At 46.3% G+C, this 57,671-nt stretch carries 52 protein-coding genes and 2 tRNA genes (1 of these 54 running past the window's edge); 26 read left to right on the top strand and 28 right to left on the bottom strand.

Annotated elements, in window-relative coordinates; all coding sequences use genetic code 11:
• Nucleotides 1-933, bottom strand: partial view of a hypothetical protein gene (locus ACY2RR_RS17075; protein WP_490109382.1) — the 5' portion only. The gene continues 696 nt to the left of window position 1, outside the view; 933 of the gene's 1,629 nt are visible here — the first part of the coding sequence; it begins with the start codon at nt 931-933; its stop codon lies beyond the left edge, outside the window.
• 244 nt (nt 934-1,177) lie between these two features.
• Here ACY2RR_RS17075 and ACY2RR_RS17070 point away from each other — a divergent pair.
• A protein-coding gene (locus ACY2RR_RS17070) for an IS5 family transposase (protein WP_490109381.1) occupies nt 1,178-1,950 on the top strand; the annotation gives its coding sequence in 2 pieces (ribosomal slippage) (nt 1,178-1,511 and nt 1,511-1,950; 774 coding nt in all).
• A 16-nt stretch (nt 1,951-1,966) separates the two neighbouring features.
• Here the strand turns inward: ACY2RR_RS17070 and ACY2RR_RS17065 are convergent.
• From ACY2RR_RS17065 to ACY2RR_RS17050, 4 genes are all read right to left on the bottom strand, one after another.
• Nucleotides 1,967-2,965: a TIGR01620 family protein gene (locus ACY2RR_RS17065; RefSeq protein WP_490109380.1), complete on the bottom strand. Its 999-nt coding sequence runs from the start codon at nt 2,963-2,965 to the stop codon at nt 1,967-1,969.
• A complete protein-coding gene (locus ACY2RR_RS17060) occupies nt 2,965-4,422 on the bottom strand; it encodes a YcjX family protein (protein WP_490109379.1) in 1,458 nt (485 codons plus the stop codon). Before ACY2RR_RS17060 ends, ACY2RR_RS17065 begins: the two co-directional genes overlap by 1 nt.
• Before the next feature lie 91 nt (nt 4,423-4,513).
• Complete coding sequence (locus ACY2RR_RS17055; protein ID WP_490109378.1) at nt 4,514-5,335, bottom strand: AraC family transcriptional regulator; 822 nt, start codon at nt 5,333-5,335, stop codon at nt 4,514-4,516.
• Nucleotides 5,336-5,356: 21 nt separating this feature from the next.
• Nucleotides 5,357-5,959, bottom strand: a complete 603-nt coding sequence (locus ACY2RR_RS17050) for a LysE family translocator (RefSeq protein ID WP_490109377.1) — start codon at nt 5,957-5,959, stop codon at nt 5,357-5,359.
• Between the two features lie 313 nt (nt 5,960-6,272).
• On the opposite strand from ACY2RR_RS17050, the gene ACY2RR_RS17045 reads away from it, so the two are divergent.
• The 3 genes from ACY2RR_RS17045 (at nt 6,273) to ACY2RR_RS17035 (ending at nt 9,364) form a co-directional block, all read left to right on the top strand.
• Nucleotides 6,273-7,085: a formate/nitrite transporter family protein gene (locus ACY2RR_RS17045; RefSeq protein WP_490109376.1), complete on the top strand. Its 813-nt coding sequence runs from the start codon at nt 6,273-6,275 to the stop codon at nt 7,083-7,085.
• 20 nt (nt 7,086-7,105) lie between these two features.
• A complete protein-coding gene (gene cynS, locus ACY2RR_RS17040) occupies nt 7,106-7,546 on the top strand; it encodes a cyanase (protein WP_490109375.1) in 441 nt (146 codons plus the stop codon).
• A 72-nt stretch (nt 7,547-7,618) separates the two neighbouring features.
• Nucleotides 7,619-9,364: a bifunctional protein-serine/threonine kinase/phosphatase gene (locus ACY2RR_RS17035; protein ID WP_490109374.1), complete on the top strand. Its 1,746-nt coding sequence runs from the start codon at nt 7,619-7,621 to the stop codon at nt 9,362-9,364.
• A 116-nt stretch (nt 9,365-9,480) separates the two neighbouring features.
• Here the strand turns inward: ACY2RR_RS17035 and ACY2RR_RS17030 are convergent, their stop codons facing one another.
• Both ACY2RR_RS17030 and ACY2RR_RS17025 read right to left on the bottom strand, forming a co-directional pair.
• Nucleotides 9,481-10,605 carry an alkene reductase gene (locus ACY2RR_RS17030; protein WP_490109373.1) on the bottom strand — a complete coding sequence of 375 codons (1,125 nt, stop codon included), beginning with the start codon at nt 10,603-10,605 and terminating at the stop codon, nt 9,481-9,483.
• 108 nt (nt 10,606-10,713) lie between these two features.
• Nucleotides 10,714-11,598: a CmcJ/NvfI family oxidoreductase gene (locus tag ACY2RR_RS17025; RefSeq protein WP_490109372.1), complete on the bottom strand. Its 885-nt coding sequence runs from the start codon at nt 11,596-11,598 to the stop codon at nt 10,714-10,716.
• Nucleotides 11,599-11,670: 72 nt separating this feature from the next.
• Between ACY2RR_RS17025 and ACY2RR_RS17020 the strand changes: the two genes are divergently transcribed.
• Complete coding sequence (locus tag ACY2RR_RS17020) at nt 11,671-12,570, top strand: LysR family transcriptional regulator (RefSeq protein WP_490109371.1); 900 nt, start codon at nt 11,671-11,673, stop codon at nt 12,568-12,570.
• A gap of 82 nt (nt 12,571-12,652) precedes the next feature.
• Here the strand turns inward: ACY2RR_RS17020 and ACY2RR_RS17015 are convergent, their stop codons facing one another.
• From ACY2RR_RS17015 to ACY2RR_RS16995, 5 genes are all read right to left on the bottom strand, one after another.
• Nucleotides 12,653-13,510 (bottom strand): PA4780 family RIO1-like protein kinase, encoded by an 858-nt coding sequence (locus tag ACY2RR_RS17015; RefSeq protein WP_490109370.1) that lies wholly within the window; start codon nt 13,508-13,510, stop codon nt 12,653-12,655.
• 74 nt (nt 13,511-13,584) lie between these two features.
• Nucleotides 13,585-14,589, bottom strand: a complete 1,005-nt coding sequence (locus ACY2RR_RS17010) for a CobW family GTP-binding protein (protein WP_490109369.1) — start codon at nt 14,587-14,589, stop codon at nt 13,585-13,587.
• A 101-nt stretch (nt 14,590-14,690) separates the two neighbouring features.
• Nucleotides 14,691-14,954, bottom strand: a complete 264-nt coding sequence (locus ACY2RR_RS17005; protein WP_490109368.1) for a hypothetical protein — start codon at nt 14,952-14,954, stop codon at nt 14,691-14,693.
• A gap of 292 nt (nt 14,955-15,246) precedes the next feature.
• Nucleotides 15,247-15,924 (bottom strand): hypothetical protein, encoded by a 678-nt coding sequence (locus tag ACY2RR_RS17000; protein ID WP_490109367.1) that lies wholly within the window; start codon nt 15,922-15,924, stop codon nt 15,247-15,249.
• A 526-nt stretch (nt 15,925-16,450) separates the two neighbouring features.
• Nucleotides 16,451-17,044 carry a DUF2780 domain-containing protein gene (locus tag ACY2RR_RS16995; protein ID WP_490109366.1) on the bottom strand — a complete coding sequence of 198 codons (594 nt, stop codon included), beginning with the start codon at nt 17,042-17,044 and terminating at the stop codon, nt 16,451-16,453.
• Nucleotides 17,045-17,179: 135 nt separating this feature from the next.
• On the opposite strand from ACY2RR_RS16995, the gene ACY2RR_RS16990 reads away from it, so the two are divergent.
• Nucleotides 17,180-17,638 (top strand): VOC family protein, encoded by a 459-nt coding sequence (locus ACY2RR_RS16990; protein ID WP_490109365.1) that lies wholly within the window; start codon nt 17,180-17,182, stop codon nt 17,636-17,638.
• A gap of 15 nt (nt 17,639-17,653) precedes the next feature.
• On the opposite strand, the gene ACY2RR_RS16985 is transcribed toward ACY2RR_RS16990, so the two are convergent.
• Nucleotides 17,654-18,574, bottom strand: coding sequence for a LysR family transcriptional regulator (locus ACY2RR_RS16985; protein ID WP_490109364.1), 921 nt, complete (start codon nt 18,572-18,574; stop codon nt 17,654-17,656).
• A 109-nt stretch (nt 18,575-18,683) separates the two neighbouring features.
• On the opposite strand from ACY2RR_RS16985, the gene ACY2RR_RS16980 reads away from it, so the two are divergent.
• The 5 genes from ACY2RR_RS16980 (at nt 18,684) to ACY2RR_RS16960 (ending at nt 22,935) form a co-directional block, all read left to right on the top strand.
• Nucleotides 18,684-19,142, top strand: coding sequence for a VOC family protein (locus ACY2RR_RS16980; RefSeq protein WP_490109363.1), 459 nt, complete (start codon nt 18,684-18,686; stop codon nt 19,140-19,142).
• Between the two features lie 43 nt (nt 19,143-19,185).
• A complete protein-coding gene (locus ACY2RR_RS16975) occupies nt 19,186-19,563 on the top strand; it encodes a nuclear transport factor 2 family protein (RefSeq protein ID WP_490109362.1) in 378 nt (125 codons plus the stop codon).
• A gap of 10 nt (nt 19,564-19,573) precedes the next feature.
• A complete protein-coding gene (locus ACY2RR_RS16970; RefSeq protein WP_490109361.1) occupies nt 19,574-20,404 on the top strand; it encodes a pirin family protein in 831 nt (276 codons plus the stop codon).
• 3 nt (nt 20,405-20,407) lie between these two features.
• Nucleotides 20,408-21,412, top strand: coding sequence for a glutathione S-transferase family protein (locus ACY2RR_RS16965; protein ID WP_490109360.1), 1,005 nt, complete (start codon nt 20,408-20,410; stop codon nt 21,410-21,412).
• A 128-nt stretch (nt 21,413-21,540) separates the two neighbouring features.
• Nucleotides 21,541-22,935 (top strand): hypothetical protein, encoded by a 1,395-nt coding sequence (locus tag ACY2RR_RS16960; RefSeq protein ID WP_490109359.1) that lies wholly within the window; start codon nt 21,541-21,543, stop codon nt 22,933-22,935.
• A 52-nt stretch (nt 22,936-22,987) separates the two neighbouring features.
• Here ACY2RR_RS16960 and ACY2RR_RS16955 read toward each other — a convergent pair whose 3' ends face one another.
• Nucleotides 22,988-23,131 carry a DUF2986 domain-containing protein gene (locus ACY2RR_RS16955; RefSeq protein WP_490109358.1) on the bottom strand — a complete coding sequence of 48 codons (144 nt, stop codon included), beginning with the start codon at nt 23,129-23,131 and terminating at the stop codon, nt 22,988-22,990.
• A gap of 466 nt (nt 23,132-23,597) precedes the next feature.
• Between ACY2RR_RS16955 and ACY2RR_RS16950 the strand changes: the two genes are divergently transcribed.
• Nucleotides 23,598-24,863 (top strand): RidA family protein, encoded by a 1,266-nt coding sequence (locus tag ACY2RR_RS16950; RefSeq protein WP_490109357.1) that lies wholly within the window; start codon nt 23,598-23,600, stop codon nt 24,861-24,863.
• 279 nt (nt 24,864-25,142) lie between these two features.
• Nucleotides 25,143-25,424: a hypothetical protein gene (locus ACY2RR_RS16945; RefSeq protein WP_490109356.1), complete on the top strand. Its 282-nt coding sequence runs from the start codon at nt 25,143-25,145 to the stop codon at nt 25,422-25,424.
• A gap of 95 nt (nt 25,425-25,519) precedes the next feature.
• On the opposite strand, the gene ACY2RR_RS16940 is transcribed toward ACY2RR_RS16945, so the two are convergent.
• The 3 genes from ACY2RR_RS16940 to ACY2RR_RS16930 form a co-directional block, all read right to left on the bottom strand.
• Nucleotides 25,520-25,595 (bottom strand) — tRNA-Phe (locus ACY2RR_RS16940).
• Nucleotides 25,596-25,631: 36 nt separating this feature from the next.
• Nucleotides 25,632-25,707: transfer RNA gene (locus tag ACY2RR_RS16935), tRNA-Phe, on the bottom strand.
• 141 nt (nt 25,708-25,848) lie between these two features.
• Nucleotides 25,849-26,121 carry an oxidative damage protection protein gene (locus tag ACY2RR_RS16930; RefSeq protein WP_490109355.1) on the bottom strand — a complete coding sequence of 91 codons (273 nt, stop codon included), beginning with the start codon at nt 26,119-26,121 and terminating at the stop codon, nt 25,849-25,851.
• Between the two features lie 163 nt (nt 26,122-26,284).
• Between ACY2RR_RS16930 and ACY2RR_RS16925 the strand changes: the two genes are divergently transcribed.
• Nucleotides 26,285-29,581: a hypothetical protein gene (locus ACY2RR_RS16925; RefSeq protein WP_490109354.1), complete on the top strand. Its 3,297-nt coding sequence runs from the start codon at nt 26,285-26,287 to the stop codon at nt 29,579-29,581.
• Here ACY2RR_RS16925 and mutY read toward each other — a convergent pair.
• Together mutY and ACY2RR_RS16915 are read right to left on the bottom strand one after the other, a co-directional pair.
• On the bottom strand, nt 29,508-30,563 hold the full coding sequence (gene mutY, locus ACY2RR_RS16920) for an A/G-specific adenine glycosylase (protein WP_490109353.1): 1,056 nt from the start codon (nt 30,561-30,563) through the stop codon (nt 29,508-29,510). The two genes, ACY2RR_RS16925 and mutY, sit on opposite strands and share 74 nt — an antisense overlap.
• A gap of 107 nt (nt 30,564-30,670) precedes the next feature.
• A complete protein-coding gene (locus ACY2RR_RS16915) occupies nt 30,671-32,743 on the bottom strand; it encodes an AsmA family protein (protein ID WP_490109352.1) in 2,073 nt (690 codons plus the stop codon).
• Nucleotides 32,744-32,954: 211 nt separating this feature from the next.
• Between ACY2RR_RS16915 and ACY2RR_RS16910 the strand changes: the two genes are divergently transcribed.
• Entirely contained in the window at nt 32,955-33,830 is an 876-nt protein-coding gene (locus ACY2RR_RS16910) for a nucleoside-specific channel-forming Tsx family protein (protein ID WP_490109351.1), read from the top strand.
• Nucleotides 33,831-33,840: 10 nt separating this feature from the next.
• Here ACY2RR_RS16910 and ACY2RR_RS16905 read toward each other — a convergent pair whose 3' ends face one another.
• Complete coding sequence (locus tag ACY2RR_RS16905) at nt 33,841-36,840, bottom strand: hypothetical protein (RefSeq protein WP_490109350.1); 3,000 nt, start codon at nt 36,838-36,840, stop codon at nt 33,841-33,843.
• A gap of 159 nt (nt 36,841-36,999) precedes the next feature.
• Between ACY2RR_RS16905 and ACY2RR_RS16900 the strand changes: the two genes are divergently transcribed.
• On the top strand, nt 37,000-37,800 hold the full coding sequence (locus ACY2RR_RS16900) for a threonine/serine exporter family protein (RefSeq protein ID WP_490109349.1): 801 nt from the start codon (nt 37,000-37,002) through the stop codon (nt 37,798-37,800).
• Nucleotides 37,797-38,288: a threonine/serine exporter family protein gene (locus tag ACY2RR_RS16895; RefSeq protein WP_490109348.1), complete on the top strand. Its 492-nt coding sequence runs from the start codon at nt 37,797-37,799 to the stop codon at nt 38,286-38,288. The genes ACY2RR_RS16900 and ACY2RR_RS16895 overlap by 4 nt, the downstream gene beginning before the upstream one ends.
• Here the strand turns inward: ACY2RR_RS16895 and ACY2RR_RS16890 are convergent.
• On the bottom strand, nt 38,278-38,673 hold the full coding sequence (locus ACY2RR_RS16890; protein ID WP_490109347.1) for an acetyl-CoA sensor PanZ family protein: 396 nt from the start codon (nt 38,671-38,673) through the stop codon (nt 38,278-38,280). The genes ACY2RR_RS16895 and ACY2RR_RS16890 overlap by 11 nt on opposite strands.
• Nucleotides 38,674-38,891: 218 nt before the next feature.
• Between ACY2RR_RS16890 and hisB the strand changes: the two genes are divergently transcribed.
• From hisB to hisF, 3 genes are read left to right on the top strand one after another with little or no spacing between them, the layout of a single operon-like run.
• The gene (gene hisB / locus ACY2RR_RS16885; RefSeq protein WP_490109346.1) at nt 38,892-39,485 is read left to right on the top strand and encodes an imidazoleglycerol-phosphate dehydratase HisB; all 594 of its coding nucleotides are present in this window, start codon (nt 38,892-38,894) and stop codon (nt 39,483-39,485) included.
• A gap of 27 nt (nt 39,486-39,512) precedes the next feature.
• A complete protein-coding gene (gene hisH / locus ACY2RR_RS16880) occupies nt 39,513-40,148 on the top strand; it encodes an imidazole glycerol phosphate synthase subunit HisH (protein WP_490109345.1) in 636 nt (211 codons plus the stop codon).
• 21 nt (nt 40,149-40,169) lie between these two features.
• Entirely contained in the window at nt 40,170-40,943 is a 774-nt protein-coding gene (gene hisF, locus ACY2RR_RS16875; RefSeq protein WP_490109344.1) for an imidazole glycerol phosphate synthase subunit HisF, read from the top strand.
• A 22-nt stretch (nt 40,944-40,965) separates the two neighbouring features.
• Here the strand turns inward: hisF and ACY2RR_RS16870 are convergent, their stop codons facing one another.
• From ACY2RR_RS16870 to ACY2RR_RS16855, 4 genes are all read right to left on the bottom strand, one after another.
• Nucleotides 40,966-42,057, bottom strand: a complete 1,092-nt coding sequence (locus ACY2RR_RS16870; RefSeq protein WP_490109343.1) for a DUF6160 family protein — start codon at nt 42,055-42,057, stop codon at nt 40,966-40,968.
• Between the two features lie 8 nt (nt 42,058-42,065).
• Nucleotides 42,066-43,199, bottom strand: coding sequence for a hypothetical protein (locus ACY2RR_RS16865; protein ID WP_490109342.1), 1,134 nt, complete (start codon nt 43,197-43,199; stop codon nt 42,066-42,068).
• 11 nt (nt 43,200-43,210) lie between these two features.
• A complete protein-coding gene (locus tag ACY2RR_RS16860) occupies nt 43,211-44,317 on the bottom strand; it encodes a hypothetical protein (RefSeq protein WP_490109341.1) in 1,107 nt (368 codons plus the stop codon).
• A gap of 130 nt (nt 44,318-44,447) precedes the next feature.
• Nucleotides 44,448-45,752, bottom strand: a complete 1,305-nt coding sequence (locus ACY2RR_RS16855) for a hypothetical protein (protein ID WP_490109340.1) — start codon at nt 45,750-45,752, stop codon at nt 44,448-44,450.
• A gap of 159 nt (nt 45,753-45,911) precedes the next feature.
• Here ACY2RR_RS16855 and serB point away from each other — a divergent pair, with 159 nt between their 5' ends.
• Nucleotides 45,912-47,138, top strand: a complete 1,227-nt coding sequence (serB, locus tag ACY2RR_RS16850; protein ID WP_490109339.1) for a phosphoserine phosphatase SerB — start codon at nt 45,912-45,914, stop codon at nt 47,136-47,138.
• Between the two features lie 65 nt (nt 47,139-47,203).
• Here the strand turns inward: serB and ACY2RR_RS16845 are convergent, their stop codons facing one another.
• From ACY2RR_RS16845 to epmB, 3 genes are all read right to left on the bottom strand, one after another.
• Nucleotides 47,204-49,297, bottom strand: a complete 2,094-nt coding sequence (locus ACY2RR_RS16845; protein ID WP_490109338.1) for an EAL domain-containing protein — start codon at nt 49,295-49,297, stop codon at nt 47,204-47,206.
• Between the two features lie 138 nt (nt 49,298-49,435).
• The gene (locus ACY2RR_RS16840; RefSeq protein WP_490109337.1) at nt 49,436-51,190 is read right to left on the bottom strand and encodes a cyclic-di-GMP receptor FimW-related protein; all 1,755 of its coding nucleotides are present in this window, start codon (nt 51,188-51,190) and stop codon (nt 49,436-49,438) included.
• Between the two features lie 114 nt (nt 51,191-51,304).
• On the bottom strand, nt 51,305-52,408 hold the full coding sequence (gene epmB / locus ACY2RR_RS16835) for an EF-P beta-lysylation protein EpmB (RefSeq protein ID WP_490109336.1): 1,104 nt from the start codon (nt 52,406-52,408) through the stop codon (nt 51,305-51,307).
• Between the two features lie 32 nt (nt 52,409-52,440).
• Between epmB and efp the strand changes: the two genes are divergently transcribed.
• The 5 genes from efp to ACY2RR_RS16810 all read left to right on the top strand — a co-directional run bounded on the left by efp (nt 52,441) and on the right by ACY2RR_RS16810 (nt 57,166).
• Nucleotides 52,441-53,010: an elongation factor P gene (gene efp, locus ACY2RR_RS16830; RefSeq protein WP_490109335.1), complete on the top strand. Its 570-nt coding sequence runs from the start codon at nt 52,441-52,443 to the stop codon at nt 53,008-53,010.
• Between the two features lie 63 nt (nt 53,011-53,073).
• Nucleotides 53,074-54,063: an EF-P lysine aminoacylase EpmA gene (gene epmA, locus ACY2RR_RS16825; RefSeq protein ID WP_490109334.1), complete on the top strand. Its 990-nt coding sequence runs from the start codon at nt 53,074-53,076 to the stop codon at nt 54,061-54,063.
• A gap of 114 nt (nt 54,064-54,177) precedes the next feature.
• Nucleotides 54,178-55,050 (top strand): putative selenate ABC transporter substrate-binding protein, encoded by an 873-nt coding sequence (locus ACY2RR_RS16820; RefSeq protein ID WP_490109333.1) that lies wholly within the window; start codon nt 54,178-54,180, stop codon nt 55,048-55,050.
• A gap of 6 nt (nt 55,051-55,056) precedes the next feature.
• Entirely contained in the window at nt 55,057-55,737 is a 681-nt protein-coding gene (locus tag ACY2RR_RS16815; RefSeq protein ID WP_490109332.1) for an ATP-binding cassette domain-containing protein, read from the top strand.
• Nucleotides 55,730-57,166, top strand: coding sequence for a PhnE/PtxC family ABC transporter permease (locus tag ACY2RR_RS16810; protein ID WP_490109331.1), 1,437 nt, complete (start codon nt 55,730-55,732; stop codon nt 57,164-57,166). The genes ACY2RR_RS16815 and ACY2RR_RS16810 overlap by 8 nt, the downstream gene beginning before the upstream one ends.
• Nucleotides 57,167-57,671 lie beyond the last annotated feature (505 nt).

The following is a 57,671-nucleotide window of genomic DNA, read 5'->3' as shown; positions in this document are numbered from 1 at the left end:
GCACTCAAGGTTCTTCAGCTCAGGCTTATGATGTAACCAAAGGCGGTTCCCATAGCGTAAATTGAATGAGCCTTCAACATGAGGTGGATCCATAACAAAACCATCAATGGCATGGGAGGGGCGTGTGTCCTTTAAAGACTTAAAGTGTTTATCAGCAAGATCTTCAAGTTGGCAGGCAAAGGTTTTCAGATCACTTTTCTCGAGCAAAGTTAACAGATCAAGCCAGTGAACCCGTTCCTGTGCGATCCACGCCAGAATTATTCGTGTACATACCTGCTCATGAGAATACTCGGGCGGGCACAGTGCCTGAGTTTCTTTCAGTTGCTCTTTGCTTAAACCAACAACACTGGCCAGTTGTTCAACTGTCATTTTCTCAGCAAGTCTGGCAACAATGCTTATACCCTGGGTTTTTGCGATAAGATCTCTTGGGGAAGGACAGCTTTTTAGCCAATCGGCCAGAGAGTCGGGGTAGTGGACAGTACTCCGTCTTTTCGCTTCAGAAGGAGATAACTCTTCAGGGTCTTCCTGGCGTTTTCTTTTTCGAGACCCGGCTACCGCAGATTCACGTTCCTGCTCAAGACCATCCAGATATTTTGCGATAAAAGAAGCTTGTGTTTTATGTTCCGCATAATGGTTCAGTAGACCACCCCTCTTGTTATATTCCTGTAATACTTCTTGACGAATAGGCCCTGTAACATGTCCCCATAAATCTTTGGAAAGCACTTCAAAACCAGGACGGAGGTTAAAGTATTCCAGGGCAGAATTAACAACGGGATAGTGTTCGGCTTCATACTCCGATTTACTAATTAGCCGACCATTCCATGCTTTCAACCCTATTCGAGGAAAGCCGTGATGAGGATAAGTAAGGTATGGTTGTAGCTGTTCCCGAAGGCCAGCCAGATTAGGCAAGCATTGAGAGTTTCCTGATTGCATGTTTAAGCTTCTTTCGAATAAATTAACTTCCACTTTCGAGTATTAAAAGTTATGAATTATCCTTCTCCCCGGGTTTTAGAAAGGTAAACTGACACAATGGAAAGAGGGGCTAACAGGCTTAATTTGCTGTTAGCGATATGAATTTCTGATTTTCGTTATTCTTTGTACTTTATTAGAGGCTATCTCAAAACCTATTTCTGATTAATTGCTACGCTCTTTCATAGCCAATTTTCTGTTTGTAGTCATGAAAGAGTTAACTGATGAACAATGGGAGTACATTGCTCCTCTGTTCCCTCGGAAAGATATAGAGCCTGGCGGTAATGGAAGATCCAGGCATCCCGCTAGAACTGTTTTTGAAGGAATCCTCTGGATCCTGCGTACAGGGGCTCAATGGCAAGATTTACCGGGGAGATATCCCTCTTATCAGGCTTGTCATCGTCGTTTCCAGGAATGGCAAGAAAACGGTTTGATGGAACAGCTTATTGAAACACTGGCTCAAGACCTCGAAGGGCGGGGGAATTTAGACTTCACTGAATGTTTTGTTGATGGCAGTTTTGCTCCTGCAAAAAAAGGGGGCCTAGAGTCGGTAAAACCAAGCGAGGCAAAGGTACCAAAATCATGGGCATTACGGACAGCCATGGTCTTCCAATCGCCCTATCCATTTGCAGTGCTTCTCCGCATGAAATCACACTTATTGAAGAAGCCCTTGAGCAACGTTTCATTTCAACTCTTCCAAGACGATTAATCGGAGATAAAGCCTACGATAGTGATCCACACGACAAGCTTTTGGCTGAGCGAGGCATAGAGCTAATTGCTCCTCATAAGATCAACAGGAAAAGAGTGAAAACCCAAGATGGCCGCAAGTTGAGGCGTTACACAAGACGTTGGAAGGTAGAACGCCTTTTTTCTTGGATTTTCAATTTTCGTAGATGTGTTGTTCGTTATGAAAGAAAAGCTGCTAACTATCTCGCATTCGTACAATTAGCCTGCATGAAAATATTGCTCAGGCAGTTTTGAGATAGCCTCTAATTACTTATTTGGGTATGTTCTGCTCAAGCCCATGTTGCTTAAAGGACTTGAGTATTTGTCCAAGTTCACTGGTGATTTTCGGACGATTGTTTAGGTCGAATTCTACAGGCCTACATACGTCCATTGCCTTGTAACCAATGCGAGCTGTATAAAGCCCAGCCCCAACACCTTGTGCCAGTTTTGAGCTGAGCTTTCCCAGCAATTGGTTAGTAGAAAGTTCTGCCAAATGGTCAGATAGCAACTCACTGACACCTGCAAAGGCAACCTGGTGGAGAACCTCTTTCATCAACTGCCAGCGACCTATGAGAGAAGGTCGTAAGCCATAAATCTGGCTGATCTCGTCCAGCATTTTGGTACTGCGCCAGAGTGCCAGCAGCATATCTACAAGGATCAAAGGGCTTACGGCAACCATCAACGCAGTCTGTTCACTGTGTTTGGCAACGCACCGGGTGGCTGCCCCATCCAGCTCGGTAAGAAAGGATGCAGACAGGTGCTGAATGGCTTCAGCATCATTATTGTAATCCGGCATGCTGTTCAAACATTTCTGCAACAGTGGAGCCTGAGGTTTGCCATCGTAAAGCTGATTCAATGTTTTCAGGTAACTGGATAACTGCCCGAAACTTCTGTCTCTGGAAAGATCATCTGCCTGTTCCCGAAGATCGGCGACCAGCAAAAGATCGTGTTGGTTACGGCGCAGTTGAATGACCACACTGGCAAGAAAAACCAGTCCCACAACACCAAAACCGCCAAACAGCGCAGCCAGGCTCCAGTGCCAGCTCATGAGTGTTTGGAATGTGCTGTAGAACTCTTGCCCACCAATAATTACCAGAACGGCAAGTACCGTATAAAGCAAAGGCTTAAGAAATCGAAGCTTGCGAGGCTTCAGCGAGAAGGTTGTTTGTGCCTCATCAGAAATAGCATTGCTGTCGGAAACTATGGATTCCGGTTGTTCCAGAGTTGTATTTTGGTCCAGAGGTACAAAGTAGGGATCACGTTCACTCATTAGCATTTGTCTCCCAGAAGTTCACGAATCACAACATCAAGGCGAATATGTGGGAGTGATCCGCCTTCTGTTAATTTCAAATTCGCAGGTGGTAAAAGTTTTCTCAGCTGCCAGGGAGCAAACCGTTCCCAGTCATCGTCATCAGGCAGAGTTTGGGGAATCTCCGGGTGAGCCATTAACCCCGGTATAGCTTGTTGATCATCACTGATAAACAGCCCTTGCAGCATGGATCTGTCGTCTTTCTGGCAAACAGTGGTTGCGCGAACGGAAGCAGTGGCTTCGCATTGCACATCTACCTGTTCAAATGTGGCTTTGCGGTAGGCGCTTTGAACAATGTTTGCGGTAAGGGCACGCACGTTTTCATGTTGTTCAGGCAGCACTTGATCAATCTTGCTGGCTACGAACAGAACCTTATCTATACGGGGGCTGAACAGGCGAGACAAGATACTGTTGCGACCAAACTGGAAACTATCCAACACTCGGGTGATTGCCAGCTGCATATCTTCCAGTGAGCTTTTGCCAGCATCCAAAGCCTGAAGTACATCCACCAATACAATCTGCCTGTCTATACCGCTGAAATGCTCTTTGTAGAAAGGCTTTACCTGCTCGTTTACATACTGGTTATAAGCCGTTTCGAGGGCTTTGAAATAGCTGCCTTCATCTGCCTGTTTCAGTGTTTCAGCATCCAGTGTTTTTAACGCAGGAGAGAGCAAGGGAATAAACACCGGCGATGGCTTTGAGGCTGGCAGAACAAAACGGCCGGGTTGAATCAGGCTGAGGTTTTGTTCGCTGGTGGAGCAGATGTGAAGAAACTCCACATAGCGTTTGTGAAGCGAGGTCATGTTATCAGTATCTGCCGTTGCCAAAGGATCAATGGCTGTAAGCTCTTCGAACAGGCTTCCAAGATATTTGCGTCTTGGGTTTTCCCTGAACAGGTTCTGGCAATCCAGGCACCATTGCTGAAAGCTCATGCCTAATAGAGGAAGATCCAGAAGCCATTCACCGGGATAGTCCCGAATTTCAACAAACAGACGGTCGACTTTGCGAGTTGTAAAACCAAGGCTGTTTTTCTTAGGTTTCAGCCTTAGCTCCAACATGCAGGAGGAAAGAGTTCTGGTTGATTCAGGCCACTTCTGGGAACCGGCAGATAAAGCTTTCTGCCCTGTGAAAAATGGGAAATCTTCCCGACCAACGCCAGAAATAGAGTGCACTTCAACGCCCAGCAGCCGCCCTTGCAGAGCAGGAGAAAATGCTGGCAATGTTGCATTGGGAAAGTGACGTAACTGATGAATCAGGCTGGTGATAAATGTGGATTTGCCACTTTTGCTAAACCCAGTCACGCCAAGGCAGATACGCTGATCCAGCAGGCGATCATAACCTTTATCCAGAGTTTCAAGTGTGGATCTGGCCGCTGATTTTAAACTCTTTTTCAGCTTTGACCGGAGCTTGTCTGGCATGGATCGCAACCTGGCAAATTGTTAAAGCCTATTCCTCTCCCCAGACTTCGCCAACAGGTTTTTTGTACGATTTTGTCTCGGTTTCTTTAATTTAAATAAAAAAGTCCTGGTATTGCTTTGGAGTAATAGCCAGCCGTTTTTTAAAGTTACGCTGGAAGTGACTTTGATCGGCAAATCCAAGGTTGCTGGCAACATCTGATAAATTACTACCTTTCTGCAAAAGCACCTTAGCCTTTTTGATACGGTTATCCAGCTGGAAAGCATGGGGAGATTGCCCGTATCTAGCCTTAAAACTTCGAATTAAATGGTAACGACTTAACCCAGCTTGCTCCGCAAGATGCTCCAGGGAAACATTGCTTTCCAGCTGATCCATAATGGCTTCTTTCGCTCGTATTACTCGATGAGTGTCCGGCTTATCAGAGTTAGGAGCATTCCTGTTATGGTCAACAAACAGGTTTTCTAAATAAGTTACCAGAAGGCTTTCTGCTACCAGCGGATTCGGTTCGTTCAATAACCCTTCGAACAGCTGATGAAAGTGCTGGTAACTGTGACTGTCGTTGAGGTACTGGGTTTCAAAAGGGTGGTAATCCTGAGCGCTGGACTTCAATATCTCCTGCTGTAGCTGGCCAATCCAGTGGGTATCAACGAACAGCATCCGGTAAGACCATTCACCAGCGCTGGGATTGCAGGAGTGGGCATCTCCAGGATTTATTGTCACCGTAGAGCCATAACTAATTTGGTTACGTTGCTTCATATTTCGGTATTCTGCCCGACCCGCATCAATAACCCCGAAAGAGAACTCATCATGTGAGTGGGTGTGGTAGCAGGCTGCTGATTGGTTGGCGCAACGCATCTCTACCCACGGCAGGGTTTCGCTGTGCTTGAAGAAAACATTTTTATCAATGATCGCCATATTTGTTATTTGAATAGCAGGCTACTGAATAAAGAACATACTGATGACACTGCCAGCAAGTAGCAAGCCCATCGTTATATTGAATGCTATTTGATGTTTTCGCTGGGAGAGAAGCTTTCGAATCAAATGCCCGGCAACAGCCCATGTGCCAACGCCAGTAAAGCAAGCAATAAATGAGATCAGACAGAATGCTGCAAGATATAAAGACGTAGGACTATTAGCCGCTACGAACAGGCTCACACCAGACATAGATACCAGCCAGGCTTTAGGGTTTAACCACTGAGACAAAGCACCTTCGGTTAAGGTGGGTGGTTGTTTGTTTGCCTGTTCTTTTTCTGATATTGCTCCAGATGTAGCCAGTTTGTAAGACATATAGAGAAGAAATGCTCCGCCAAAATAGCGAAGGCTGCTGGTGATTTGAGGGTAAGTTTGCAGTACCTGATTTAAGCCAATCCCTACAAGAAAAACGATAACAGTATAAGCAACGGTTGCCCCGAATACATGGGGAAGAGCGCGAACAAAGCCAAAGTTAGCCCCTGCGCCTGTAGCAATAACGTTAACCGGGCCTGGAGAAACGGCACCAATAAATGCAAAAAGAAGCATAGAAATAAGAATTGGAATCATTGTTTTATCAGGTATTCGAGTTTGCAGAATATTGAATATAAATGAGGTCGTTTGGTTGGTATTGAACGAAATTGCTCTTTAGTTTTTATTCGCACCATTATGGATTTTCCTACAAAAATAATTTCTAAACTCTGCTGGGTAGTAGTGCGTTATAAATAAAGTGTCGTGCACTGTTTCTGTTTTTAGTTAATAAATAATCGTGTTTTTTAATTGTTAAAAATCCCATAAATCAATCACTTAGTTAATTGTTTATGAGTTTGGCACCCTCCTTGCTAAATCCCTGACGATAGATCACACATGGGGAGAGTGCAGAATGGCCTATATAGAACCTAGCGAATTTGTTACCAAGATGGTGGATGCCGGGGAATCCAAATGCCATATGTCAACCAGAGACACGTTTATTCGTGCCTTTATGGCTGGCGCTATTCTTGGTTTGGCAGCCATCTTTGCAATTACCGTTGCTATTAAAACAGGGTTGCCAGTGTTGGGAGCTATTTTGTTCCCGGTTGGATTCATCATGCTTTATTTGATGAAGTTTGATTTGTTAACCGGTGTATTTACTCTTGTGCCGCTGGCCTGGCTGGATAAAAGACCTGGTATTACTGTTTCTCAAATTCTGCGTAACTGGTGGTGGGTATTCCTTGGAAACTTTGCCGGAGCATTAACCACTGCCTTCTTTATGTCGTTTATTTTGACTTACGGTTACAGCATTGATGGCGGCGCGATTGCAGCAAAAGTTTCCGCGATTGGTGAATCTCGAACCTTAGGCTATCAGGAGCATGGTGTATCTGGTTGGCTCACAATCTTCATTCGCGGAATGCTGTGCAACTGGATGGTGTCTATGGGTGTTGTTGGCGCGATGATTTCTACCTCTGCTGGTAGCAAGATGATGGCCATGTGGATGCCAATCATGCTGTTCTTCTTCATGGGCTTTGAGCACTCCATCGTAAACATGTTCCTGTTCCCATTCTCCATGATCATGGGCGGTGAGTTCACTGTTATGGATTACCTGCTGTGGAACGAACTTCCAACGGCACTGGGTAACCTTGTTGGTGGCTTCCTGCTGGTTGGCCTGCCTCTGTACCTGACTCACGTGAGAACCAGCCCAGAGCGTAAGTTGGCTTAATTGGTCGGGAGAGCATGACAATGAATAAGGTTGAAATGACTGAAGCCATTCTGGTGGCGAAATCGGAAAAGAAGCTAAGTTGGGAAACCATGGCGCAAGACCTTGATTGCTCTCCGGTTTGGTTAACTTCAGCCTGTTTGGGTATGAACAGCGTAACGACAGAGAAAGCTCTGGCAATTGCCGAGTATCTGTCCCTTGACCAGGATGTCGCAGAAGCGTTGATGGCATACCCAACCAAGGTCTGGGATCAAACAGTTCCTACAGATCCATTGATCTATCGCCTCTACGAAATTGTTGGTGTTTATGGAGAAACATTGAAAGAGGTGATTCAGGAAAAGTTTGGTGACGGAATTATGAGCGCTATCGATTTTTCCATGGATGTGGAGAAGCAGGAAGATCCTAAAGGCGACAGAGTTGTATTAACCATGAATGGTAAGTTCCTCCCTTATAAATCATGGTAATCATAACTTAAGAGTCAATGGGACAGACCTTCACTCGCTCTTTTGCAGAAAGTGAGTGAAGGCCTTTTTATAATGATAAAAAGACTCACAATCACAGCTGGCTCCAGTACGAGTGCAGGTAGAAAACAAACAAATCAGGATTGCCATGGTTTTCTGAGCCCTGATAACTTGCTGTGCGCAACCAAAGGCATTGTGGCTGCTGTGGCCGATGGCATCAGTACCAGCAATGTCAGCCATATTGCCAGCCAAACCGCGATCAGTAGTTTTGTCAGCGACTATTACTGCACGCCGGAAGCTTGGTCCGTTAAAACATCAGCTCACAAGGTTTTAAAGGCTACCAACTCCTGGCTTTACGCTCAGTCTCAAAACAGCCCCCACAGATTTAACAAAGATAAGGGTTATATCTGCACGTTTAGTGGCATGATTTTTAAATCGAATACTGCACATATTTTTCACAGTGGCGATTCGCGCATTTATCGTTTGCAGGGTAATGATTATGAACAGCTGACACAGGATCACAGACGACAGGTTTCTTCCGAAGCCAGTTATCTCACCCGGGCTTTGGGTATACATCAGCAACTTGAGCTGGATTACTCGTCGCTGCCATTAGCGGAGCAGGATGTCTTTTTATTGGCGACAGATGGTATCTATGAGTGCTGCGGCGAAAGTTATCTCAAGCAAATACTGTCTCAGTGTTTGGAAGGTAGCGTGGATTTGGATCAACTCTGTCAGTCGGTGTTAAACCATGCGTTAGAGTCCGGCAGTACAGATAATCTGACGTTGCAGATTCTAAGAATCGACGCTCTGCCTGAGCAAAAGATTGAAGAAGTTCAGCAACAGGTTACCTCATTGCCGCTACCGCCAGAGCTTGCTCCCAGAATGGAGTTTGATGGCTACACCCTATTGCGTGAGCTGTATATCAGCAGCCGAAGTCATGTTTATCTCGCAAAAGACAGCGCTAACCAACAGCAAGTCGTTCTCAAAATACCCAGTACAGAGTTAAGAGGTAATCAGCACTATCTGGAAAGCTTGTTGCTGGAAGAATGGATTGCCCGGCGAATCGATAATCCCCATGTTTTAAAAGCTTATAGCGCACCAAGAAAGAAGCATTACCTGTATTTGGCAACAGAGTTTATTGAAGGCCAGAGCCTGGCTCAGTGGATGATTGATAACCCCAAACCAAGCCTTGCTCAGGTGAGAGATATTATTTCTCAAATAGGCAAAGGCCTGCAGGCGTTTCACCGTCAGGAAATGGTTCATCAGGATTTAAGGCCAAACAACATCATGATTGATGCATCTGGTGTTGTGAAAATTATAGACTTCGGTGCAACGCGGGTGGCAGGTATCAGTGATATCGGGCAAGCCGAAGGTGTTTATGAAATTCCCGGTACAGCACAGTTCAGTGCTCCTGAATATTTCACTGGAGATCCTGTTGATTCACGGGCAGATATCTTTTCGCTGGCGGTTATCTGCTACCAAATGCTGACAGGGCGACTGCCCTATGGGCTTAGTGTCTCTAATGCCCGAACCAAAAGAGAACAGGCAAAGCTGGCTTACCAGCCAATTCATCCTGATAATGCCAAAAAAGGCACAAACCCTGTGCCAGACTGGGTTGAGCAAGCAATTCAAAAGGCGCTGAAAGTTGAACCCCGCAAACGCTATGGTGAAGTCTCAGAGTTTATCTACGACTTGCACCACCCTAATCCAGAATTTCAGCGTTTGAATAAACCACCACTTATTGAGCGTGATCCAGTGAAATTCTGGCAGTGCATGTCACTGGTTCTTTTGGCTCTGTTGATGTTCGAAATGATGTCTTAGTAATGTCTACTTGTTAATCATATCAATATATCTGGCCATCCCTGGCTGCACACACCGGAAATGAAATCTGTTTGATTCACTAGAAATTTTTAACAAATAAACAAATCACAAACTATTCATTGGTAGGCAGGGTAATCCGTGTACCCCTTATCCGTGCCGCCATACATTGTGGTTGCATCAACAGTGTTCATCGGAAGATCGTTTTTAATACGCTCGGGTAAATCTGGGTTGGCGATGAATGGGCGACCAAAGCCGAACAAGTCCCCATGGCCAGCCTGAAGAACACGCAGAGCTTTTTCTTTTGTGTATTGGCCTGCAAACAGAATACGGCCACTGAAATGGTCGCGAGCGCCCTGGTAGAAATTCTGTGGCAGATCTGGTGCACCATCCCAGTCTGCTTCAGCAAGGGACAAGTAAGCAATACCGGCATTGTTGAGCAACTTGATTGCTTCAATGTAAGTTTCGAACGGGTTGCTTTCCACAAGTCCCAGATACACACGCACTTCATCAGTGCTTTCAAACAATGGAGCAAAACGCACTCCAACTTTGTCTTTACCGACCACATCAATCACGGCTTCAACGATTTCTTTCAGGAAACGAAGACGATTTTCCAAGTTGCCACCGTATTCATCGGTGCGATTGTTGGAGTGTTCAGAAATAAACTGGTTAACTAGATAACCATTGGCGCAGTGTAATTCAACACCGTCAAAACCAGCTTGCATGGCGTTGCGTGCTGCCTGCGCGTAAAGTTGTACCAGCTCTTTTACTTCATTCGTACTAAGCGCTCTGGGTTCGCTGGCATCGGCAAGAGCGCCTTCGCCAGGAGCAGTTTCAATAAATGTTTTCACTGTGGCATCGGCTTTAATGGCAGATGGTGCAACCGGTGCATCACCATTCGGTTGCAGTGATGTATGAGACACCCGACCTACATGCCAGAGCTGCGCAAAAATAACATTCCCCTCATCGTGTACTGCTTGAGTAACTTTCTTCCAGCCTTCAATTTGCTCTTGAGAGTGAATGCCTGGTGTCCAAGCGTAGCCTTGCCCACGAGGTTCAATCTGCGTGCCCTCTGTGATCATAAAACCTGCACCACATCTTTGGCGGTAATAGTGGGCCATCAGGTCATTAGGAATGTTGCCTGGTTGAGAGCTTCTTGAGCGAGTTAATGGAGGCAGGAAAATTCTATTTTTCAGGGAGTACTGGCCAAGCTTAATGGAATCAAACAATGAATAGTCAGACATAACGGATGTATAAACCTTACGTTCAGGGAGGTGTGATCCCGAAGGCATCGCACTTCAATGGTTTGTGAATAAAGAGAGTTAAGAAACCTGAATTCGTATCAAGGTTCTTTAATCGAAAAAAAGAATGCTGCGTATTTCAATACTTGTTCTTGGTCGTTCACTTGCGGGGCTTGAGGGATCCGTAAATGCACTGTGGGGCACGTATCGCACAGGGTGTGTGCTGTCACTGTCGAAGACTTTAAACAACAGTGCTTCTTTCGTTGTCATACGGGGAAAGTAATACCAGCGGTGTTCTTTGCTATGAGATACAGCATAGATTTGCCCTTCACGATCGGGATAAATCAGTTTGAGAGTGTGGTAATCACTTTCTGAGAAAGTCCGGGCATCACCAATGGCCAGGGGCGATTCTTCTACCGTATGAAAAATCGGTAGCCATATATTTACAAATAGATATCGCTTGCCTGAGAGATCCGGGCGTTTCTGCTTTTCCAGTTCTTCGTTAACGCGATGCACGGCAGACTTTGGGGTGTAATCGTTATGAACTGTCTTTACTGGGGCTCTGCGTTTAGTCGTTTCCGCTCGTCCTTCATTTGAGCGGACGGTGTGATCAAATAATAGAGCGTGCTGTGCGCCGGTTTGCTGTTTTAGAAATGCGATAACCTGAGGGTAAAACTCTTGTTCTACAGAAATATCACTCAGAAAGTCAGTGAAGTCGAAATCAGCGTCTACCAATGCAAAACCGTTGTCAGCCAGTGTGAGAGCATTCTGTAATGGTCTTGCATTATGAACAGCCACCTGCTGTGGAGCCATGCTATCCACCAACTCCTGCCCTCCAGGCCCCATATGAGTCTGGTTGTATACAAGATCACCTTCAGGGCAGACATAGTTCATGGTTGCCATGACAGGTGTATCAGCAATGTCAGAAGCGAAGGTAGTCTTGGCGTGCATAGTCTTGTATCTCAGATGAATAGTACGAATAAGGTCAGGACGCATTGGAAAGATGTGGAGATGATAGGGAGCGCGCCTTAGAATCGGAAACAACTATTCCTTGTGAGAGTTACCAATGTGAGCAGTCTTGGTCGGCTTGATATCAAGCAACTTCGCATATTCCATGCTTTGTTGCAGGAGCGAAATCTTTCCCGGGTTGCCAAACAGGTTGGGCTGAGCCAGCAGGCTGTTAGTGAGCATCTGAAAAAATTAAGGGATGTCTTTGGTGACAGGCTATTTGTCAGGAGTAGTCTTGGGATGGTACCTACTCCTGCTGCTGAACGGCTGGGTAAGAAAATCGCTCGTATTCTGGAAGAGCTTGAAGGGTTGTTGGACCAACCGGAGTTTGTCCCAGCCAGTATTGAGCGGCTTTATACTCTCTGTGCGACAGATTACGCCCAGAGAGTCATCCTTCCACCCTTGCTACACATGCTGCGAGAGCAAGCCCCCAAACTTAAAATTCTCGTGCGCAACTTCGAGGTCGACAATCTCAATGACCTTATGACTGCCGGTGAGATTGATCTGGCATTAACCTTCCCCGGTTTTGTGCCGGAGCATTATCCCTGCCTGACATTGTTTGAAGAACAGCATACCTGTGTTGTGAAGAAAGGTTCGGAACTGGTTAGCAAAAGCCTGACTACGGCTCAGGTAGCGGCGTTACCTCAATTGGTTGTTTCACCGTCGCGGGCCAACCTGCGAGGTTCCCATGACAGCTGGTTTGAAAAGAAGGGGTTCAAACGCAATGTTGTTATGGCGGTACCTTTTTTCTCTGCAGCCGCTGACTGTGTGGCCACGACAGATGTTATTGCTTTTATTCCATCGAAATTACTGCCGGATGATCGCCTTTCACCGTTAGATATTGATGAAATGCCTCCGGGGTTTGATGTGGTTGCGGCCTGGCACAACAGATCAAGTCATGACCCTTTGCACTGCTGGATTTTAGAACTTCTGAAGATAATCTTTCCGCAATCGCGGTGAGGGGAAGGGAAAAACCAGCTTCATTGTACGAGCTGGCTTCAACCTGTGATGAACGATAAAAGCAGAGTGCAGAGAATCCGCGTCAGTCTAAATCGTCGTCATCACGCATACGAGCTTGTCGCTCCTCTTCTTCTGTAATAACAGACTGAATCTCCATTAGCATGGCATCAAGGTCGGCGCTCTCGGTGTTTTCCTCGAACAATCCGGTCAGTGGCGTATCTTCTGTTAACTTGCTCTCTTCAAACAAACTCCAGATCTCTCCGGCGTAACGGCTTTGAAGAAGGTCGGGTGCAAATTGTCCGTAGTATTCGGTGATGTTGAGAACATCACGTTCCAGCATGGATTTTGCGTTGTTGTTGGCAGCTGCATCAACGGCCTGGGGTAAATCAATCACAACGGGGCCATCTGCAGCCTGCAGCACATTAAACTCAGACAGATCACCATGAACCAGTCCTGTGCACAGCATGCGCATAACGTAGGTCATCATCAGAGCATGGTCTGCCCGTGCCTGCTCTGCAGACATGGTGATATCGTTCAGCCGTGGTGCAACGTAGCCATCAACATCAACGACCAGCTCCATTAGTAGAACGCCATCAATACAGTCATAGGGTTTGGGAACCCTGACGCCAGCACTGGCCAGACGGAAGAGGGCATCAACCTCAGCATTCTGCCAGGTTTCTTCCTGCTGTTGGCGGCCAAACTTGGAGCCTTTCTCCATGGCACGGGCACGACGGCTGTTACGAACCTTGCGCCCTTCCTGGTACTTTACGGCTTGCTTGAAACTACGTTTGGCGGCTTCTTTGTAAACCTTGGCACAGCGGATTTCAGATCCACACTGCACAACATAGACATCGGCCTCTTTGCCGCTCATTAATCTGCGTATGACCTCATCTACCAGACCTGCGTCTACCAGGGGTCGTAATCGTTTAGGAATTTTCACGGTGCTTTTTTATCGTATATAGAGGCAATAAAAAAGGGGGACTGTCTGCATTGTTAGGTTGTGGTATCCCTGATTTACTGGATTTGGCAGTTCAAAATAGCGTCTTCCCAGGAATTATCTGTAGAGGCAGAGATAATTTCGATACGACTGTCCAGGCAGTCATCCAGTTCTATCTCAGTCAAAGCATCCCGGGACTTGTTGTAACCGTAAATACCTTCGGACGTTATGAACACAGCTTTCGCTCTTTCAACATCAAGGCCCGTTAACAGAGAAAACAACTTTTTTCGGTCAAAGGTTATTTCGGGAGAAAACTGCCAGCCGCAACTGGAAAAACCTTCGCCTTTATTGTCGGAACGGAGGAAACCTTCGGCTGGAATATCCTGAGTGATATCACTGGTTTCCTGATTGTTAGCGGTTCGGGAATTTTGCAGCAGGTTGCTTTTTTGATTGGAGATATAAGAGCTTTTTCCGTTCAACCACTCAACATCCAGCTCGCCCTGAGATGTAAAGGCAAGTTTATGGTCACCGAGGCCGGATTCGGAAAGATAGTTTGCCAGAGCATCTTTATCTTCAGGTTGATAAAGGTCAGATTTATTACCAACCACTATGTCCGCAATTTCAAGTTGTTGATTAAAGGTTTCATGGTTTGTATAGCGGGAATTCTGTAGGTTGCGGGCATCAACAAGGGTGATAGTGGAATGAAGTGCCAGAACACTTTGATAATGCACGGAACTCAATGTATCCAGTACTTCTTTCGGATGCCCAAGGCCGGTTGGCTCTATAAGCAGGCGGTCTGGTTTAGAAACTTTCAGGAGCATGTTCAGCGCCATCTGCATGGGCAAACCAGACGTGCAGCACATACAGCCGCCTGGTACTTCTCTTATAAATATCCCGTTCTCTTCTGTTTTGGTGCCTTTAAACAAACTGCCATCAATGCCGATTTCACCGAATTCATTCACCAGCACAGCCCAGCGTTCCTGTTCAGGTTTCATCTTCAGCAGATGAAGAATAGCGGTAGTTTTTCCTGCCCCTAAGAAACCTGTAATGATGTTTGTGGGAACTGCCTGGATAATATTCATTAACAACTACTCACCGCCGTTTTGGCTTGTATGGCAAACATGAAAGGTAAATGTTACTGGGTGTTATAATATAACGTTTGCAAAAGAGGAAGCCTGAACCCTTAAACTAAGCCATTCTTCTGCAAAACTTTATGAATTTTCAAGGCAAGTTTCCCCAGTTTGCTGACATCTCCTAACGTTGGTACTTCGCCACTAGCCAGACTCTGGCTGTGTTCATCAAGAGTTTGATCAAGATAATCCAGAAGCTTTTTAGAACAGCCATGGCAGGTTCCCTGACATAACTGAGCTTCAGTTAAATCGAAGGGAATGTTGGTTCTGATTTGTGTAATCAGTTCTGCCATAGCTGTTGAGGTGTTTGGTTTCATAAGATGGCAGATCGATTGAAGTTTATTGCGATTACAATGTGGACAGTAGTGACTATTACCACAATTATTTGAGTTGAGTTTCTACCTTAAAAAAAGTCATTCATATAGTGCATTTCCACGTCCTGCCGGAAAAGGTCAACAAGCCTTCTTTCTTCTTTGGATGTTCGATTAACTTCCAGTATAACTCTTCCATTTGGCAAACCCTGAGCCGCTACACCATAAAAATCTCGGGGCTGTACCGGTTATCTAGGACAGTTTCTTTTTTATTTTGTATTGCTGTTGAGTGCACCAATTATCGCAATTTTGGAAAATGCCAGTTGAGGTAAAGCAAAGATAATGGGGGTCTGGTTGGAAGAGGCTGACCGTCTGGTATTTTTTCCCATTGCTCCCAAGTCAACACTGAGTGGTTTTCAGCATAGTTGCAGTTCTTGAAGTCAAGAACTGTCGTTTCCGGGTGTCGGTTGAATTGAGCTGTAGCTTCCAAGATTTCCTGTTTATGAACCTGGTTCATTGAGTAATCGGTAAGCAAACAGCCGATATAGTGATCCATATCCTCCTCAAAGAATATGAGGTGTTGATGGGGAACACCTTTCAAGCTGGGATTATGAGCACCGAAATGATGGTATCTTCCCCAGTTACTTTTTACCTTGTCCGCAATGCGTGTACATTCATCGCATTGTTTGGTGTAACCAGGTTTTAAGTTCTTACTTTCATATAGGCCAACTATAACTACAGGTGAAGAAGATTCTGTTTCTTCAGGTAAGGGAGGGTTGGCAGAAAAGGTCAGACAACGTAATTCTGGTGCTAGACCGTAACCATTGCGCGGAAAATAGGAAAAATTCAGGAGAGGTTTACTGGTCACATCTTTCCCAGCAAGCTGACCTCGTCCTTTCATGACGGTGTGCACGGTAGAGTGTGTCTGAGTCTGAGCGAGCGTTTTACTCGTTGATTCCATCTGTGTGGTGAACATGGCTTCTCCCCCCGAATATGCCCATATGCTTTTATTATGAGGTTTGGAGAGGGAGGTGGTTCAGTTAGGGTTAGTGAGACTTACTGAAGTGTTTGTAGTCTTGAGGTTCGTTGGGCTCTTTTTGAATCCATATCGTCTCCGGTGTTGCCGACTGCAGCTTGACGCATTAAGTAACAATTAGAATTAACTTCTAAAATATAAGTGGGTAATTATTGCTGTCCGGAGTAAAAAAGGCCCGACAGTTACTCTTTGAAATCTTGAATTGTGTTGCCTTTCCGGCAGATCACGTACCTGAAAAAGTAAGAAATATGTTGGCGAATTTCTCAACTGTTTACCCAGCAGATCATATGTAATCAAAAAATGATCATAAAGCTGGTTGCATGTGGTGAACGCTAACCGGATCGTTATTTGTAATTGAGCTGCTTGTGTAACAAACCGCTGTAAAGTTGGAACAGTCGCAGATGTAGGGAGGTAAGATCAAGCGCAGCTCGAAAGCCCTGATTAAAGAAACCAGGGCTGCTCTGTATCAGGATTCTCCAGCCAGCAGGGTTCCCAGTCCTCTTTGAAGAAGTGCGGCTGTTTGCTGGCCTTCATCACTTTGCAGGTAATTAATCGCTGTTGTAGCAAACTTGCTGACCATTGCTGCGTCTAACCCAAGAGCATCAAATTGTGATTTGAGCTGGGCCAGATCATTTAATGTTTCACCGGCTGAACCTGCTTTTGCTAACCAGCTACCCAGTTGGCTCTCTACACTGTTGGGATCTAACTTTGGAGCTGCATTTAATAACGAAGTCATGTCAGGAATCGACTGGCTAAGCTGTGAAAAGTCATCGTTATTGAGATTTTCTTTAGCAAGCTGGAATAACGCTCCCATACCACCAGTAGCCTGAGTTTCAGAAACACCTAACTGCTGCGTTAAAGCAGGAATAAGGCCTACGGCTATATTCTGGATTGTGCTGGTTGTAACTGTTTCTGTTGCCTTCTGAACCTCAGGAGCAGGACTGGTAGCAGGTGTTGATTCTTTTGTTGGCTCATTACCGAACCAGGAATCCCAGAACGCAGCCTGAGCAGAAGTAGCCACAACAGAAGTGAGAGCTAGAGCGACAAGTGTTTTTTTCATGAGAGAGTATTGTAGTTAGTTTTTCAGATACTGTAACAAGCCGGGCTTTGGATTTAAAACGTTTGGCCTAAGGCTTTGCTCAAAAAACACTCTATATTTATTTCACTATGCCGTGTGATTCTAATGGGGTGAATTATGGTCAGACTAGAGCATGTCAATTTATGTGTGAGAAATCTTGAAGCGACTCTGGATTTCATTCTTACCGCATTTCCTGAATGGCGGGTTCGGGGTAAAGGAGAGAATGTCTGGTATGGCCGTGAGAGACACTGGGTGCATGTGGGTGATGATAATTACTATCTCAGCCTGAATGATAATGCCATTGGCGAGAATCGTGATCTCAAAGGGCATTCAACTGGCCTGGCGCATATTGCATTTGTTGTTGATGATATTGATGCACTTGTAGACAGGCTTGTGGCAAAAGGTTATGACCTTCAGCAGGATTTACGAAAAGATCACCCTTTCCGAAAGAATGTTTATTTCTATGAGCCTGAGGGGTATGAAGTTGAGTTTGTTGAATACCTGAGCGATGTTCCAGCAGAGAAGAACCAATACGGTGATATTGGCACTACAACGGTGACTTTTGCTGATCCATAGGGGAATCGCTTAAAACTACTGGTCAATAACTCCAACATCCCAATAGGGTTGCTCTCTGCCAATTTTGTCGAGAATAAAATCAATAAATACCCGCACCTTGGCAGGAAGATGTTTCCGTTCTGGGAAAACGGCATACATGGTTTGTAACGGCAGCTTGTAGCTGGGTAACACCGGCACAAGTTTGCCTGAACGAATATGCTCACTGGCTGTAAATGTTGTTAATCGCCCGATACCGCATCCCGCCAAAATGCTTGTCATCAGAGCTTCACTGTTATTAACCAAAAAGTTGCCTTTGGGGCGTACCTGAATAGAACCCTCCTTGCCAATTAGTGTCCACTCGTGGGCATTGCTGAAATACACGTAGTGTAAGCAGTTGTGGTCGTAGAGATCGTCGGGAGTGTCTGGTGTGCCGTGGGTTTTTAAATAGTCTGGTGTTGCAACTAACAGGTTGTGGCATGGTGCAATTTTACGGGCAATCAGAGAAGACTCAGCGAGGGTTCCTCCCCGTATAGCAAGATCAAAACCTTCACCAACAATATCGACTATTCGATCCTCCATCACCATATCTATTGTGATGCCGGGGTATTGCTCCAAAAACAACGAAATCAATGGAGCAATATGCATTCGGCCGAATGACATAGGTACCGCAATTTTCAAATAACCTTTTGGTTTTCCCTGCAGTTCTGAAACGGAATCTTCGGCCTCCTGAGCTGCGGCAAGGGCATCAACGGCTTTGGAAAAGTAACGTTCACCAGCTTCGGTCAAACTGAGCTTTCTGGTGGAACGGTGTAACAGTTGCGCACCCAGATGTTCTTCCAGTTGGGTAACCCTTTTACTGACGGCAGACTTGGATAGCCCCAGATTGCGGGCTGCCGCTGCAAAACCATTGTTTTCAACGACGGCAACGAAAACAACAAGAGCACCCAGATGATTCATGATTGTTCTCTTTTTCTCACCAGTAAGTTTCCAATATGCAGGATTATCGTGAAATGGGAAACACACTATAGTGTTTTTACACGTCGCGAGATTCAGAAAAGGAGGCGTTATGGTCAGGCTGGAGCATGCCAATCTGAGTGTACGGAATATAGATAAAGCGCTGGATTTCATTCTTACCGCATTCCCTGAGTGGCGAGTTCGGGGAAAGGGAGAGAATATCTGGTATGGCAGTGAACGACGCTGGCTGCATGTTGGCGATGAAAATTATTATCTCAGTTTGAACGACAATGCTGTTGGTGATAATCGTGATCTGAAAGGGCATACGCCCGGGTTAGCGCATTTGGCATTTGTTGTTGATGATGTGGATGCTTTGGTAGCCAGGTTGACCGCAAAAGGTTATTCCATTCGGGTTGATATGCGCGAGTCTCACGCTTTTCGCAAGATTGCTTATTTTATTGATCCGGAAGGTTTTGAGTTCGAATTCATTGAATATCTCAGTGATATCTCCGCTGAGAGAAACAGCTACGAGAATATTGGAACGACCACAGTCGCTTTTGCAGATCCATAAAACTGCGCTCACTCTTATAAATATCATTAACAAGGTTTAAACAATGCAAGTTGATACTGTTTCTACTGAAAATGCGAAAGCATTAATTCAGAGCCTCTACATGGCTGTTGATAATCTGGATACCCATGCTGTTGGCAGCTTTTTGGACGACAATGTGAGCTTTCAGCTGGGAAATTATGAGGCGATTACCGGGCGAAATTCTGTCATCGAAGCTAACAGCCAGTTCTTTGCAACGATTGCAGGCATGAAACACACAATCAGTAATGTCTGGGCTGTTGGAAACACAGTGATATGTGCAGGAAGTGTTCATTACACACGGTTTGATAGCAGCACACTTGAGATTCCGTTCTCGGCTGTTTTTGAGCTCGAATCGTCGCTGATAAAAAACTATCAGGTCTATGTGGATATTTCACCACTGTGAGGTGGAGGTAATGACAACACGATCAGTTGTGTTCACGACCAAGGGGCAACCAACGATGGATGGTGCGGGTGTAAAGCTCACCCGTATTATCGGAACACCTCAATTGGATATGCTTGATCCGTTCCTGCTGCTCGACTGTTTTGAGTCGGATAACCCTGATGATTATATTTCAGGATTTCCCTCTCATCCTCACAGAGGTTTCGAAACTGTCACTTATTTGTTGAATGGACGTATGCGCCATAAAGACAGTGTGGGAAATGAAGGGGTTATCGAACCCGGAGGCATTCAATGGATGACTGCAGGCAAGGGGGTAGTTCACTCAGAAATGCCAGAGCAGGAAGATGGTTTGCTCAAGGGTTTTCAGCTTTGGGTGAACCTGCCAGCCAGCAAAAAAATGTGTATGCCGGGGTATCAGGAATTTCCGGCAGATAAGATCGCTGTAGAAACAAGAGCTGAAGGTACACAGATTAGAGTGATTGCCGGTGCTACAGATCATGGAACCAAAGGTGTGGTAAAAGAGAGCCCGGGTGATCCATTTTACTTTGATGTGCAACTTCCGGCAGAACAAAGTTTTCGGCAATCTTTGCCCGAGTACCATAACAGTTTTGTGTATGTGGTCGATGGTGAGTTTGAGATCGAACAGCAGGTGTTGAAAGCGGGAACTTTGGCTGTGCTTTCCTCAGGAAGTGAGATTGAACTGAGCGCACGTAAAAACAGTCGCTTCCTGTTTCTGGCGGGTAAACCATTGAACGAACCGGTTGTTCGTTATGGACCGTTTGTGATGAATACCCGAGAACAAGTTCTGCAAGCTTTCAATGATTTTCAAAATAAAGGCAGGTGATCTATGGGATTACTAGTACAAGGTCAGTGGCAGGATGAGTGGTACAACACCAGCAAGACTCAAGGTAAGTTTGAGCGTGAATCTTCCAGCTTTCGTAACTGGATAACGCCGGATGGCAGTGTTGGCCCAACAGGTTCTGATGGCTTTAAAGCAGAAACTGATCGTTATCACCTGTATATCTCACTGGCGTGCCCCTGGGCCCATCGCACTATGATATTCAGGGCGTTAAAAGGGCTTGAGGAGATGATCACGATCTCTGTTGTGAATGCCTACATGGGAAATCGAGGCTGGTCGTTTGTCAGCGATCAGGAACCAGGAGAGCGGTTTAATAGTGATGTTATTCCTGATGATGTGAATGGCGCAGATTATTTGTATCAGGTTTATACCCTGGCTGATCCGGAATATACCGGCCGGGTAACTGTTCCTGTGTTGTGGGATAAAAGGAATCAAACAATCGTTAATAATGAGTCAGCTGAAATTATCAGGATGATGAATTCGGCATTCGATCATTTAGGAACTCGTCCAGGGGACTATTATCCTCCTGAACTTCAGAATGATATTGATACGCTGAATGATTTTATTTATTCCAATGTGAACAACGGTGTTTATCGCGCAGGTTTTGCTACAACCCAACAGGCTTATGATGAAGCGGTACATGGGCTTTTCTCTGCGATGGATGTACTCGAAGAAAAGTTGTCAAAGCATCGCTACTTAACCGGTAATCAAATCACAGAAGCAGACTGGCGATTGTTTACCACGTTAGTGAGATTCGATGCTGTTTATGTTGGGCACTTCAAGTGTAATAAAAAACGGTTGGTTGATTATCCAAACCTGTGGGGATATGTGCGCGAGCTGTATCAAGTGCCTGGCATTGCGCAGACAGTGAACATTAACAACATTAAAGCTCACTACTACGCGAGTCATGGTACGATCAATCCCACCGGGATTATTCCTGCAGGCCCTGAGATTGATTTTGACGCTGACCATCAGCGTGGAAACATACAGTAGTTCTCTATAGGGAGAATTTTTCAGCATTAGAGTATGTCGATGTAATGGCAAAGAATACGAATAAAAAAAGGTCATCTGCTGTTTGGGGCAGTTTCATTTTTGGTGGGATCTTCGCAGCCGCAGGCGTAATGGCCTTTGTTGGCATACTCACTTCTGAACTATCCAAATACGATACAGACTGGGTTGGTGTCTCTACTGGCTTTCTGTTTCTGGTTATTTTTGGTGGTGCTGGTGTAGGAATCATTCGCTGGGCACTGAAGCAACCATCATTGGATGACCTGATAAATATGGCGAAGGGTGAAGGTCTTCCCAGTCAGGAGAAAGGCGTTCACAGCATTTTCTATATTGTTGCGAAAGTTCTGATGATTGTGGCCGTTCCAATTATCGTGGCCGGACTTGTTGAAGGAAAAACAGGTGTGCTGGGAATGCTGGTGTTTGTGCTTGCTGCAGGTGCTTTTTATCTGGCAGGGAGAAGCAAACAAAAACAGTATGAAAGTATTGGCCCTACACGTTTGTTACTTGATCCTGCGCCGGGTTGTATTGGTGGCCAGATCGGTGGGCATTTTGTACTGAATCATCCTCCAAAAGGTAATCAGTTAAAAATTCGATTGAGCTGTTTACATACCTACAGCACTGGCAGTGGTGATAACAGATCAACTCATACCAGTGTGCTGTATCAAGATGAAACACAGGCCTGGATAGAACCTTATGGTAGCAGCCATAAAGTGCACTTCGTGTTTGATCTTTCAAAAGGCTTACCGGATCACCTGCCAGAAACAGACAGCGATAAAAAGAAAGGAACGATAAGCTGGGAAATACAATGTACGGGGATGATTACAACTTCCAATATTGTACCCGGTACAAATGTAAAAGCTGTTGCTGAACTCAAACGTAGCTGGGCTATTCCGGTCGTTCATGGTCAGGAAACTGCACAAACAGCAATACCAGACGAACATCTTGAGGAAGTGAAAGAAACTGTTGAAAAGGCTGCTAAAGAAAGCGCGTCTCAACAGATAGATATTCAAAGTTCTGATGAAGGGTTGCACCTGGTCAGCACACAAGGCCGCAACCGGGGAATGTGGGGTTTCCTTGGAGCTTTTGGTGTTGGAGCCGTAGCTATTGGCTTGTTTCTTACCAGACTGGCGATGCAGGGAGAAGTGCTCTGGATTATGCCGTTGGTGTTTCTTGGTGTCGGGTTGTACATGTTGTGGGGAGCAATTTTTCTGGCTGGGCGAGAGCTGGAGACTCGTATTACCCGTTCGGGCACCAATCAATGTCAGGTAAATACCCTGCGTAGTTTATTCGGCAGACAACTTTACCAGCGTAAAGGCATTTTAAGTTCTAAAGATCAGTTAACCCTGAAAACCACTATGAGTGCCCAGGATCAGCAACGAAATAAAACTGAGTACATGGCCGTGTTTGCGATGATGGGCGGGCGAAAAGTAAAACTGGTTGAAGGTATTGAAGGACGCCGGGCAGGTGAAGCGATGATGAAAACTATCTCAGACTATTTAGATTCCTAGAACTCTCTACCCTTCACCTCATAGTTTGTAAGCCCTACAGGTGAAGAGGCCGTCACTCGGATGTGGTGGCCTCGGCTTCCAGCTTAGCCCGCTCTGCCTTACTGATGTACCTCTCCTTATTTTTGGGAGCTTGCTTGGCTTTAGCCTTTTTGGCTCGAGCCTTGAGTATTTGATTGCCTTTTTTACGACGGTTCATTGATGACTGCTCATTTTGTAAATGAATACATGTTAGCAGTTTGGTTTGTGGAGCTGAATGAGTATAACCGGGGGTTGGTTGGAGTGGGTAAAGTCAGCCAGAAACCTCCTATAGGTTCGGTGACTAGAATGATAATTGTGAAGAATTAAAAAACTGCTGGATGCTATTTAGAAGTATCTAAAGACGTCACAAACTATAAGCGTGGAGGAGTTCGCCACTCCGTTTTCTTTATCTGCCTCACATGTCTTTACATTTATTTATGTGTCATTAGCTGCTCTTATAATGATAAAAATCAATGCAAGGGCTCAATAAAGTATTGGGCAGCTGACGTTGGGTTGACACCTCATAGTTGCAAGACTAGAACACACTCCTTCCCTTTAAGCTTGGCAAAGACCAGAGATTTTTTAGCGCGAGGTCAAAAAGCCAGGCACACCGAAAGCATTATCTCAAACAGGAGAATATCGGTATGAGCGGCATAATTATCAAAAATTCCAGAAACACGGAAAATGCCCCACTAAGTTCTGATTCCACACAAACGGTGGCATTTTCCCACTACAACAACATTTCAGCTCAACTGCCTGTAAGCGTTGCAACTGGTACGCTTGTTGCTGGTGGTTTGAAAGAACAGGCTAAACAGTGCCTGGAAAACATTAAAACTATCGTAGAAAGCGTCGGCCACATCATGGCTGATGTTGTTAAGATCAATGTGTTCCTGACCGACATTGCTGACCTGGCTGCGGTAGAAGAAGTATATGCAACCTTCTTCCAGGGCTATCCACCAGTACGTACCGCTCTTGCAGTTGAAGCATTGCCTATGGAAGGTGCACTGGTACAAATGGATGCGTTGATTTCCAACGGTGAAGGTACTCACCCACAAGCTCCCTGTGCTCTGGTTAAAGTGGCACGTAACACTGCGAATGCGCCTCAAAGCCCATTCTCCACTCAGACTGTTGCTTTCTCCCACTACAACAATATTTCCGCCCAACTCCCTGTTGATCCAAAGACTGGCAACATCGTAGCCGGTGGTGTTGCAGAGCAGGCAAGACAATGTCTCAAGAACATCAAAGCCATTATGGAAAGCATTGATGCTCCTTTTGACGATATCGTGAAAGTGGGAATCTCTGTTAGAAACCCTGCTGACATTGATGCAGTAAATGAAGTGTATAAAACCTTCTTCCCGGATTCCGCCATTGCTCGCACTGTTGGTTATGTTCCTGCACGTTCAATCGTAGCGGCTTCCGGCCTGCCGATGGATGCTCTGGTGCAAATGGATGCGGTTGTTTCCCACGGTGATGGTACTCCTCCACAGGAGGTTGAAGATCGTCACGGCATCGTGATCAAAGCAAACAACACTGGTAATGCGCCTAAGAGCGAGCTGCATACTCAAACAGTTGCTTTCTCTCACTACAACCATATTGCTGCCCAGCTTCCTCTGGATGCGTATACCAGCCAGATAGTGGGTGCCAGTGCCAAAGATCAGGCAGAACAATGTTTGAAGAATATTCAGGCCATTGTTGAGAGCATCGGCCACGTTATGGATGACGCCGTTAAGATCAATATTCAGCTGAAGAACATTGCTGATCTGGATGCTGTAAATGAGATTTACCCAACCTTCTTCAAGGGTGACATGCCAGCAAGAACTGTTATTGGTGTTTCTGATATTCCTATGGATGCGCTGGTGCAGATTGATGCCGTTATCTCTAACGCTGAAGGTACACCTCCAGAAGCTTAATCGGTATTAAATCGCCGGTATCTAGCACTAATAAAGGCCTGGTAGTTTTTCTATCAGGCCTTTTTATTTGTTGATTCTTCACTGGTTTGGATTACACCTGTGGTGCTCCTTGGTTTTGGAGGCTATATGCCTGATTTTTCCGCTATTAAAATGTGAGTCGAAGCCTCTGCCCTTCATTCCACTTATATCGAGTTCAAAAAGGAGGGGAACTTTTGCTGGCTTTTCTTATCAATGTCCCGAGGGATAGGGGTATCGCAAATTTTGATGAGGAATATAAAAATGAATATTAGTGGATTGGTTTCAGGGAAATTCAGCATTACCGGAAAAGGGAAGTTAAAGGCTACGGCAAAGGCAGATAGCGCTGTTGTATTACCTACAGCCGGTGGAGCAACAGGTGGTTTGGCTCTGTTTTTAGGGCGCACTCTGAGAATTATTCCAAGAGCTCGTGTTGGTCTGATGTTGCCAGCTTTGGGTGCTCTGATTGGTGGATATGCTGCAACTCAGTTTCCTGGCAGCTTTGAGATTCAAGCGAGACATAACCCGCCAAAGCAGATTAAGTAATAGCGTTACTACCCTGTGTAGAACAATAAGAAGAACTGGAAAAGTCAGCCATAACGAAAAAAGCCTCGAAGCGTAAGCTTCGAGGCTTTTAAATATGGTGCCTAGGGACAGAATCGAACTGCCGACACGCGGATTTTCAATCCGCTGCTCTACCAACTGAGCTACCCAGGCTTGGGCTTTCTTGTCGTGGTGTCTCGTAGGGAGAAATGGTGCCTAGGGACAGAATCGAACTGCCGACACGCGGATTTTCAATCCGCTGCTCTACCAACTGAGCTACCCAGGCACTGCGACAAGTGCGGGCGTATTAAACTGTTTTCGTTTTAAAGAGTCAACACCCGCACCAGAGTTTTGCTGCATCATAGCCTGCTTCGAGGGAAATGTTTCGGTTTTCCCTATAAATCAGCAGGTTATTTGAATATCAGGGCTACTTGGATTCGGGAACGTAACCATCTGCCTTATCGTAGTCGTCCCCTTTGAAGAACTTGTCCATCTGCTCGTGCAGGTATTTACGGGACTCAGGGTCAATCATGCTGAGCTGCTTTTCATTAATCAGGCGGGTCTGATGGTCCGTCCACATCTTCCAGGCTTCCTGGCAGACATTCTCATAGACCCACATACCCTTAGGGCCGGGCATCGGGGGAACAGTCAGGCCAAGTGCTTCTTTCTTCAGTTTGATGCAATTGACTGTGCGGGACATGGCACTACTCCAATTCGATCTATGACAATGTATTTAAACCCCTGAATAGTAACCTCTTACTGGCATGGAGAGAATGTTGGCATTGGTAACTGTTTGGTAATACACAGGGTAAAACTTTTGTTGTCTGATAATTGGCGTTAATAAATCAGGGGATAGGCCAGTTATGGCAACGCCGGGTCCAGTGACACTGAGTAGGCCAGTGAGCCATTTGGGGCACCGGAAACCTGTACCTGTACCAAAACCAACGATTGTAAGAGACCCTGACACCGGGCATGTCATCCGCGTTATTAATGCCAGAGGTCAGGTTCGTGAGATTAACTGTGTAACCCCTGAAGACTTTGGCCGGACGCGTACAAAATCATTCAGTTCCCGAAAGGTTGAGCCGCCTACGGGCAAAACGCCAACCATCAGACCAAGACGGAAAGCCCCAGCGCCACCACCCGAAGCTGTAGCCAGAAGAAAGCAGAGAATGAATTTGCCTTTGCCTCAGGAGCTGGGCAGGGGAAAGCCCTTAAATCGCAGAGTATTGCAGCTTCAGGAGCTACTGGAAGGTGAAGAGGACCCTTTGAGTAAAAAAGGCTCTGCATCCTCACTCCCTTTATCATCATCCCCGGTAACTGAGAGCAAAAGCTTATCGCAGCCTATCCCGATTCTTGGCGGAATAAGGCGCAAGACTCACGAATCGCCCTCGCCAGTGTCGTCGCCATTTACTATCAGTTCAATGGAACGGCGAGTAGCTATGCCAGGCGCAGCTGAGTTGCAGGAGCGCTTTGAGCATGTTGAGGAAGATCTGGATCAGGTTTCAGGACTTTTCCCTCTTTCGCAATCGCCGGGAAAATCGCCAAAATCCTGGAAGAAGACTCTTGCCAGCCCATTTATGTCGCTGAAGAGAAAAAGTCAGAAAAAAAAGGTTTCGTTATCCGGGCGGGAATCCCAAATCGTTGGATTGCTGAAAAGCCATTTAAAGATAGGCCATAAAAGTGATGTTCTGAATTTTATAGGTCGTTTGAATGAGAATGATGAAGATAGCGCGTATGACACGGTTTCTGTCAGTTCCAGCGAATCATCAACACCGCACGGCAGTTACACAGGCTCTGACTCTTATTCACAGAGTCCTTCTCTTGCTGGCTATGTACCTGCGGACGCGCAAATTTGTTTATTGAGAAATTCCCGGAATGCTGAAATCTTTGATTTTTCACATCCTGAGTCGCCAATTTGTCAGGCTGTTGAGAATCAGTGGCAGAGAAACCCTGCAAAGCTGCCATCTTGGGAGAAAGAGAGAATCCAAAGTCACTGCTCGCGTTTGTTGAGAACAAGCAATGTGATACCTGAGAGTAACGAAGATGTGGCTCTTTTGCTGCAGAGTTATCTGGTGGTTTATGAAACAACATTTCATGAACTCTTTCCCCACACTTGTGAGCAGTTACAGCTTCGCCCTCCAATATGGAAAGAAGATCTCCTGAGAAAGGTCGCGGATGATGAAGACTTCCTGTGTAGTTTTGGAGCAGGGAGCGAGGCACCTCAAAAAGCCAATGACTTCTTTGAAACTATCGAGAGGACTCTTCGTGGGGGCGTGATTGATGGTGTGACCATTAAAGAGAGGGATTATGCTCGTCATGCTCAGCATTTCATGGGCGTATTGCGCATGGCGCAGGACTTTCGTGAAGAATTGCCAGACGATGATGGAGACGAAAGCGGTGAGGTTGATATTTTAAAGTGTCTCCAAAAAGACATGTGCGCTATTGAAGAGCGGCTTAAGCAATCAGTAGTAGTTGTTGAGCGATTTGGAGAAACTGATTTCAGAAGTGAAACCGCCTGGAAGCGTGGTATTCAGTTGATGACTGACGCAGCCTGCAGGTGCATATATGAGGGGAAAGTTAAAGTTTCCGATGTCGTGGAAGCTGGTGACAAAGTTATGACCTGGCAACAAGGGCAGGTATACCCAAGTGAAGGTTGTCCACGGTTTATTCACGAGCTTGATGCTCGGGAACAGGATTTATTAAAGCAATTCAAAATTGATAAAAAAGTTTTCAATGAAATGAGGGTAAAGGTTCTCTGTGAACAGGTGGGCAGAGAAAGAATTAAAAAGCTTCTCTACGCATTTGAGGGTAACTATCACTCGTTTGAAGTCTCTCACAGTCCCCCGTCCTGCGTCTTTTTTGGTGATGGTGTTGAGGGCAATAAAGATGCTCTGAAAACTGATGGGCTTTTTACTCCGTCTTGCCAGCGTGATGCCCCTAGAGCTGTGAATGTTGCGGTAACCCGTGTCACTATGAATGGGGAGGATGTTTTAAAAGAGGTGAGGACAGGAGTGCCCTACGCTTTCCCACTGTCTGGCAAGAAAAGGAAGCAAGTGACCAAAGACAGGTTTATGGAAGTTTTTACCCTCTGTGGCCTGACATTTTTTAAAGACAAGATGGAGAAGGGTTTTCGCAAGCCGGATCAATCGGCAGCTCCTGCTTTTAAGCTTCCTGTATTTTATATCTGCTTGTTAAGTCCGGATGATCTGCGTCCGGTTTTCTCTTCCATAGACGGTGTTGATAACGAGAAAAAGTGGTGTCGTAAACTTGGGAAGAGAGTTGATGAATACAATTCGATGGAAGTAGATCTTCCTGTTCGCAGAAGGGATGGCGCAGAAGGAACTGTTAGGGCGGGGCCGAATGTATTTATGTTTGTTTGCCCGTGTAATCAACTGGCATTTGCTGATTCCCTCCAGTTTGCTAACGCTTGGGAACATGCTGATGAATATAACCATAAAACCTTTATGAGGTTATTTGGCACAGTGAACCCTGATGAACCTATGGACGAAGATTCTTATGTTCAGACTTTTCTTCGGGAGCATCCAGATCTTGATCCAGTATTGAAGAAAGAGCTTACGGAACTGTGTTATACGCTCCGTTATATGTTCTTCCATAAATTGCACCATGAACTTTGTGATAACCAGCCATTTAACTTCCCTTGTGCTATCAGTGAACTTGGGCGGGTTCTTGAAGTGGCAATAGTCAGTGGTTGTAAGAGTGCAAAGGATAGAACCGGCAACTACGAGCGATGCAATATTGCTACGGCTCTGCATCTCAAACTCATTCGTGCAGGGCTGATAGAAAGGTTAAGGCAGGATTATGGTGATGACTATGCTCACGCAAATCCAAAAATAACAGAACAGATTCTGCCGCCAGTAGACCAGCAGCCGACTTCAGAAGACTTTTATAACAATGCCATGCTGCTGCTCTGCTCAGACCAGATAGAAACCACTCTGGAAAACATAGGTAAGCCCGGATTTAAAATTCCGGACTATATGCTTGGATTTATCAGAGAACTGTTCTCTGTTATTGATGCTTATCTCACGCCAGAAAAGGTAACCCAGCCTGGTAAGGTTGTCTCAATGGCTACAGGCTCTTCTTCAGACGCGATAACAGGTTTTTCACCGGGGCGGCCAGTCCTAACGACTCCACCTCGGTAAGTGGAACCCAGCTCTTTTGTTCGTCAGCTATAACAGTTGGCTCTGTTTCCACAAACGCTTTTACAGGTTCAATATGCAAATGATAATGGCTGAATGTATGGCGAAAACTCTGCCAGATCTCTGGCTGTATTAATTCAATACCAAGCTTTTCTTCTGCAGAAGATTCCAGCTCGTCGTCAGTTTCGAATTCCGGAAAACTCCATAATCCTCCCCAGATACCTGCTGGTGGGCGTTTTTCCAGAAGAACTTCTCCATTCCTGCTAACCAGCATCAGCATGCGCACATGCTTTTCGGGAAGAACCTTTTTCGGCTTTGATGCAGGAAAACTGGTTTCTTTACCCTGAGCATGTGCGTCACACCATTGTTCAATGGGACAACGTTCACAGGCCGGTTTGCTGCGGGTGCAAAGTGTTGCGCCCATATCCATCATGGCCTGAGTCCATGCCGGCAGGCGTTCATTGGGTGTGTATTTCTCTGAGATCTTCCACAGCTCGTTGGCTACTGAAGATTTACCCGGCCAGCCTTCTACCGCGTGCAGTCGGGCGAGCACACGTTTGACATTGCCATCAAGAATTGGGGCTTTGATACCCATGCTGATACTGGCAATAGCGCCAGCAGTTGAGCGGCCAACTCCCGGAAGTTTCTGCAGGTCATCCAGGTTTTGTGGAAACTCTCCACCAAAGTCATCAACAACCATTCTGGCGGCTTTATGAAGGTTGCGTGCCCGGCTGTAATAGCCAAGGCCACTCCAGAGTTGCAGCACCGCATCTTCATCGGCTTTCGCTAAGTCCGCGACATTTGGAAATTTTTCTATAAACCTTTCAAAGTAAGGAATTACAGCTGCAACGGTGGTTTGCTGCAGCATCACTTCGCTCAACCATACCCGGTATGGAGTGATGCTCTGCTGCCAGGGAAGATGTTTGCGACCGTTCTGGTCATACCAACTGAGAATGGCTTTTTGAATAGTCGCAGTATTGGGCATCAGTCTTTTATTTGAAGTGGAGTCACGGAGGGGAATTGTCTCCGCCGCAGAAATTATTGCAAGCAGATGAAAAGAAACGGCAGTTTAACCGCCGCTTCTAAACAGTTTTAGTTGAACAGTCCTTTCAAAGAACCACCTAGCTTTTCTTCAAGTTTTTTCTGCAGCTTACTCTTGATCTCTTTCTCGGCAATTTTGCTGAGCGTCTTACCAAGGCGCTGGTCGTCTATTCCACACAGGTTGCTGCTGCCTAACTTACCTTTGCAGCGTACCGGCCAGGTAATGTCTGCATACTTTTCGTTAATGCGGCAGGCAGAATCTTCATCATCGGCGGTATCGCCAGTAATGGTCAGGCCAAGGTGATAATCCAGAGACTGGTTAACCAGATCAACATTGCCATCACCTTTCAGGTTAAGCTGAGCGAGAGCGGCAGTCAGATCATTATTGCGGGCAATGCCGTCAACAATTTTCACTGAACCCTTCAAAGTGCGGAAAGTGGTTTTGTCTGGCCAGTCTGTTTTGGTGGATTCCTGCTTGCGCACCTTGGCGATAACACCACACACCATTTCGTTAAAGTTGGTGCCTAACAGTGCACCGTCGGTGATACTGAAATCTACATTACCATTTAAGCCTTTGGTGATTTGCGCTTGTGTCAGGCCATGAGAAAGAATCTTCAGGCTAGCATTGGCGTCACCAGTAACCTTCTCCAGATCGGTTAGCTGTTTGGCAAGGGCTGGGAGGCTGATGGCTTTGATATCCGCTTTTGCAGAAACCTGTGGGTTCTTCTCCAGGCGACCTCGTACATCTACAGCAGCCGCAGCACTGATATCGCCATTATAAAAACCAGCTTTCAGGCTAGAGAGTTGCGCATACCCATCGGCAGCTTTGATTTCCAGATTTGGTTTATCAAACCGGAAATCTTTTACGGTCAGAGAAGCCAGTTGAGCTTTGCCGTGAATATTCAGCTTCTTGATAACATCTACCGGAATAATCACCGGATCAGCTGGGGTTTGAGGTTTGGAGGTTCCACCGGTGGAAGATTGTTTCGCTGCAGGTCGCTTGGTTTCTGTTGATTTAGTGTTAGCAGTGGATGTTTGTTCAGCAACAGGCATATAGGGATCAACAACAAAGTCATTACCTTTGATGTCGAATGTAATCGCCTGCTTTTTCAGATCGGTAACTGCAAAGCTGCCTTTCAGTTCATTGTTATCCAGCACTGCGAACATATCAGTAAGCGTCAGGCTGTTACTGTCGGCCTTGAAATCCGTGCCAATGCTGACTTTTCTGAGCACCTTATCGCCACCGGAGAGTGCCGGAAGTGGCATATTCAGCTGCTGCATAAAGCTGGCGATATCAATTGGTTCAAGGGTGATTTTTCCGTTTAACTTCTGTCCCTGAATAGCAACATTGCCATCAACGGTTAGAGTTTTTGCATCACCTTTTACAGCTGGAGTTACGGAAAGCTTGAGGTCATCAACGGTATAACTGGCTTTGGCAGGATTTGGTGTAATCATGCCATCAAGACTGATCTTCGCTTTCACCGCCGGGTTCTGGTTGTCCAGCATGAATGAAGATGTCAGGGTAAACGGTTTACCGAAGCTGATGGCTCCGGTTTTCAGTTGGGCATCAGTAATGGAAACTTTTTGTTTGGCCGGAATGTCCTGATAGTTCACAGAAATATCTGTAATAGCGACACCCGCAACATTCAAGTCTGCAAGGAAAGGTGTTGATCCATTGCCTTCTTCCGTTGGTGCAGAGGTTGTAGTTGGAGCTTGTGTTGTCGCGGAAGGTTTAGCGGCTGGCTGCCAGTTTGCCTGCCCGTTTTTGTCCACAACCATATTCAGGTTCAGGCCGTTCAGCTCAAGGGTGGAAATATCCAGCTGCTTTTGCAACAGCGGCATAAGTTTCACTTTTACCGCTACATGTTTCAGGGTGCCTAAAGGCTTCTTCTGGGTGTCGTCAATTGTGAGGTCGTTAATGCTCAGGCCAACCCAGGGGAATACCGACCAGTCAATGTTACCGTTAATGGCCAGAGTCATTCCGGTTTCGTCATGCACGATCTCGGAAATCTTGTCTTTATAATCGTTTGGGTTAATAACCATTGGCAGGATGAGAGCTGCAGCTACTCCAAGTAGCAGAAGGACGACAATTGCCCCTCCAACCCATTTGAATAAAGCTTTCATACCTGATGGCCCTCTGGATATATTGGTATTGTGATTATATAAGCAATTTTATAATGAATAATTTCAGCGTTAGGGCGAACACAACCTAATACTGAGATTAATAGAACTTGTAATCATATACGCAACATCCCGCTGCGAACACTCCGCGAACGACTAAACTCCTTGGCTTGCTGTTGATCTGTTGTTTATCAGTATTCGATTGGTACCTGTCATGCGTAATGCTCTTCATAAAACGATTTTCTGGAACCAGTTATCCAGAATGTTAATGCTTCTTGTCAGCCTTGGTTTGTGGGCGGGAGCGTCTAATGCAGCAGATTATCGTGATGGTGATATTCATAAAAATGATTTCAAATGGTTTCAATTCAATATAATGCAGAGTTACCACAATAAACTCCCTTTTGGTAATGAGCAGGATACATACCTAGAGATGGAATTTGGTGGCCGTAACGGAATCTTCCAGCTGTATGGCTATCTTGATGTGTTCGATATTTTTGATAGCAATGGCGATGACCTGCATGACGGAGATAACTTCTTTTTCAAATTTGCTCCACGCATATCTCTCGACGCGCTTTTTCACACCGACCTGTCATTTGGCCCGGTAAAAGAAGTTTATATTTCCAATCTTATGAATGTTGGGGATAAAGCACTTTTTGACCAGTTTGTTGGGCTTGGCGTTGATGTTGAAGTCCCCTGGTTCGGAACCGTAGGCACAAACCTGATGGCCAGATATGCCAGAGAAAACTTCGGCGCGGCAGATGAAAGTAAGTGGAGTGGTTATATCTGGACAACTAATTGGTTCAAGCCATTTTACTTTTTTGAGAACAAATCATTTATCGCATATCAGGGATATCTTGATTACAAGTTCAAGTACGACAAGCTTGCAGATTCTGACCCCACCAGAACCAAAGATTCTGTTGAGTGGTATAACGGCTTTTACTGGCACAGTGATCAATGGTCATTGGGATATGGTTTGAAGTACTACAAGGATATGGCCAACTTCAAAGATGGCTCTAAATACGGTACGGCAGGGAAGAAGCAAAAGACCACCGGGTTTGGTAACTACTTTGCCATTATTTATAAGTTCTAGCTGAAAACTTCTAACTTCCGGCAACGTTACGAAGGCCAGAAATCTTTCTGGTCCATGGCTTCAGTCTGCCGGTAAGCGCCTGAAACTGAGGGGCATTGAGCGCATTCATTGCGTCCCGGTAGCTGGAGTACTGACCCTGAACCAGAACATACCAGTCTTTTTCATTTCTGCGGAAATGAATGGTTTCAGCGGTATTCAGGGTTGGGTACTTGGCCTTTAGCTTTTCCAGAACTCTGGGTTTATGAGCTGCCAGCCACTGGATAGTGAACGAACCTTCCGGGGCATTCAGTATCTGACTGGTTTGCCTGTCTATAGGCAGGCTGACTTGAGTGAATACTGGTTGCCGAATAATTGAAGTGTTGTGTTTCAGGCTGGCCATTGGCCGGGCTTTCGGTCTCATTTGTCTCGTGAGTTGAGACAAAGCAGGAGCCTGAAGAATATCGGTAACAGCCTGATGGCTCTTATAGCGTCCCTGTATCAGCAAATACTGCACCTTATTGCTGCGATTGAGCATTACGACTTCTGCATTTGCCAGCTGAGGGAACCTGTCCCGCAGATCTTTCAGTACGGCTGGGTTATCAGCAGACATCCACTGAATAGTGTATTGCCCCTGAGGTAAAGCTTTTTGCTTGGCTACAGGCTTTGCTGAAGCCACAGGAGTATTGGAAATATTCGGCTGTATAAGGTCGAGCTTCTTTAATCCTGCCAGTGGTCGAGTCCAGGGATTCAGCCTTTTGGTCATATCCCGAAATTCTTCCGTGCGCAGATATGCCATGGCAGATGGAATGTCTGGGAATATGCCAGACAACAGAATGTGCCAAGTCTGTCCGTTACTTAGAAAGCGTACCACCGTAGCATCTTTCAGCAGAGGGTAATGCTGCTGTAGTCGGGTGATTTGTGCGGGTTGCGTTGTTGCCAGCCATTGCACGGAAAAACTGTTTTTGGGGGCGTGCAGCATTTCGTTAACAGGGATTTTACGCTGCACCTGAGGAGCGATGCTGGCGTGCTGTAAGCCAGGCAGATAATCCTTTGGCTCTGCAGGTTGCGGTTTGTAAGGTTGCGCTTTCTCCGGCTCTACTGCGGCTGCAGGCTCACGAGTACTTTCGCGAAGACGGTCTATAGAATTTGGCCCCTTAGGCTGTTGCTGCTGGGGCTGGTGGAATGGTGATGGCACAGATCTCTGAACTGGGCCTGCTGAGGTTGGTTCCTGTGCTGATGCCAGCTTGTAAATATCTCGCGGCGAAATCGGTGGAGGCCTGCGGTAGGTTCGCAGGTTATTTGGCTGACGCCTGATAACATTGCTATCAGCTTTTGGGTTGGTGCGAGGAATAGAGTGAGCTCCGGGCCACATGGGTTTTCCTGTATAAGACGGAAGCTCAGGTGCCAGTCTGCTGTTCGCTGTGTATTGTGGTTCAGGCCAGTTTGTATCCTCTGGATATCTAGGGATCACAGGCTCCGGAACTGGGTTTATAACCTGTGGTGCCTGTTTCGCCGTCATCTGACCAGATAAAGACCAACTTCTTCCAATCCTGTTTATCTGAGCTGTTTCACTTTGGGGTGATGGTGGCAGCTGTACAGGTTGGCCGTTTGGTAGAGGGATATCATCTGGAGTTACAAAAGTATTTGCTGGCCTTGAACTGTTAAAGCTGTAACTCGGCATAGCTGTACCCGAAGGTGCATTCTTCCACTGTTCAGGCGTGGCACTTCGCTGCCAGGGCATATGTCTGCGCGGATTCTGATTTTGTTTTGGGTAAGCTTTGGCGAGTCGCTCCGCTGGCGTCACCTCTAAATTTGGCAGCCATTGTGGCTGTTCTTTGGGAGGAAGTGGCACACTCGGCTGCATGGATGAAAGGTCCTGAGCTTGGGCCATTTGCATCTGGAACGAAGGCATTCCCATTTGTGCGGACTGAACACTGATCGGTGGCGCAATTCCGCCTTCATAGTTTGAAGAGTTAGAGGCTTGGTGAGCAAGCAGCCTGTCTCCAAAACCCATTGGGCGAGGAGGTGGAGCGGCTTGCACAACAGTTGTTGGTTCTGGCTGTGCTATATCTCCAACCCGTTGCTCTTCAGGAGTCAGGGCTGTTCCAGGTTCCATTTGTGCAGCATCGTCTTGCAGAGTAATGCTGCTGATCAGCTTCATATTGGGGCTGTCAGTCTGTTCATCCGCAGGTAAGTTTGCAGCTACATTTTCTTCGTCAGCTTGTTCGTTGGCAGCCACCATTTCATCAACAACTTCTTCGGCTTCTTCCATCTCCTGAGTGGTGGTTTCAGCTTCAGCCCACGAGGTTCTCTGTTCTGCTTTATCCAGCCAGTCGTCTGCATAAAGTCGACGTTCTTTATTAAAAACTGGCTGCTCTTTTGGTGTTTCGGAGAGGCCCGACATCATATGGCTACGGGAACCAACAAGGTCAGAAGCAGGCTCATCGGTTTTACCGTCTGTAGGCCATGACGCTCGTTTGCGGGCTCTGTTTAACCAATCGGAAAGAAGAACTGAGCGGCTGACCTCTTCTTCAGAAACCTCACGGCTGGTAAGTGCTGGTTGTGCTCTTGGCTCCCGTTTTCCCGGAAGAAGATCCTGATCTTCAGGCCATGACGAGCGTGAACTCAGGCGGTTTACCCAGTCTTTATCTGCCATGGAACGGGTTAATGGAGCTTGCTCCATAATCTCTTCTGTGATGGACGAATGTGCAGTTCCATCTATGACGCTTTTTCTTTGGGCGACTTCAGAATCTTGTGTGTTCTTAAACGTCTGCTGCATCAAATGTGCAAAGGTGCCTCTCAGGGTGCTGCGCTTATCTGCAATTTCTTCAAGATTTTCTGCATAAGGCTGGCCGGGCTCTGAACTGCACTGCCAATCCTGGTGCATGGCAGCAGTACATTCCCAGCTGGCAGTATAAGTAGAAGGTAGCGGTGTGACCGAGTGAGAGGCAGGTGCAAACGAGCCGCTGCCAATAGCAGCAGCAACACTCAATGCCAACAAAGTAGGCAGGGAGCCCTTGCGTCCGTTCATTAAAAAATTCCATAGGTAACACTTTTCAATCTAAGTTATCGGCGGCCTTTTGCAAGATATTGGCGGTCTTTCACAATTTATATTGTTGACCCTTCTGTGCGCGTGGTGCTTGTTGACGCCGTTGCTAAAATTGCTGTTCCTGTGTGTGGGTGTGATGCGATGAAGTGCTCGGGTGCAAACACCGTCGATAACGATCTGGTTGAAGCCGCTCATGTTTTATCGGATATCGTTCTGCTGTTAATAAAGTCTGGATGCCATACCCAGCGGGCGTACTGGATACTGGGCAGGCTTTTAGAAAAGCAGGGTTATAAGGCCGATACGTTGATTGATTGTTCAGGCGTTGTTATGACCGTTTATACAGCAGCTCAGCGCTATACGGTTGTGCGCAGAATCTCTGAAATGGTCGTGAACATGGACACCTACGACAGGCTGAATCAGCTCAGCTGGAAGGCTATGAACAGCTCCATGAGTCTTGCTGATATCAAATCCGGTTTTGATCAGATACAAAACTGTGAGAATCAACGCTATCCGGCCTATGTTTTGATTCCTGCTGTTGGTGTTGCCTGTGCCGCTCTGGCGGGGCTTGCTGGTGGAAATGTTACGACTATGTTGATGACTCTGGCTGGTACAGCAATGGGTTTAGTTGTACGTAACCAAATGCTTTCAATGGGATACAAAGGTGTTTTCGTCACTTTGGTTACTGCCAGCGCAGCTGTTGCCGTTGCCTGCTTAGGTTTTGTAACTCCTCTGAAATATGACATTCATGTGGCGGCGGCCAGCACGGTTTTATTTCTTATGCCTGGAGTTCCTCTTGTCGTGGGTTTTGGTGATCTTATGTATGGGCATATAGCTAACGGAATTACCCGCTGTATGTGGTGTGCAGTGATTGTGTTTACTACAGCGGTAGGGATTGCCCTTGTTCTTCAGGTATATGGTGCCAGAGAGTTACTAAACCAGTGACAGAAATACTCCATACTGCGTTGTTGGCAGCAGTGACTGCTGTTGGTTTTGCGATATTGCTGAATGCGCCAGCGAGGGTTCTCTGGGGCGTCGCTATCTTAGGCGCAATGGGTAGATTAATCCGAGATCAATATCTGTCTTTGGGCGGTGATATTGTTGCTGGAAGTTTTATTGCTGCGCTGGCAATTGGTTTTGGCGGAATGCTTTTCACTATTCATCACTTCAGCCCCCCAACGGTTCTTACTTTGCCTGCGATGGTTCCTATGGTACCTGGGGTGTACTTCTATGAAGCCAGTGTAAGCATGATGTTGGTTTTGTCAGGTGACGGCTTTGACCAGACTGCTTTTAACCACATGGCCAGAAGTATGCTTCTGGCCTTTTTGGTGGCTATTTCTTTGGCAGCTGGAATTATCTTGCCGCGTTTCTTTTTACGAGGGCGAACTCTTCGAGAGATATTCCAGGCCTGGTTTCGAAAATCTAAGCCATAAGCTCTTTTAAATAGCTGGGAAGGTTATCAACGACTTGCTCGTCTGCTGGCTTCTCTACCGAAAGGGTACAGCCATTCTCACTGGCGATTCTCTTAAGCTCGGAAATCATACGTTGGCCAACACAACGATCACGGGTTACTGAGCGAACATTCAGCCAGATTAAATGCCAGTTGCTTTCAGACTTTTTAACAACGGCGGCAGCAATCAGGCGATCATTGAAACGACCGGCATAGAGTGCTGTGTCGGGCGAAGACAGGGTATCTGTCATCCACTGCCCAGCTTGTTCAACTTCTTTCAGCCAGTTCGGAGCATCATTATATGTTTTAGTGAGGTCATTCTCGTCGTCGGCTGTAGGATTATGTATGTGCTCAACAATTACTGGCATATCGAGACTCTTATATGTGATTTTCTATTGAGAAGGCATATTAAGAGCCCTGCCGGGAATAACAAGGTCTGCCGCTTATATAACAGCCTGGTTACTGGGCAACGGGAGTCGGTGAACATATAATCCCTGCCAGTACCGTGAAAAATAAATACAGACTGCCAGTACTGCTATTGCTGGTGGAGCTGAAATCAGAGCAAAACTAACCTGGAACTATCATCATGGCTGACCGTAAGGCAAACGTAGAGCGGGATACTCTGGAAACCCAGATTAAAGTTGAAATTAATCTTGATGGTTCCGGCTCTGCTGCCTTCGATACCGGAGTCCCTTTCCTTGAGCATATGATGGATCAGATTGCCCGCCATGGCCTGATTGATCTGAATGTTCAGGCTGATGGTGACCGACATATTGATGATCACCATACCGTAGAAGATATAGGCATAACCCTTGGCCAGGCTTTTGATAAAGCGGTGGGCGATAAAAAGGGTATTCGCCGTTACGGGCACGCCTATGTTCCTCTGGATGAAGCTTTGTCCCGTGTTGTGATTGATTTCTCTGGCCGTCCCGGATTGATTTTCAATGTGGATTACACCCGAGCATCGGTTGGGGGATTCGATGTGGATCTGTTTCAGGAATTCTTCCAGGGGTTTGTGAATCACGCCAAGGTCACTTTGCATGTGGATAACCTCCGTGGCTCAAATACTCACCACCAGATTGAAACAGTCTTTAAAGCTTTTGGCCGTGCTCTGCGCATGGCGTTGGAAGCTGATGAGCGTATGGCAGGGCAAATGCCTTCTACCAAAGGCACTCTCTAGAAGGCCGGTTTTATAGGAAGTAAGTGCATGCAAACCGTTGCGGTTATTGATTATGGAATGGGCAACCTTCACTCGGCGGCCAAAGCCTTGGAGCATGTAGCTCCTGAGGGTATGAAGGTTCAGGTGACCTCCGACGAAAAAGTTATCCACAGTGCTGATCGTGTTGTTCTGCCTGGCGTTGGCGCTATTCGCGACTGTATGGCAGAGATCAAACGCCTTGGCGTTGATGAGCTGGTAAAGGATGTAGTGAAGAGCAAACCTTTGCTGGGAATCTGCGTTGGTATGCAGGTTTTGCTGAGTCACAGCGAAGAGAATGGTGGCGTTGATTGCATAGGCTTGCTGCCCGGCAATGTTCGCTATTTTGGCCGAGAGCTTTATGAAAATGGTGAACATTTAAAGGTTCCTCACATGGGCTGGAGCCGGGTAAAACAGTCAGATCATGCTTTGTGGAATGGCATTGAAGATGACAGCCGTTTCTATTTCGTTCACAGCTACTACGCCCAATGTGAAGAAAGAGAACTGGTGGCAGGCACTTGTCAGTACGGCGTTCAACTTGATGCCGCACTGACTCGAGACAATCTTTTTGCTGTGCAATTCCACCCAGAGAAAAGTGCGAAGTGTGGCCTGCAGTTGCTGGGCAACTTCCTGCGCTGGAATCCATGATAGGGAATTGAGGAGAAGTTTATGGGACTCGCAAAACGCATCATTCCCTGTCTCGACGTTGATAATGGCCGTGTTGTTAAAGGCGTTCAGTTTGTTGATATTCGCGATGCAGGTGACCCGGTAGAAGTTGCCCGCCGTTACGATGAGCAAGGCGCGGATGAAATCACCTTTCTGGATATAACTGCCAGCAGTGATGATCGTGAAACAACTGTTCATACGGTTGAAGCCATTGCCAGTGAGGTATTTATTCCCCTGACTGTTGGTGGCGGTATTCGTACAGTGGAAGATATTCGTACCATGCTGAATGCGGGAGCGGATAAAGTCAGCATCAATACCGCAGCCGTATTTAATCCTGAGTTTGTGCGGGAAGCAGCTGAGAAGTTTGGTTCCCAGTGCATTGTGGTTGCTATTGACGCCAAGAAAGTCAGTAAGCCTGGCGAGAAAGATCGTTGGGAAATCTTTACCCATGGTGGACGTAAACCAACAGGCTTGGATGCGGTTGAGTGGGCCAGAAAGATGGAAGAGCTGGGTGCTGGTGAGATTCTGCTGACCAGTATGGATCAGGATGGCGTAAAGAACGGTTATGACCTTGGTGTAACCCGGGCTATTTCTGAAGCTGTGATTATCCCGGTGATTGCTTCAGGCGGAGCTGGCAATCTCGATCATCTGGTAGATGGAGTTGTGAAAGGGAAGGCTGATGCTGTTTTAGCAGCTTCTATTTTCCACTTTGGGCAACATTCTATTCCGGAAGCCAAGGAGTATATGGCTGAGCGGGGAGTTGAGATGAGGCTTTGAGCCTCATCTTTTGTTTTAGAGATTAGTTAGCAAAAATATAAGCTGAACCTGAGATATTGAAAGTGCCACTGATGTTTGTCTTCATCAGGTACTGGTTGCTTGGGTTACCAAGGAATATGGTTTCTGTCATGGTCGTTGTGCCACCGCTGAGGGAAACATTAAGTTGTTCATCCCCATCTCTGTCATCAATAAAGATACCGCTATAAATATCATTATCGTCTGCACAATATGTGCTGTTGCCCCGGCACTGAGAGTTCCTCAATGTGTAGTCATCATTTAAAACTATGAGAACCGCATCATCTGCGGCTTCGTTTCTTTGAGTGTCTGGGGCGTCATAGGTGATTTGTACGGATCTGGTTGTGCTGCTATTTCCGAATACGCGCAGCACAACATATTCGTTCCGGGCATCAGTCAACTTCCCATCGTCAAAGTCGCTCTCGTTACAGTCGTTCCTGAGAGTAGTTTTACAGCCTGTGGTCGATTGTTGCCACTCCCATTGAGTTGATGTCAGTGGTGTTGATGTGTAATCAATGTAATCTACTTTTCTCCCGAGAGAATCCAGCCTGAAGCGACCAACGATGGCGTAATTCGAGCCATCTCCGTTAATTGATATAGTGAACTGGTCTCCACTGCCTGTGCGAGAGTTGCTGGTATTTTTATCAGACCATGTATTGGGATTAATGAGGTAGTCCCGGTAAAAGAAGTCCATGGAGTTTTCGATTTGCCTGAGATTTCCAAGCGGGGTAATGGTGTCCGGTGTGGCAGAGACCACCATAGTGTTGGATAAATTGATCTGGGGAATATTTAATCCCAGAGCTATGGCGTCACGGCCATCGTTTGCGAATACACCGGTACCGGGAATCTGATCCACAACATCCAGGGTTGCGGTTATATCCGGGATATTGGTCACACCGTCAACATAAGCCAGCGCGTGTTGCATATCTTTATCCTGAAAGGCAATGGATGAATATGTGCCGTTCATAGATGTTTCGATAGTCACACCAGCTTTTCCGCTAATAGTACTGAGCTCATCTTCCTGCAGGCTTTGTAATTCAGATAAGGCCACTTGGGGCAATAGAGTCAGTAGCGCAATGATTTTATTTAATCTATTCATAGCTAGCCCTACTGAATAATATCCCGAGGTGTAAACCGCATGTACTGGATATCCAGTCCCTTAACTTCTACGAGATTTTCACCATAACTCCATGAAACGTTTGGGCCTGTAGCTGGTGTTAAAGTGACATCCTGACTGGCGAGTGGATTAAGGGTTACACCGTTGCCAAAGGTAATACTTTTTATATCTATATCTGTCAGAGTTTCCCTATAGCCATCAGGGTCATTCTCGTAAGGAGCGTATTTAGCAGCAGCTGTTTCTGGAGTTAGAGGAGCAATCTGGTACTCCACTCTTGGGACTATAGCTGTTTGTTGGGCCGCGCCCTCGGCAGGAATGTAAGTTACCTGAGCAATCTCAAACTCCTGGTTTTCAACAGATTCGATAGCTGAATTATATTTATCAACAAGGGTGTCTCTGAGGTCTGTTCCGTCAGGGATATCTATACCCTTTGCGATGTCATATTTTCGTGTTGCTTCTTCGGTTGTTGAGACAGTGAATGGCTGGTATGCATTGCCGTAAACAAGATTAGATATCTTTAATCCGCTGATGCTGGCATTGGCTGGTTGATCAGCTGTGCCTGCAATTTGTAAGGTTTCTATAGACAGGCTTGCTTGTAAAGCCATGGCAAGTCCATACTCATCATCCCCCCATATTGTTGCCTTTGTATCAGACCAGACGGCATTAAGCATATCCAGTTCGGCAAGGAAGGTCTGGCTGGGAACACCGAGTTCGAAGAAGCCTTTGATTGTTTGGTGATCGAGGCGCATATGGACATCAAGAGCATCAATAGTATTAGGAAATGCGATGACCATTTCATCACGTCTACCGGTAGCTCTTTCCACTTCTGTAACATCAATACTGATTGGGTCAGAAGTACTGCCAATGTTTACCGTATCTTGATAATTAGTTCCGGCTTTTTTGATATTTAATTCACTGATGCTCATGGATGAGTAGTCGCTGAACCTGATATCAATCTGCCCACTGCCCGTGGCTTTCTGGCCGCCATCCAAGGCTATGTCTCTAAGAACAATGCCAACACCTGCGCCAGAAACATCTTCCAGTTCATCTATATTAAGTGGCTGTAATTCAGCGTTTACAGTTACGACACTGAGAGCACTAAGCAGGAAAGTTAGAATTCTCATAAAGCCTCTCCTTAGTATTCTCGAAAGTACTGTTTGAACAGCTCGGTAATTGGATTTCCATCAAAGCTGTTATTTGGATGCTGATAAAGTTCGGTGAATGCTTTTGCTCCTGTACCACTGTTCAGATCAAAAGCCATATTAATACCGAAGCCTGGGGCCATGGTTGTTGTTCCCGTGCCTGGGCTCACTTCCGGGTAAGTAATCTGGCGGCCACCGATACCAATAAAGTAATCAGCAGCATTGTCTATCATGATCAACTCGTTTGGACGCAACTGCGCGATTGTTTGGCCATTCAAAGTGTCAACAAAGATATTTTCCAGAAGTCCGTCACCATTAGGGTCTGGGTTTGCTCCCCCTAATCCTTTCTCAAGTGCGCCAACCAGTACGGCATTGCCGTCTACATAGCCCGGAGTTCGAATGCCGGAGAAGTTCAACAGTGCTGTGCCGGCAACACCGAAGGTTTGGCCGATACCTTCAACAGGCTTAACGGATACGAGGGGTTTTATATTTCCGCTGATTATATCGATGGTATTACCCATAACACCGACGGTATTCTTCTGCCCTATTCGTAAACCAACAAGTTCTTTCTTGCCGTTTATTGTTTGCCATGCCAGTTCAATAAATGGATCTTCTGCGATCATTGGAACCAGATATTGTGTTCCATCTGGAGCAGTGAGAACCTGTCCCATTGAGAGGTTTCTCAACTGAACGTCGACATCTTCAGTGTAATGAGTTCCTCCGGCCAAATCTCTGAAGTCTGTGCCTGAACCACCATCAGGGTAGGCTTCACCTGTTACATAGTCAGCTACATTACCGCCACAGCCCCCACCGCGGTTATCAGTACAATCCCAGCCAAGTGCTTCTCTGTCATAACGGCCAAGGGTGACACGTTCAATATTGGCATTCATTTCCAGAACTCCACCGATAGTTAAGCGGGTGAAGTCCAGGGTTGAGCCATCACTTTGGGCGATGTTATTAAATTCATTAAGAGCAAAAGCTGCCTGACCAGAGGTATCAGACAATTCATCATCGGATAGAGATTCCAGTGCGCCGCTGGAAAATGAGATAGACGTTGTTGCTAGAAAAGCAACAATAGAAAATATTCTTGTAAAGCTCATGGCGTACCTGCCAGATTATTATTTTTATTCTTTTTGGTACTACAGTGCTCCTTCTTTTAAGATGTCATTGGTACGATGGTGCGTCAATGGTCATTTTATGCACCATCGTTTTATATTTCTTTAGTGATTTTCAGGAAACGCTCAAACGAATTTGCTCGGCCTGCCGCTCAATAAGCAAATTAAATTGCTCTGGTAAAGCCCCAACTTCGGCGATGTCTTCGCCAAACTCGGTATCCAAAAGAGCGGCTTTTAAGCTGCTTTCTGTTTTGTCTGTGTCCTGCCCGCCCAGTAACAGCTTTCCGTGGCCGAGGCTGGCAAGCATAAGAGCCAGACTGGTTGCAGAATCTGCGAGCGATGGATGTTCAGTTCCGGGAGTTGTTGGAGTTAAAGTGCTGATACCTAGTTCTAAAGTGAGAGCTGCCGGGTCACCTTCCTGCTGAACTGTAATCAGCTTTTGCACGAGGCGAGCGCAACATATTGCCTCCTGTATTCCAGTCTCCGTGCCGTTTTCTCTGGAGAAACTGATATAGGCATTACCTTCAGCAGAGTATTCAAGCTTTCCGTTGTAGAGCTGGGCTGCATCATTAATTAATGGCAAACGCTCCTCAATCAGTTTCAGCAACGTCGGTTGATTCAGGCTGTTATGCAGGCGTGCCATATTGCTGAAGCGAATCGCCAGGATAATAGGGTTCTCAAAGGTTGGGTGGGAAGATTTATCGTTTAACGATTCAGGCTGAAGAACTTGGCGTTTCTGCTCTGGCTGGTACCCCGTGGTAATCAGGTATTCCAGCTGTGAAGACAGTTGCTGAACTTCATCCTGCACATCTTTACTGTATGCCTGTTCGCCGTGGCTTATGCCCTGTAGTTGTCTGACACTTCGGGAAAGCATTTCGCTTCTGGATCTTCCGTAGTTCCACGCAATAACTGTTCCTGTGATACCGAGCAACAGTGCCAACCCAACAAATAAGAACAGTGCTTTCTGGGCCGGACGCTCAAAGCGCTCCATATCAACTTCCAGACGCAGTTGGCCCGCAATAACATTCTGATAGTCGATAGAAGCCGTATACAAAGCATATTGTTTGTCTGGATTAAAGTCTGGAGACTCTGTGCTGGCAATGCGTTGGTTGTCGATGCTGAAAATCGTAGCTCGGGCAATATATTCTGATCGTGTCAGATGGCTGAGCATAACGTTCAGGCTTAGCCTGTCGCCTGTGACCAAAAGATCCCGTGCAGAATTTGCTGTTTGTTCGGCGAGTGCATTGCCAAGTTTGTCAGCCTGCTGGTGAGTGATTTTAGTGATTTCACTGGTGGCCAGCATGCCGGCGAAAAGCAGACTTGCAACTAGTGTTCCTCCCAGCAGCAGAGGGATTTGTTTACCGATACTGATTTTAGAAAAACCTGGGAATCCACGGCTGAAAAAGCGTTTGATAAACACGGATTAACTCGAACACAATGATTTTTCTTATTGTGCCTTACGATAATAAAAATTACTTCGCCTCAACGGTTGTTTTTAGACCTTAATATTGAGTTCACTACCTGACGCTATTGCTCCAAGCCTATAGAATGGGGCTCGTTCTGCTCTGGAGGGGGTATTGTGGGCCGTATAGTTCTTATAAATGTAACCGGTGAAGATAAACCCGGCCTCACATCGGATATAACCGGTATTATGGCCGGTTACGGTGTAGAGATTCTCGATGTCGGTCAGGCGGTTATCCATGATTCTTTGACTTGGGGAATCCTGATTCAGGTTGTTAAAGAATCGGATGTGGCTCCGTTGCTGAAAGATCTGCTCTTTGATCTGCACGAGAAAGGCCTACAGGTTACTTATCGTACTGTTCAGCCTGAAGAGTATCAGGAATGGACCACAAGACAGGGTAAGGACTGCTACAAGGTCACTCTTCTTTCGCGCGCTATAAGCGCTGAAAAGGTATCCAGAGTGTCCTCTTTAACGGCGGCTCATGGATTGAATATTGAATATATAACCCGCCTTTCTGGTCGCTCTTCTCTTGATAAAGAAAGCCTGGCATCGCAACGAGCTTGTATAGAATTTTCTGTGCGTGGCACGCCAAATGATCCGGCAGCGCTTAAAGCTGAGTTGTTGAACCTGTCGTCTGAGCTGGATGTTGATGTGGCTTTGCAGGCAGACACTATCTATCGTCGTAGCCGTCGATTGGTTGTGTTTGATATGGACTCAACGCTTATCGAAGCGGAAGTTATTGACGAACTTGCAGTGGAAGCTGGTGTTGGTGATGAAGTTGCAGCCATCACAGAGCAGGCCATGCAGGGGGAAATTGATTTTCAGGAAAGCTTCCGTCGTCGTTTAGGGTTGCTGAAAGGCCTTGATGAATCTGCTCTTGAAAAAGTAGCTGCCCGTTTGTGTTTAACTGAAGGTGCGGAGCGGTTGATAAAAAGCCTGCGAGCCCTTGGTTATAAAACAGCAATTGTTTCCGGTGGTTTTACCTGGTTTGCAAATAACCTTAAGCAGAAGCTGGGTATGGATTATATCTATGCTAACGAGCTGGAAATTGTTGACGGAAAAGTCACTGGTATCGTGAAAGGCGATATTGTTGATGCCAGAAAGAAAGCCGTGCTTCTGAAAGAAATCGCAGCTCAGGAAGGTATACGTCTTGAGCAGGTTATTGCTGTTGGTGACGGTGCCAATGATTTGGAAATGCTTGCTGTGGCTGGTTTAGGGATAGCATTTAGAGCTAAGCCTCTGGTGCGGCAATCTGCACGACAATCTATTTCTACTTTAGGTCTTGATAGTATTCTCTATTTGCTGGGATGGCATGACCGGGATTTAACCGGTTTGCAGGAATAGTTTGGAATAAAAAAGCCGACTATAAAGTCGGCTTTTTTATTTAAAGGAACTTTTAAGAAAGACAGTTACTGGAAGTCGTATTCCATAGCATCCATAGGAGATTGCAGGTAGTAGCCTTGCACGTAATTTACATCACATTGCCACAGGGTTGAGAGCAGCTTATTACTCTCGATTCTGGGAACCATAACCAGTTTATCTTGCCGACGCAGGGTCGTGACGATTCCTTGAAGGTGTTGAAGCGCTTCATCACCGCCTTCTTCGAGATTCGCTACTAACGACCCATCAAGCTTAATAAACTTGACCGGAATCTTTTCCAATAAGGCAAAAGGTTCAACAGCACAACCAAAGTGGGTGAGGCAGACCTCGCAATGCAGTTGCTGAAGGTTTTTACACACCACTGCAGCTGACTCTGCATGGATGGCAACATCTTCTTCGGCCATCTGGAAAACAAGTGCATTACCAGGCAACTTAGCTGCTCTCAGGGCAACATTGATCCAGGATGGAAGAGTCTGGTCTTGAATAGACTCAGGGCCAAGATTCAGGAACAAGCGAGTGTCGTTTCCTTTCTCACGATGTTCGGCCAGAGTTTTCACCGCATGCAGTATTGCCCAGCGGTCGATTCGTGTTGTTAGCCCTGCACGCTTGCTGGCAGCTATAAAATCTGCCGCAGGAACGGTTTCACCCTGTTCGTCTTCCAGACGCGAAAAAACTTCGTATTGCTGTTCTTCTTCATGCTCAAGATTGAGAACGGGCTGGTAACTGAGTTTAAAGCGATCTTGTTCAAGGGCCTGAGTCACCAGTGCGACAATATCTCCCTCTTTCGCCATAGCTTTGAGTTCAGCTTGATGGTCATGGAATACCACCTTGTTTCCGCCGTCTTCTCGAGCCTGAAGACAGGCGCTCTCGGCGCGGCTGATCACATAATGACTGTTATCAGCTGATTCAGTCAGAGGCATAATGCCGATAGATGCAGTTGTTTGAATCTTGGCATTTTCAACATTAACCTCGAGGTTGCTGACTTCCTCAAGAATGGTTTCGCCAAGACCCTGAAGGCGTGATTGAATATCGTGGTTGATCAGTGCGAAAAATATATCATCACTGTATCGAGCAAGAATTCCGTGCTCCTGAATAACTGGCTTCAGATGCTCGGCAATCTGGGCCAGATAAGCATCGGTTCGTGCTACCCCAAGCTCTTTTTTCAGATCCCGGAACTTATCCAGCCTGATATCAATCAAGGCAAAGCTCTTGTCTTCCGACTCTTTTTGAGCAATAGCTCTATCAAGCTGGTCGGTAAAATAGGAACGATTGAAAAGTCCTGTCAGCATATCGGTTGATTTCATCGCTTCCAGCTTTAGTTCCAATTCTGGATCAACAGCTGCTTTACGAATAATAACCTGGGTGCACTTTTCACCATCCCATTTTGCCGGGCTCAGAGTCATCACGCCCTGGAAGTGACTGTCGTCATCTTTCATGCCCTTAAATTCCATTGGGGGCTGATTGGTATCCCCTTGCTGGAATCTGCGAATCAACTGCTTTAAGTTGCCTTGATCATCCTTGTGAATCATGTCGATTAAAGGCATACCGGCCAGATCGTCAGGGTCGATATAGCCAAACAGTTCAACGTAAGCCGGGTTTGCATGAATATGCATGCCTTCGTGAACGTAAGCTATAGCATCAACGGAGCTGTCCAATAGGAGTTGGCAACGTTTCTCTGCTTCTTTCAGAGCGATTTCATTCTGGCGTCTTTGTCTTCGGTGATACAGGTTTGTCCATTCGCGCATACATACCAGTTTCAGCCAATCCATGTGGCTGAAAGGAATGGCGTCTGAACCACCGGCCTGAAGCCACTCAGTCACCCGTTCGCTGTTTTGTTCTTCATTCAATAAAAGGATGCAGGGAAGGTCCTTCCCCTTAGTCACAACTTCTGAGAGTGCGTCGTCTGAAGAAATGGAAACTGCACTCTCGAACGCTAACAGTAAATCCCAGGAATGAGCGCTCAGGGATTCATTCAGATCTTCTAATGACGTTATACGGTGAACACGGGTGGCAAGCCCGGCATTTCGGAAGTGACTGACGAGGCTTTCAGCATGATTGCTGGCATCTTCAAGAAAAAGAAGACGCAAAGGCCCCTGGTTTTCGGATCGAATGTGTTCTGCCATAACAGGACTGCGAATGCTCTTATTGTGTATCCCAACGGAGCAATACTACCCCAACGCTTATGAAATAGCAGTGGTAATACCGTAATGTCAGGGACTGTCAGAAAAGCGATATTGTTTCTGGTAGTCCTCGTTGATCACTTAAAGTTCTTTCCAGAGATTATTGAACTCATCGTTAGTGTCTATACCTTCTGTCGCCGGTACAGAGTCACCGGTGGCAAGAGTATTACTTGCAGGATTGAACAGGAACTGGCTGAAGCTTCCGGTAGAAAGAGTACATTCAGTAAGGGTGGCCTGAATGAATTCTTCTCCGTTATAAAAACGAACCTTGCTGCCTACATGGAACGGAACTCTTGGTGTAATCAATGCTGCCGGCTCATTGAGTTCTTTAAATTCGGGCAGGTAAAAACAGCGCATGAAATCACTGGCGCCCCGCTTTTTATTAAGCAGAGAGATTGCTGTTGGGTGCACATTCGGTGAAAGCAATTGAATCCCGAAAACAACACGACTCTGGCCTTCCAGTCTTACCCAGCGAATAATCGCCAAAATCCATTGCATGCCTCCGGGAGAACGAAGGGATATAAGTTCACCGGCCTGAATTTGCTGTGGAACTGTTCCTTCTATACATGCGCAGTATCCACCAGGGCTGGTGTCAATGAGTGTGGCCTGAAATATGGGGTAGTCAGGTGTTGCAACCTTTTCCTTCTCGTCGAAAACGACCATGTCTCCACTCATCTGCGTCACATGGCTGCCAGAAGGGCCGGCACCAGATACATGATCCCACACATCGTTATCAGTGGAGTGAAATGTTGTTGTGGCATCTGTAAGAGCCTTCTCGCCAAAGTCCTCTTCCAACACTGTTTGAAATTGTGTCTCGTTGCTGAGGAAAAAGTGAGTTCCACTTAAGCCAGCAGCAAATGATATTTTTCCTGTTGCTTGCTTTCGAAGGTGGTGGCGGGAAGTCTTCGGCCCCCAGGCCGATGCCAGATGGCTCAGCAGTGTTTCTGGAACCTGAAGCGATGGGTCTGATGTATCCATCAGGCTTTCTGACAGCTGTCTTGTTTCCAGTCCTCGGAATGCTTCCGGGTTATTGATTTCAATATCAACACTGTAGAGCGGTGCTTTATCGGATTCGATGTTAATAGCAAAAGGCGTTGAGTTTGAAACCGTGTCGCTTAAAGATGCTGTTCCGGACCACTTCTCAAGAACCCTGAATAACTGATCCAGCTCCATTTGCCGAAGCATATTAGGTCGTGCCCGACTGAGAAGAAGTGCTCTTTTATAACTGTCTTCAATAGAAATCTGCTGAATGATCTGATTTTCATGATCTTCAACAGTAGCCTGCGCGACTTTGTACTCTTCCGAAAGGTGATAAAGGTTATGTAACTCTTTCCAGATTAGCCGGGGCGTATCACAGTACAGCTGGTAACAACGTAGCAAGGAATGACTGCTCTCACTGATAGCACGGTGCAAAGCAATAACCAGATTTTTTTTACTCGGTTCACCTTGTGTGTCGGTTGCCAGTTGTTGAACAACAATAATCTTGTATCCAATAAGCAAATGGCTTTGGAGAGCTTGAGCCAGATTGGCAACCTTACGTTCTTTTGATGTAAGAGTGATGGATTTTTTAAGATAATGTCGAGCCAGTGTACGGCAAGTGTAGTGAATGCTGGGGCGAAGCAGCTCAAGGAAGGAAAGGCGTTTATTAACCGGGAGCCTGACCTGATTCATTTCCTGTAAAGCAAAGTAAAGCTGACGCGCCATTTCTCCAAGGTTGGCTTTAGGAAGGCTTCTGATCCACTGGCGAATGGAATCATTATCTGGTTTGGCGAAGGTCAGTTGTTCTTTACTGCAATCGGGAACAGACAGGCGAGTCCTTTGGTTAAGGCTTTCCATACGTCCGGTTTCTCCATTTATTTTTGCTATGGGTGTGAATCCGTTCACGCCCACGAATAAATTAATTCCTTCATTCTAAAGAAAAAAGGAATTAATTGTCACGCCGCTCAATTTTTATGAATTTGAGATGCTGATTAATCTTGTAGCTTTCTCTGTTTGCGGCTCTTTATTCTGGTATAGAGGGGCAATAATCGTTTTTGATTGTGTGTCTGCATTTTCCCGAGCCAGCTTTGGCACTAAATAGCCGGAACAGATATTACTCATCTCACCAATAAGCTCTCTTGCTTTTTCTTCATCAACTTCAAAATGTGCAGCTCCATGCACACGATCAAGAAGATGTAGGTAATAAGGCATAACACCACAGTTGAATAGCTTCTCACTTAATGAAGCCAGAACTTCTGGTGAATCATTGACACCCTTTAGAAGCGTACTCTGATTTAACAGTTGAACGCCTTTACTCCTCATCTTGTTCATTGCCTCAACAACGTCTCCGTCAATTTCATCGGGGTGATTGCTGTGAACAACAACAACGGGTTTCAAACGAGAGCCTGTAAGCCAGCTGAGCATTTCATCTGTTACCCGCTGGGGAATAACGATGGGCATACGGGTATGAATGCGCAGTCGCTTGAGATGTGGAATCTTGGACAGCTCTTCCACAATCCACGCCAGTCGGAGGTCATTCTGGGAGAGAGGGTCGCCACCACTAAGAATGATTTCAGAGAGAGACGTATCGCTTTTTATATAGTCGAATGCAGACTGCCACTCTTCTTTATTCAGCTTGTTGTCTTCATAAGGAAAGTGGCGGCGAAAGCAAAATCTGCAGTTGATACCGCATAGTTGTCCGGGCATTAACAGTAAGCGCCCATGGTATTTGTGGAGAATACCTCGGTGACTGTTTTTAGGTTGTTCACCCAACGGGTCTGTAGAGAAGCCATTGACCTTATTCAGCTCCGCATCGAGAGGCAGAACCTGACGAAGAAGAGGATCGTCAGGGTTGCCATGTTCCATTCGTGCTATATATGTGTGCGGCACCCGTACCTGAAATTGCTGGTGGCCGGAAATGGCTCCAGGCAGAAGATCAGGGCTGAGTTCCACAATTTTCAGGAGTTCCTCAGGGGTTGTAACTGATTGACTGAGGATTTTCTGCCATGTCTGTGTGTTTTTCTGCCGAATGTTGGTGCTATTAGTCTGCACAGGCTGGGCTGAAAGGTTTATCATACGGCGTTTCTACACATTCCTGGTATATACGAATGGCTAGCTACTCAACGAATGAGTTTCGCTCTGGATTAAAGGTGATGCTGGAAGGCGATCCCTGCTCCATTCTGGAAAACGAATTTGTTAAACCTGGCAAAGGTCAGGCTTTTAATCGTGTTCGTCTGCGGAACCTGAACACCAACCGTGTCTGGGAACGCACCTTTAAATCCGGTGAATCCCTGGAAGCTGCTGATGTCATGGATTATGACATGGAGTACCTGTACACGGATGGTGAATTCTACCATTTCATGATGACAGACGGCTCCTTTGAGCAGCACGGTGCCAGCGTTGCAGCGGTTGGCGATACAGTCAACTGGCTCAAAGAGCAGGAAGTATACACTGTAACTCTTTACAACGGTGCTCCCCTGTCTGTAACTGCTCCTAACTTCGTGTTCCTAGAAGTTGCCCAGACTGACCCAGGCCTGAAAGGTGACACAGCAACAGGTGCTACCAAGCCTGCAACTCTGAGCACTGGCGCCGTTGTTAAAGTGCCTCTGTTTATTACTGAGGGTGAGGTTCTGAAGATCGACACCCGTACCGGCGAATACGTTGGTCGCCAGAAGTAATAGCAAATGCTTTATTAACAAAGCCCGGTTTTCCGGGCTTTGTGCTTTCTGAAAGAGTTGGATATGAACAAAAGCCAATGGCAGCCCACTGCATCCCATGAAAATATCCGCCAGCGGGGCGAAATCCTCCGAGGCATCAGGGAGTATTTTTATCAGCAGAATGTGGTGGAAGTGGAAACGCCCATGCTTTCCCGCCATGCCACCGTTGATCCTCATATAGATAGCTTTCAGGCCACATTCTGCCCTCTCGGTACAGATATCCGTGAAACCCTGTTTCTGCACACTTCTCCCGAATTTCCCATGAAGCGACTGTTGGCTGCTGGCAGTGGTGATATTTATTTTATGGGGCGGGTTTTTCGTAACGGTGAAGCTGGAGGTCGTCATAATCCGGAATTCACCATGTTGGAATGGTACCGGCTGGGTATAGATCATCATCGGCTGATGGACGATGTAACCAGAGTTATTGGCGCTGTGACTTCTTTTAGTGAGGCTGGTCGCTTTACTTACAAAGAACTGTTTGAAAAGGCGCTGGGAATTGATCCTCACACGGCTACAGACGAAGAGTTAATGGCTTTAACTCAGAAGAATGTTGATAAAGGTTTAAGCGGATTGTCCCGTAATGATTATCTAGACCTTCTTTTCAGCACCTGTATTGAGCCGGAACTGGGTTCGTTGAGTGAAGAAGGAATGGCTGGTGTGTACGTTTATGATTACCCGGCCAGTATGTCTGCGCTTTCTCGCATTTGCACCAATGAGCAGAATCAGAAAGTTGCTGCCCGTTTTGAACTGTTTGTAAACGGCGTTGAGCTGGCAAATGGTTACCACGAACTTGCGGATGGAAAAGAACAGCAAGAGCGTTTTGAAAATGATCATAGAGAGCGGGAACAGTTAGGCAAACCTGTTTACCCCTATGATCAGAATCTTGTCGATGCTCTAAAGCATGGTTTCCCGGATTGTGCTGGTGTAGCTATGGGAATTGATCGCCTGCATATGCTGATAGCCCGAACCAAATCTATTAAAGATGTTATTCCCTTCGATTTTTTTCATGCCTGAAGAGGTATCCGGCGACTCCTATCAGCGACACTGACGGGAGTTTTCGGTATGATGGCGCCGCTACTCAACCACAACTCCTTTTATTAGCTATTGAACCTAATAAGGATATAGATAATGCAACGCCTTACCTCTCTTGGCAGAGCTGTCTTTGCTCTGTTGTTCGTATTCTGTGTGTCTGTCGTACAGGCCAAAGAAGTATTTACCTTCACAGCTATTCCTGACCAGGATGAAACCCAGCTCCAGCAACGCTTTGGCAAGGTCGCTGCGTACTTGGAAAAAGAGCTGGGTATAGAAGTGAAATATATCCCGGTAAAAAGCTACGCTGCCGCTATTACCGCTTTCCGTAACAATCAGGTGCAACTGGCCTGGTTTGGTGGGCTCTCCGGTGTTCGTGCCCGCTTGCTGGTTCCCGGTTCTGAAGCTTTAGCTCAAGGGTATGAAGACCAGTTCTTTAAAACTTACCTGATCGCGAATCAGAAAACTGGTTTGCAGGTATCTGAGAAGTTTCCTGCAGGTATCGCCGGAAGTAGTTTTACCTTTGGCTCTAAAGGTTCAACGTCTGGGCGTTTGATGCCGGAGTTTTATATTCGTGAGAACTTACAGCAATCCCCAGACGATGCTTTTCGTCGGGTAGGTTTTTCTGGTGATCACAGCCGTACTATCAGCCTGGTTCAATCCGGCGCCTATGAAGTAGGAGCGGTGAATTACAAAGTCTGGGAACGTGAACTGGCGGAAGGAAAGGTTGATACCAGTAAAGTGCAGGTAATCTGGTCCACTCCTGAATATCCTGATTATCAGTGGAGTATCCGGGGCGATGTTGATAAAACCTTCGGCGACAACTTCAAACAACGTGTTCAGAAGGCTTTGCTGGGTATGAATTCTCCGGAGTTATTGGCTGCTTTCCCTCGCCAGGCTTTTGTTGAGGCAGAAAATGGTTTCTACCAGCCAATAGAAGACACGGCCCGTAAAATCGGATTGCTGGATTAACAGTCCTTGGCTACCGAGAATCAACCTCTCTTTAAGCTGACGAATAAAACGTTAGCTTATGGAGAGGCTTATATTTTAAATAGCCTGAATCTGACCATCCGCCGTGGAGAGAGGATTGCTCTGATTGGTCGGAGCGGATCAGGCAAATCAACTCTACTCAAACATTTACGCTCGTTATCGTCTGAGCAGGTTTCCTGGTGCCCGCAAAACCCTGCACTCGTGCCGATGCTCAGCACTTTTCACAATATATATGCCGGCTGTTTAGGCGAGCATTCATTAGCTTGTAACCTTCTGAATCTTGTACGCCCCCAATCTAAAGCTTTAAAGGCTGTGGAAGAGATAGCCCGATATTTAAGTATTGAAGAGTATTTAAAAACACCAGTAGAGCAGATGTCTGGGGGGCAACAACAGAGAGTGGGGCTTGGGCGGGCATTGATACAGAAAAAGCCTGTTTTTCTGGGAGATGAGCCGGTGTCTGCTGTCGATGAGTATCAGGCTGGTGAGCTGATAAGGCTGATTTCAAAAGAATATGAAACCAGTGTTATCGCCCTCCATGATGTTGGCTTAGCTCTCGAATACGCAACCCGGGTTATTGGTTTAAGCCAGGGGCGTATTTGGCTGGATGTAGATGTTGCTACAGCCAGTTCTGATCAAATAGCCGCTTTATATACTGAAGCCGATGAATAATACGGCACCCCACCTGCGTAACGTTTCGCTATTTATATTGCTGGTCGCTGTCGTCTGTATACCTTTTGCGGACTTTGAAATATCTGCCCCGGATTTCTGGGGAGAGCTGACATTAATTGGCAGTGCGGCCCTGAATCCTGAAGTCACAAGTTGGCCCGAGTTGCTGGTGGCTCTGGCGAATACTCTGAGCTTTGCTTTTCAGGGGGTAGCTTTAGGAGCAATAGCCGGTTTTTTGCTGGCCCTTGTTTATAGATTCTCTGCAGTGCGGGCTGTCTGCGCCTTTTTGAGGGCAATTCACGAACTGTTCTGGGCGCTTATCTTTATTCAGATTGCTGGACTTTCATCGCTGACTGGATTGCTGGCGCTGGCCATTCCGTATGCTGGTACGTTTGCAAAAGTCTTCGGGGAAATCTTTGAAGAAACGGATAAAGCTCCAGCGTCTGCTATCCAAAATTACGGGCTTTCTGGTTTTCTATATACAACCTTGCCGTTGGCTTGGAAGCGCATGGCCGATTACACCGCCTATCGTTTTGAGTGTGGTATTCGCTCCAGCGCAGTTTTGGGTTTTGTTGGTTTGCCGACACTCGGCTTCTATATGGAAACATTGTTCAAGCAGGGAGAATATTCTCAGGCAATGGCAATGCTTTATGCATTGTTCTTGGTGATTGGTTCAGCGCGGCTATGGCTGAAAAGGAAATTGCTGCCTTTCTATATTGTTGCCGCTTTTATATGGCTGCCACCAACAGCGGATATTTCATGGCAACTTGTTTTGCAATTTTTTACTTACGATATTGTGCCCGCGCCACTTCGCACAGGGTACGGAGATTTAATCGACTGGATTTGGATGTTGTTATCCAAGCAAGCTGTTCCGGGCGTCATTAATACTGTGCTTCTCACTCAGATATCTCTTGCTTCAACCTTATTGCTCTCACTTGTTCTGTTTCCAATCCGCTCGAAGCTCTTTGCTGGGAAAGGCCGAGTATTTGGTCATGGTCTTTTAGTAGTTCTGCGCACGACTCCGGAATACCTTCTGGCTTTTCTGGGCGTTATTGTTCTTGGGCCCTCTATGCTTCCGGGTGTTTTCGCCCTAGGAGTTCATAATGCTGGAATACTGGCCCATCTGACCGGGCGTTATGTTGATGAGTTCAGACTTCGTGAAGATGCCCCTAAGGGAATTTTGCTCTACTTCTATGAAGTGTTGCCTCGGGCTTACAAACAGTTTTTAGCGTTGTTGTTATATCGCTGGGAAGTGATTCAAAGAGAGAGTGCCATTCTGGGTATTCTTGGCATTACTACCCTTGGCTTTTATGTAGACTCTGCGTTTGAAGAGCTGCGAATGGACAGGGCATTTGTTTTGATTCTGATTACAGCGCTGTTGAATATTGGTACAGATGCATTGGCTCGACATCTTCGCAGCCGCAATGATTGACGTTTTGATTACGACTTCAAATTTGAAGTAAGTATAAAAACCTAATCAAAGTATCTTGCTAAAAGCGGCATCGGACGTATAATTCGCCGCCTCTCTGGTGACCGGAAACGGACGCAGAGAACGGAGTGTGAACTCAGGCAGCGACCGACGGTCGTCAGTGTTTCGAAAGTGATTTGAAATGCTGATTGACACAGCGTCACAACGCTGTAGAATGCGCTCCTCGTCGTCACCGGCCAAGGCCTTTGATGGCACCGTTGAGAGATTCCTAACTGATTGATTTCATTGAAATTAACAAAAACGAATCACTTGACACCGACAGCTTCCACGGTAAAATGGCGGCCTCGCTGGAACGGCTAATCACTAGCCACTCTTAAGAAGCCTTTAGCGGCTCTCCTAAAGAGTTCAGCAATCCTCATCACGAAATGCGATGGTGAGCGATCTTTAACAAAGAATTCAGGCAATTCGTGTGGGTGCTTGCCTGGTGAGATAAAGCTTTCTGATTAAC

The organism is Parendozoicomonas sp. 2304DJ65-17 (assembly GCF_058148445.1).
This window is presented reverse-complemented; position numbering and strand designations above follow the sequence as displayed.

Coding starts and splice junctions, on each gene's coding strand:
- ACY2RR_RS17065 (WP_490109380.1), bottom strand. CDS start 2,965: ATGAGTGAACGTGATCCCTACTTTGTACCTCTGGACCAAAATACAACT.
- ACY2RR_RS17060 (WP_490109379.1), bottom strand. CDS start 4,422: ATGCCAGACAAGCTCCGGTCAAAGCTGAAAAAGAGTTTAAAATCAGCG.
- ACY2RR_RS17055 (WP_490109378.1), bottom strand. CDS start 5,335: ATGGCGATCATTGATAAAAATGTTTTCTTCAAGCACAGCGAAACCCTG.
- ACY2RR_RS17050 (WP_490109377.1), bottom strand. CDS start 5,959: ATGATTCCAATTCTTATTTCTATGCTTCTTTTTGCATTTATTGGTGCC.
- ACY2RR_RS17045 (WP_490109376.1), top strand. CDS start 6,273: ATGGCCTATATAGAACCTAGCGAATTTGTTACCAAGATGGTGGATGCC.
- cynS (WP_490109375.1), top strand. CDS start 7,106: ATGAATAAGGTTGAAATGACTGAAGCCATTCTGGTGGCGAAATCGGAA.
- ACY2RR_RS17035 (WP_490109374.1), top strand. CDS start 7,619: ATGATAAAAAGACTCACAATCACAGCTGGCTCCAGTACGAGTGCAGGT.
- ACY2RR_RS17030 (WP_490109373.1), bottom strand. CDS start 10,605: ATGTCTGACTATTCATTGTTTGATTCCATTAAGCTTGGCCAGTACTCC.
- ACY2RR_RS17025 (WP_490109372.1), bottom strand. CDS start 11,598: ATGCGTCCTGACCTTATTCGTACTATTCATCTGAGATACAAGACTATG.
- ACY2RR_RS17010 (WP_490109369.1), bottom strand. CDS start 14,589: ATGAATATTATCCAGGCAGTTCCCACAAACATCATTACAGGTTTCTTA.
- ACY2RR_RS17005 (WP_490109368.1), bottom strand. CDS start 14,954: ATGAAACCAAACACCTCAACAGCTATGGCAGAACTGATTACACAAATC.
- ACY2RR_RS17000 (WP_490109367.1), bottom strand. CDS start 15,924: ATGTTCACCACACAGATGGAATCAACGAGTAAAACGCTCGCTCAGACT.
- ACY2RR_RS16995 (WP_490109366.1), bottom strand. CDS start 17,044: ATGAAAAAAACACTTGTCGCTCTAGCTCTCACTTCTGTTGTGGCTACT.
- ACY2RR_RS16990 (WP_490109365.1), top strand. CDS start 17,180: ATGGTCAGACTAGAGCATGTCAATTTATGTGTGAGAAATCTTGAAGCG.
- ACY2RR_RS16985 (WP_490109364.1), bottom strand. CDS start 18,574: ATGAATCATCTGGGTGCTCTTGTTGTTTTCGTTGCCGTCGTTGAAAAC.
- ACY2RR_RS16980 (WP_490109363.1), top strand. CDS start 18,684: ATGGTCAGGCTGGAGCATGCCAATCTGAGTGTACGGAATATAGATAAA.
- ACY2RR_RS16975 (WP_490109362.1), top strand. CDS start 19,186: ATGCAAGTTGATACTGTTTCTACTGAAAATGCGAAAGCATTAATTCAG.
- ACY2RR_RS16970 (WP_490109361.1), top strand. CDS start 19,574: ATGACAACACGATCAGTTGTGTTCACGACCAAGGGGCAACCAACGATG.
- ACY2RR_RS16965 (WP_490109360.1), top strand. CDS start 20,408: ATGGGATTACTAGTACAAGGTCAGTGGCAGGATGAGTGGTACAACACC.
- ACY2RR_RS16960 (WP_490109359.1), top strand. CDS start 21,541: ATGGCCTTTGTTGGCATACTCACTTCTGAACTATCCAAATACGATACA.
- ACY2RR_RS16955 (WP_490109358.1), bottom strand. CDS start 23,131: ATGAACCGTCGTAAAAAAGGCAATCAAATACTCAAGGCTCGAGCCAAA.
- ACY2RR_RS16950 (WP_490109357.1), top strand. CDS start 23,598: ATGAGCGGCATAATTATCAAAAATTCCAGAAACACGGAAAATGCCCCA.
- ACY2RR_RS16945 (WP_490109356.1), top strand. CDS start 25,143: ATGAATATTAGTGGATTGGTTTCAGGGAAATTCAGCATTACCGGAAAA.
- ACY2RR_RS16930 (WP_490109355.1), bottom strand. CDS start 26,121: ATGTCCCGCACAGTCAATTGCATCAAACTGAAGAAAGAAGCACTTGGC.
- ACY2RR_RS16925 (WP_490109354.1), top strand. CDS start 26,285: ATGGCAACGCCGGGTCCAGTGACACTGAGTAGGCCAGTGAGCCATTTG.
- mutY (WP_490109353.1), bottom strand. CDS start 30,563: ATGCCCAATACTGCGACTATTCAAAAAGCCATTCTCAGTTGGTATGAC.
- ACY2RR_RS16915 (WP_490109352.1), bottom strand. CDS start 32,743: ATGAAAGCTTTATTCAAATGGGTTGGAGGGGCAATTGTCGTCCTTCTG.
- ACY2RR_RS16910 (WP_490109351.1), top strand. CDS start 32,955: ATGCGTAATGCTCTTCATAAAACGATTTTCTGGAACCAGTTATCCAGA.
- ACY2RR_RS16905 (WP_490109350.1), bottom strand. CDS start 36,840: ATGAACGGACGCAAGGGCTCCCTGCCTACTTTGTTGGCATTGAGTGTT.
- ACY2RR_RS16900 (WP_490109349.1), top strand. CDS start 37,000: ATGAAGTGCTCGGGTGCAAACACCGTCGATAACGATCTGGTTGAAGCC.
- ACY2RR_RS16890 (WP_490109347.1), bottom strand. CDS start 38,673: ATGCCAGTAATTGTTGAGCACATACATAATCCTACAGCCGACGACGAG.
- hisB (WP_490109346.1), top strand. CDS start 38,892: ATGGCTGACCGTAAGGCAAACGTAGAGCGGGATACTCTGGAAACCCAG.
- hisH (WP_490109345.1), top strand. CDS start 39,513: ATGCAAACCGTTGCGGTTATTGATTATGGAATGGGCAACCTTCACTCG.
- hisF (WP_490109344.1), top strand. CDS start 40,170: ATGGGACTCGCAAAACGCATCATTCCCTGTCTCGACGTTGATAATGGC.
- ACY2RR_RS16870 (WP_490109343.1), bottom strand. CDS start 42,057: ATGAATAGATTAAATAAAATCATTGCGCTACTGACTCTATTGCCCCAA.
- ACY2RR_RS16865 (WP_490109342.1), bottom strand. CDS start 43,199: ATGAGAATTCTAACTTTCCTGCTTAGTGCTCTCAGTGTCGTAACTGTA.
- ACY2RR_RS16860 (WP_490109341.1), bottom strand. CDS start 44,317: ATGAGCTTTACAAGAATATTTTCTATTGTTGCTTTTCTAGCAACAACG.
- ACY2RR_RS16845 (WP_490109338.1), bottom strand. CDS start 49,297: ATGGCAGAACACATTCGATCCGAAAACCAGGGGCCTTTGCGTCTTCTT.
- ACY2RR_RS16840 (WP_490109337.1), bottom strand. CDS start 51,190: ATGGAAAGCCTTAACCAAAGGACTCGCCTGTCTGTTCCCGATTGCAGT.
- epmB (WP_490109336.1), bottom strand. CDS start 52,408: ATGATAAACCTTTCAGCCCAGCCTGTGCAGACTAATAGCACCAACATT.
- efp (WP_490109335.1), top strand. CDS start 52,441: ATGGCTAGCTACTCAACGAATGAGTTTCGCTCTGGATTAAAGGTGATG.
- epmA (WP_490109334.1), top strand. CDS start 53,074: ATGAACAAAAGCCAATGGCAGCCCACTGCATCCCATGAAAATATCCGC.
- ACY2RR_RS16820 (WP_490109333.1), top strand. CDS start 54,178: ATGCAACGCCTTACCTCTCTTGGCAGAGCTGTCTTTGCTCTGTTGTTC.
- ACY2RR_RS16810 (WP_490109331.1), top strand. CDS start 55,730: ATGAATAATACGGCACCCCACCTGCGTAACGTTTCGCTATTTATATTG.